This window comes from Sphingomonas paeninsulae (genome assembly GCF_003660165.1).
In the GTDB taxonomy this organism is placed as follows: Bacteria; Pseudomonadota; Alphaproteobacteria; order Sphingomonadales; family Sphingomonadaceae; genus Sphingomonas_O; species Sphingomonas_O paeninsulae.
On record NZ_CP032829.1, the window covers coordinates 2,541,960 to 2,599,630 of the forward strand.

The 57,671-nt window shown below is 59.7% G+C and carries 46 protein-coding genes, 3 tRNA genes and 5 pseudogenes (1 of these 54 only partly in view); 24 read left to right on the plus strand and 30 right to left on the minus strand.

The genetic code is table 11. The features are described 5' to 3' along the window. Positions 1-70: 70 nt before the first annotated feature. From cysS to D3Y57_RS18005, 12 genes are all read right to left on the minus strand, one after another. Entirely contained in the window at positions 71-1,543 is a 1,473-nt protein-coding gene (gene cysS / locus D3Y57_RS17955) for a cysteine--tRNA ligase (protein WP_121154801.1), read from the minus strand. Between the two features lie 67 nt (positions 1,544-1,610). Then, a complete protein-coding gene (locus D3Y57_RS17960) occupies positions 1,611-4,553 on the minus strand; it encodes a beta strand repeat-containing protein (RefSeq protein WP_162987192.1) in 2,943 nt (980 codons plus the stop codon). Then, on the minus strand, positions 4,550-7,021 hold the full coding sequence (locus D3Y57_RS17970; RefSeq protein WP_162987193.1) for a beta strand repeat-containing protein: 2,472 nt from the start codon (positions 7,019-7,021) through the stop codon (positions 4,550-4,552). Before D3Y57_RS17970 ends, D3Y57_RS17960 begins: the two co-directional genes overlap by 4 nt. A 29-nt stretch (positions 7,022-7,050) precedes the next feature. Next, positions 7,051-8,268 carry a ShlB/FhaC/HecB family hemolysin secretion/activation protein gene (locus D3Y57_RS17975; RefSeq protein WP_239025920.1) on the minus strand — a complete coding sequence of 406 codons (1,218 nt, stop codon included), beginning with the start codon at positions 8,266-8,268 and terminating at the stop codon, positions 7,051-7,053. A 122-nt stretch (positions 8,269-8,390) separates the two neighbouring features. Beyond that, on the minus strand, positions 8,391-8,762 hold the full coding sequence (locus tag D3Y57_RS21030; protein ID WP_239025921.1) for a hypothetical protein: 372 nt from the start codon (positions 8,760-8,762) through the stop codon (positions 8,391-8,393). 265 nt (positions 8,763-9,027) lie between these two features. Then, positions 9,028-9,744: a hypothetical protein gene (locus D3Y57_RS17980; RefSeq protein ID WP_121154810.1), complete on the minus strand. Its 717-nt coding sequence runs from the start codon at positions 9,742-9,744 to the stop codon at positions 9,028-9,030. Further along, complete coding sequence (locus D3Y57_RS17985; protein ID WP_121154813.1) at positions 9,731-11,743, minus strand: adenylate/guanylate cyclase domain-containing protein; 2,013 nt, start codon at positions 11,741-11,743, stop codon at positions 9,731-9,733. Before D3Y57_RS17985 ends, D3Y57_RS17980 begins: the two co-directional genes overlap by 14 nt. A gap of 13 nt (positions 11,744-11,756) precedes the next feature. Further along, positions 11,757-14,837 carry a CHAT domain-containing protein gene (locus D3Y57_RS17990; RefSeq protein ID WP_239025922.1) on the minus strand — a complete coding sequence of 1,027 codons (3,081 nt, stop codon included), beginning with the start codon at positions 14,835-14,837 and terminating at the stop codon, positions 11,757-11,759. A gap of 153 nt (positions 14,838-14,990) precedes the next feature. Beyond that, on the minus strand, positions 14,991-15,947 hold the full coding sequence (gene trhO / locus D3Y57_RS17995; protein WP_121154815.1) for an oxygen-dependent tRNA uridine(34) hydroxylase TrhO: 957 nt from the start codon (positions 15,945-15,947) through the stop codon (positions 14,991-14,993). After that, entirely contained in the window at positions 15,944-16,096 is a 153-nt protein-coding gene (locus D3Y57_RS20285) for a hypothetical protein (protein WP_162987194.1), read from the minus strand. Before D3Y57_RS20285 ends, trhO begins: the two co-directional genes overlap by 4 nt. Then, a complete protein-coding gene (locus tag D3Y57_RS18000; protein WP_121156162.1) occupies positions 16,093-16,539 on the minus strand; it encodes a DoxX family protein in 447 nt (148 codons plus the stop codon). The genes D3Y57_RS20285 and D3Y57_RS18000 overlap by 4 nt, the downstream gene beginning before the upstream one ends. Positions 16,540-16,641: 102 nt before the next feature. Beyond that, positions 16,642-16,715: transfer RNA gene (locus tag D3Y57_RS18005), tRNA-Cys, on the minus strand. A 197-nt stretch (positions 16,716-16,912) separates the two neighbouring features. Here D3Y57_RS18005 and D3Y57_RS18010 point away from each other — a divergent pair. The 7 genes from D3Y57_RS18010 to D3Y57_RS18040 are packed head-to-tail and all read left to right on the plus strand — an operon-like array spanning position 16,913 to position 25,273. Then, positions 16,913-17,533: a protein-L-isoaspartate O-methyltransferase family protein gene (locus D3Y57_RS18010; RefSeq protein ID WP_121154817.1), complete on the plus strand. Its 621-nt coding sequence runs from the start codon at positions 16,913-16,915 to the stop codon at positions 17,531-17,533. 19 nt (positions 17,534-17,552) lie between these two features. Continuing rightward, on the plus strand, positions 17,553-19,007 hold the full coding sequence (locus D3Y57_RS18015) for a TolC family outer membrane protein (RefSeq protein ID WP_239025923.1): 1,455 nt from the start codon (positions 17,553-17,555) through the stop codon (positions 19,005-19,007). Positions 19,008-19,047: 40 nt separating this feature from the next. Continuing rightward, positions 19,048-19,527, plus strand: coding sequence for a DUF2497 domain-containing protein (locus tag D3Y57_RS18020; RefSeq protein WP_239025924.1), 480 nt, complete (start codon positions 19,048-19,050; stop codon positions 19,525-19,527). A gap of 35 nt (positions 19,528-19,562) precedes the next feature. Next, entirely contained in the window at positions 19,563-22,196 is a 2,634-nt protein-coding gene (locus D3Y57_RS18025) for a valine--tRNA ligase (protein ID WP_121154823.1), read from the plus strand. Between the two features lie 28 nt (positions 22,197-22,224). Beyond that, positions 22,225-23,694, plus strand: a complete 1,470-nt coding sequence (locus D3Y57_RS18030) for an MATE family efflux transporter (RefSeq protein ID WP_121154826.1) — start codon at positions 22,225-22,227, stop codon at positions 23,692-23,694. 18 nt (positions 23,695-23,712) lie between these two features. Beyond that, positions 23,713-24,702 carry a porphobilinogen synthase gene (hemB, locus tag D3Y57_RS18035; RefSeq protein ID WP_121154829.1) on the plus strand — a complete coding sequence of 330 codons (990 nt, stop codon included), beginning with the start codon at positions 23,713-23,715 and terminating at the stop codon, positions 24,700-24,702. Further along, complete coding sequence (locus tag D3Y57_RS18040; protein ID WP_121154831.1) at positions 24,695-25,273, plus strand: gamma carbonic anhydrase family protein; 579 nt, start codon at positions 24,695-24,697, stop codon at positions 25,271-25,273. Before hemB ends, D3Y57_RS18040 begins: the two co-directional genes overlap by 8 nt. A gap of 59 nt (positions 25,274-25,332) precedes the next feature. Here D3Y57_RS18040 and D3Y57_RS18045 read toward each other — a convergent pair whose 3' ends face one another. Then, a complete protein-coding gene (locus D3Y57_RS18045) occupies positions 25,333-25,830 on the minus strand; it encodes a hypothetical protein (RefSeq protein ID WP_162987195.1) in 498 nt (165 codons plus the stop codon). Between the two features lie 81 nt (positions 25,831-25,911). Here D3Y57_RS18045 and D3Y57_RS18050 point away from each other — a divergent pair. Then, positions 25,912-25,988, plus strand: a tRNA-Arg gene (locus D3Y57_RS18050). Between the two features lie 73 nt (positions 25,989-26,061). Here the strand turns inward: D3Y57_RS18050 and D3Y57_RS18055 are convergent. From D3Y57_RS18055 to D3Y57_RS18075, 5 genes and pseudogenes are all read right to left on the minus strand, one after another. Further along, positions 26,062-26,841 (minus strand): SDR family oxidoreductase, encoded by a 780-nt coding sequence (locus tag D3Y57_RS18055; protein ID WP_121154836.1) that lies wholly within the window; start codon positions 26,839-26,841, stop codon positions 26,062-26,064. Between the two features lie 12 nt (positions 26,842-26,853). Further along, entirely contained in the window at positions 26,854-27,090 is a 237-nt protein-coding gene (locus D3Y57_RS18060) for a hypothetical protein (protein WP_121154838.1), read from the minus strand. Positions 27,091-27,165: 75 nt separating this feature from the next. Continuing rightward, the gene (locus D3Y57_RS18065) at positions 27,166-28,413 is read right to left on the minus strand and encodes an N-succinylarginine dihydrolase (protein ID WP_121154840.1); all 1,248 of its coding nucleotides are present in this window, start codon (positions 28,411-28,413) and stop codon (positions 27,166-27,168) included. Then, positions 28,410-29,411, minus strand: coding sequence for an arginine N-succinyltransferase (locus tag D3Y57_RS18070; RefSeq protein ID WP_121154843.1), 1,002 nt, complete (start codon positions 29,409-29,411; stop codon positions 28,410-28,412). Before D3Y57_RS18070 ends, D3Y57_RS18065 begins: the two co-directional genes overlap by 4 nt. A gap of 1 nt (position 29,412) precedes the next feature. Beyond that, positions 29,413-30,620, minus strand: a pseudogene (locus tag D3Y57_RS18075) (hydrolase). 113 nt (positions 30,621-30,733) lie between these two features. On the opposite strand from D3Y57_RS18075, the pseudogene D3Y57_RS18080 reads away from it, so the two are divergent. Continuing rightward, positions 30,734-32,816: pseudogene (locus tag D3Y57_RS18080) on the plus strand (malate synthase G). Here the strand turns inward: D3Y57_RS18080 and D3Y57_RS18085 are convergent. Beyond that, positions 32,785-33,269 (minus strand): annotated as a pseudogene (locus tag D3Y57_RS18085) (RNA pyrophosphohydrolase). The pseudogenes D3Y57_RS18080 and D3Y57_RS18085 sit on opposite strands and share 32 nt — an antisense overlap. Next, the gene (locus D3Y57_RS18090) at positions 33,266-34,228 is read right to left on the minus strand and encodes an alpha/beta hydrolase (RefSeq protein WP_121154845.1); all 963 of its coding nucleotides are present in this window, start codon (positions 34,226-34,228) and stop codon (positions 33,266-33,268) included. Before D3Y57_RS18090 ends, D3Y57_RS18085 begins: the two are co-directional and overlap by 4 nt. Before the next feature lie 104 nt (positions 34,229-34,332). Here D3Y57_RS18090 and D3Y57_RS18095 point away from each other — a divergent pair, with 104 nt between their 5' ends. The 5 genes from D3Y57_RS18095 to D3Y57_RS18115 are packed head-to-tail and all read left to right on the plus strand — an operon-like array spanning position 34,333 to position 40,930. Further along, positions 34,333-35,298 carry a histone deacetylase family protein gene (locus tag D3Y57_RS18095; protein WP_430739016.1) on the plus strand — a complete coding sequence of 322 codons (966 nt, stop codon included), beginning with the start codon at positions 34,333-34,335 and terminating at the stop codon, positions 35,296-35,298. A gap of 4 nt (positions 35,299-35,302) precedes the next feature. Beyond that, a complete protein-coding gene (locus tag D3Y57_RS18100; RefSeq protein ID WP_121154848.1) occupies positions 35,303-37,186 on the plus strand; it encodes a 2-oxoacid:acceptor oxidoreductase subunit alpha in 1,884 nt (627 codons plus the stop codon). A gap of 44 nt (positions 37,187-37,230) precedes the next feature. Beyond that, the gene (locus D3Y57_RS18105) at positions 37,231-38,265 is read left to right on the plus strand and encodes a 2-oxoacid:ferredoxin oxidoreductase subunit beta (RefSeq protein ID WP_121154851.1); all 1,035 of its coding nucleotides are present in this window, start codon (positions 37,231-37,233) and stop codon (positions 38,263-38,265) included. 20 nt (positions 38,266-38,285) lie between these two features. Then, positions 38,286-39,650, plus strand: a complete 1,365-nt coding sequence (locus tag D3Y57_RS18110; RefSeq protein ID WP_121154853.1) for a cryptochrome/photolyase family protein — start codon at positions 38,286-38,288, stop codon at positions 39,648-39,650. 44 nt (positions 39,651-39,694) lie between these two features. Next, positions 39,695-40,930 (plus strand): SAM-dependent methyltransferase, encoded by a 1,236-nt coding sequence (locus D3Y57_RS18115; protein WP_121154855.1) that lies wholly within the window; start codon positions 39,695-39,697, stop codon positions 40,928-40,930. On the opposite strand, the gene D3Y57_RS18120 is transcribed toward D3Y57_RS18115, so the two are convergent. The 3 genes and pseudogenes from D3Y57_RS18120 to purF all read right to left on the minus strand — a co-directional run bounded on the left by D3Y57_RS18120 (position 40,927) and on the right by purF (position 43,486). Beyond that, positions 40,927-41,256 carry a PilZ domain-containing protein gene (locus D3Y57_RS18120; protein WP_239025925.1) on the minus strand — a complete coding sequence of 110 codons (330 nt, stop codon included), beginning with the start codon at positions 41,254-41,256 and terminating at the stop codon, positions 40,927-40,929. The two genes, D3Y57_RS18115 and D3Y57_RS18120, sit on opposite strands and share 4 nt — an antisense overlap. A 66-nt stretch (positions 41,257-41,322) precedes the next feature. Beyond that, positions 41,323-42,027 carry an SDR family NAD(P)-dependent oxidoreductase gene (locus D3Y57_RS18125; protein WP_121154857.1) on the minus strand — a complete coding sequence of 235 codons (705 nt, stop codon included), beginning with the start codon at positions 42,025-42,027 and terminating at the stop codon, positions 41,323-41,325. Further along, positions 42,027-43,486, minus strand: a pseudogene (gene purF, locus D3Y57_RS18130) (amidophosphoribosyltransferase). The gene D3Y57_RS18125 and the pseudogene purF overlap by 1 nt, the downstream one beginning before the upstream one ends. Positions 43,487-43,576: 90 nt before the next feature. Between purF and hisI the strand changes: the two are divergent. Then, entirely contained in the window at positions 43,577-43,930 is a 354-nt protein-coding gene (gene hisI / locus D3Y57_RS18135) for a phosphoribosyl-AMP cyclohydrolase (protein WP_430739017.1), read from the plus strand. Positions 43,931-44,002: 72 nt separating this feature from the next. Next, complete coding sequence (locus D3Y57_RS18140) at positions 44,003-44,467, plus strand: lipocalin-like domain-containing protein (RefSeq protein WP_121154862.1); 465 nt, start codon at positions 44,003-44,005, stop codon at positions 44,465-44,467. Positions 44,468-44,507: 40 nt separating this feature from the next. Here D3Y57_RS18140 and D3Y57_RS18145 read toward each other — a convergent pair whose 3' ends face one another. From D3Y57_RS18145 to D3Y57_RS18155, 3 genes are all read right to left on the minus strand, one after another. Then, entirely contained in the window at positions 44,508-44,891 is a 384-nt protein-coding gene (locus D3Y57_RS18145) for a VOC family protein (protein WP_121154864.1), read from the minus strand. A 120-nt stretch (positions 44,892-45,011) separates the two neighbouring features. Further along, positions 45,012-46,814, minus strand: a complete 1,803-nt coding sequence (locus D3Y57_RS18150) for an acyl-CoA dehydrogenase C-terminal domain-containing protein (RefSeq protein ID WP_121154867.1) — start codon at positions 46,812-46,814, stop codon at positions 45,012-45,014. Positions 46,815-46,856: 42 nt separating this feature from the next. Beyond that, the gene (locus D3Y57_RS18155; protein ID WP_239025926.1) at positions 46,857-47,258 is read right to left on the minus strand and encodes a MerR family transcriptional regulator; all 402 of its coding nucleotides are present in this window, start codon (positions 47,256-47,258) and stop codon (positions 46,857-46,859) included. A gap of 133 nt (positions 47,259-47,391) precedes the next feature. Between D3Y57_RS18155 and D3Y57_RS18160 the strand changes: the two genes are divergently transcribed. Together D3Y57_RS18160 and trxB are read left to right on the plus strand one after the other, a co-directional pair. Then, a tRNA-Met gene (locus D3Y57_RS18160) sits at positions 47,392-47,468 on the plus strand. Between the two features lie 61 nt (positions 47,469-47,529). Next, positions 47,530-48,492: a thioredoxin-disulfide reductase gene (trxB, locus tag D3Y57_RS18165; protein WP_121154871.1), complete on the plus strand. Its 963-nt coding sequence runs from the start codon at positions 47,530-47,532 to the stop codon at positions 48,490-48,492. Here the strand turns inward: trxB and D3Y57_RS18170 are convergent. From D3Y57_RS18170 to D3Y57_RS18185, 4 genes are read right to left on the minus strand one after another with little or no spacing between them, the layout of a single operon-like run. Continuing rightward, positions 48,489-49,286, minus strand: coding sequence for a hydrolase 1, exosortase A system-associated (locus tag D3Y57_RS18170; protein WP_121154874.1), 798 nt, complete (start codon positions 49,284-49,286; stop codon positions 48,489-48,491). The genes trxB and D3Y57_RS18170 overlap by 4 nt on opposite strands. Then, positions 49,271-49,987 carry an alpha/beta hydrolase family protein gene (locus tag D3Y57_RS18175; protein ID WP_121154876.1) on the minus strand — a complete coding sequence of 239 codons (717 nt, stop codon included), beginning with the start codon at positions 49,985-49,987 and terminating at the stop codon, positions 49,271-49,273. The genes D3Y57_RS18170 and D3Y57_RS18175 overlap by 16 nt, the downstream gene beginning before the upstream one ends. Next, on the minus strand, positions 49,984-50,256 hold the full coding sequence (locus D3Y57_RS18180) for a phosphopantetheine-binding protein (protein ID WP_121154879.1): 273 nt from the start codon (positions 50,254-50,256) through the stop codon (positions 49,984-49,986). The genes D3Y57_RS18175 and D3Y57_RS18180 overlap by 4 nt, the downstream gene beginning before the upstream one ends. A gap of 36 nt (positions 50,257-50,292) precedes the next feature. Then, positions 50,293-51,318: a GNAT family N-acetyltransferase gene (locus D3Y57_RS18185; RefSeq protein WP_121154881.1), complete on the minus strand. Its 1,026-nt coding sequence runs from the start codon at positions 51,316-51,318 to the stop codon at positions 50,293-50,295. A gap of 76 nt (positions 51,319-51,394) precedes the next feature. Between D3Y57_RS18185 and D3Y57_RS18190 the strand changes: the two are divergent. The 6 genes and pseudogenes from D3Y57_RS18190 to D3Y57_RS18215 all read left to right on the plus strand — a co-directional run. Next, positions 51,395-52,902: pseudogene (locus tag D3Y57_RS18190) on the plus strand (acyl-CoA ligase (AMP-forming), exosortase A system-associated). Then, positions 52,899-54,098, plus strand: a complete 1,200-nt coding sequence (locus D3Y57_RS18195) for a pyridoxal-dependent decarboxylase, exosortase A system-associated (protein ID WP_430739018.1) — start codon at positions 52,899-52,901, stop codon at positions 54,096-54,098. The pseudogene D3Y57_RS18190 and the gene D3Y57_RS18195 overlap by 4 nt, the downstream one beginning before the upstream one ends. 114 nt (positions 54,099-54,212) lie before the next feature. Then, the gene (locus tag D3Y57_RS18200; RefSeq protein ID WP_121156170.1) at positions 54,213-54,851 is read left to right on the plus strand and encodes an XrtA/PEP-CTERM system exopolysaccharide export protein; all 639 of its coding nucleotides are present in this window, start codon (positions 54,213-54,215) and stop codon (positions 54,849-54,851) included. Then, the gene (locus tag D3Y57_RS18205) at positions 54,851-56,389 is read left to right on the plus strand and encodes an XrtA system polysaccharide chain length determinant (protein WP_121154884.1); all 1,539 of its coding nucleotides are present in this window, start codon (positions 54,851-54,853) and stop codon (positions 56,387-56,389) included. Before D3Y57_RS18200 ends, D3Y57_RS18205 begins: the two co-directional genes overlap by 1 nt. A gap of 2 nt (positions 56,390-56,391) precedes the next feature. After that, positions 56,392-57,291 (plus strand): AAA family ATPase, encoded by a 900-nt coding sequence (locus tag D3Y57_RS18210; RefSeq protein ID WP_121156172.1) that lies wholly within the window; start codon positions 56,392-56,394, stop codon positions 57,289-57,291. After that, positions 57,288-57,671 carry the 5' portion of a TonB-dependent receptor gene (locus D3Y57_RS18215; RefSeq protein ID WP_121154886.1) on the plus strand. 1,236 nt of this gene lie beyond the right edge of the window, so 384 of the gene's 1,620 nt are visible here — the first part of the coding sequence; the start codon lies at positions 57,288-57,290; the stop codon falls past the right edge of the window. Before D3Y57_RS18210 ends, D3Y57_RS18215 begins: the two co-directional genes overlap by 4 nt.

A 57,671-nucleotide genomic window follows, 5' to 3' on the forward strand; every position in this document is an offset into this window, starting at 1 on the left:
GTATGTTCCCGCATCAGCAGCGGATCGCTACCAGTATCGGGCGGGCAGGTCCACGCGCTTTACATGACAATTACGCGAGATTTAGCTTCCAATCCCAGCCAAGCGCATCGCCATCCATAACCTCTACTCCCGCGTTAACCAGATTGTCGCGAATCCGATCTGATTCAGCAAAATCCTTGGTCGCCCGCGCATCTTTACGAGCCGCCAGCAACGCCTCGATGTCGTCCTCCGTCAGGGGCGCATTGTCAGGTCGCAAACGCAGGTCGATGCGTTCGATACTGTCGAGCCGCAGACCCAGAACCGCATCCATCCGTTCGACCAGATGAAGCCTGACAGCCGGGCGAAATGCCTTTGTCGTCGCAGCTTCCTCGATCAGCGGCAGCGCGCGGGGCAGGGCGAGATCGTCGCTGATCGCCTCATCGAATTTTTCGAGAAGCGCGATGGCGGCGGGTGGCAGTACGACCTCATCCTCATTCCCGCGCAGGGGCAGCACGACCATCACCAGCCGCTTCAGCCGCGTCAGCGCCGCCATCAGATTCTCACCCGAAAACTCCAGTTCGCTGCGATAATGGGCGGACAGGCACATCAGGCGATAGGCGAGGGGGTGGACGCCGCGATCGACCAGCGCCTGTAACGTCGCGATCTCCCCCTTGGATTTCGACATCTTTGCCGTGCCATCGCCGCTCTCGTTATTGGCTTCGTTACTGGTCCGCGTCACGAGGAAGTTGTTGTGCATCCACCAGTTCGCGCCGGTCGCGGACGTACCGGTAAATGCCTGATTCTGTGCGATCTCATTCGGGTGATGAATCTCGCGGTGATCGATGCCGCCGGTGTGAATATCGAACTGTGGTCCCAGATATTTGATGCTCATTACCGAGCATTCGAGATGCCAGCCCGGCGCGCCTTTGCCCCACGGGGACTCCCATTCCATCTGGCGCTGCTCGCCCTCTGGCGATTTGCGCCATATCGCGAAATCGGATGCGTGGCGTTTGCCCCCCACTTCGGCAATCCGGCCTTCGCCTTCATCGGTGACGGCGCGCGCAAGGCTGCCGTAATCGGGCACTGTGCTGCTGTCGAAATACAGGCCGGTCGGCAATTCGTAGCAATGTTCGGGGGCGATCTTTTCCGCGAAATTCACCATGTCGTCGATATGATCGGTGGCAACCGACCAGCGCGTGGGCTGGCGAATGTTCAGCGCGGCGACGTCGGCCTTGAACGCTGTCGTATAATAGGCAGCGATATCCCAGATCGTCTTTTTCTCACGAGCCGCCGCTGCTTCCATCTTGTCGTCGCCCGCATCGGCATCGGACGTCAGGTGGCCGACATCGGTGATGTTGATGACGTGCGTCGTCTCCAACCCCTTATATTCCAGCGCCCGCCGCAACGTGTCGGTGAACACATAGGCCCGCAGATTGCCGAGATGGGCGTAGTGATAGACCGTCGGCCCGCATGAATAGATACGCGCGTGCCCCGGTTCGATGGGAGCGAATGGTTCGACGGTGCGGCTCAGGCTGTTGAACAAGCGGATGGGTGAATTGGTCATGAGGACGGCGTTGCGGCAACCCCGCGCTATTCGTCAACTGGCGACAGCGCCCCTGACCAAAACAGCCCTATTTAACGGGCGTGTTCTGGTCGGGGTTTCCACTCTTTGCATCGTCCAGCGAGTAAAGATCGTCATTGCCAGCACCGGTCACAGGTTCGTCGATCAGAGGCTGGTCGATAAAACCTTTGAAATCCTGGAACTGAATCAGCGCGACGGGCAGCAATTGTGCGCTCGACGCGAATTGCTCGGTCGCGTTTTGGATCGTGTCGCGGGCGATGCTGATTCCGGGATCGGGGATGACGACAACGGTGTTAACACAAGCGCTTGCTGCGGTGATCGTGCAGCCGTTGATTGTCGACAGTGGGTCGAAGCTTCCCGGTGGTGGTGCCGAAGAAGGGTCGCTGCCTAAACCGAGGATGTTGACCCTCGGGATCAAGTCCGTACCAGTGTAATAACCAGTTGCTGCCCCGGTAGTGGGAGAGAACATGACTTGCCGCCCATTGATCGCGATCTTGATCGGGGTGCTGCCTGATTGGACGATCGTCAGGCCACCGCTGCCAACCGTGAAGCCGCGGCGAGCGCCATAGTCGATGCCGGTCGCCGTCGTCGCAGCGCCGGTGTTCTGGATGTAGATGCTGTTACCGACGGTCGCGACGATGGCACCGGCCGCGAAATAGCCATTGTCGCGTGCCGATAGACCATCGTTCATGCCGATGCGGTTGCTGGCCGCCGTCAGGTCGCCAGCCGCTGCAACATCCGTAAGGGCGCTCGCCGAGCCCGCAATGATGTCCGCCGATGTCAGCGCGAGCGTGCCAGCGAGCGCGCCGCCCGTTGCCGTCATCATCACCGAACTGGTCGGCAATGCTTCGATGGCGTTATTTGCAACGATTTCAAAGCGATTCGAGCTGTTCAGGTCGGTAAGCACAACTGGCCCGACAAGGCGCAACTTGCCAGCAGTCTGCACCCTGAAGGTTCCGCCGGAAAAAGCACCGCCGGCGCCGCCGCTGAGGTTCAGCGTGTCGATTATGACGTCCGGCGCATTGAGATTGATAGATGCCGGTGTTTGCATCCCCGCCGACGCACCGCTGTGTGGCAATGGCGCGAAAACCGCCAGGTTGTTCGATCTGACACGCTGCAATTCCGCATTGTCCAGCACATAGCCGGACGCAGCGCCGCTACCGCCGATCGTTGTTGCGCTTGTCGATGTGTTGGTGAAACTAACCTGCGTCGTCGTCCCTGCCGTACCGATGGTCGCATTTGGCGTGATTATGATGTCGGTCGATCTGAAACTGATCGTCGTGCCGGTAATGACGCCATTGATGGTCGTGGCACCATTGCCCTGACCGCGTCCTCCGGATTCGAACTGGAGTGAGCTTCCGCTAATGGTGGCGAACGGCGGCACTCCTGTTCCGATCAACGGGTTCTGATGATCGACGCCGATCGTAGTCCCGGCATTGATCGTGACGGAGCCATTCGCCAACAGAGAACCTGCGCCGACCGCATTTACATTGACGGTTCCGGAACTGGTCAAGATGACATTGCCGGCAACCGAAAGCGGATTGTTCAATGCAAAGGAGATCGCTCCGCTGGCGTCGGCACCGTCAACTGTTCCTGCGTTCGCGACGAGTCCTGCGAATTGCATCGTCTGCCCCGCATTCGTTGGGCCAAGACTGCCGAACGAAATCGAGCCGAAATTACCATTATGTACGGCGCCGATGGACTCGTTCGTGATTGCATCCACCGTTGCAGATACCAGACCGAGGTTCATGCTTCCCGGCGAGGCCCCGACCGTGGATGTCGTGAATGAGATCGTGCCACCGGCGCTTCCTGCGTTGGGCACGCCCAGGAAGGCGGTATCGAGTCCATCCGGTCCGTTCGATCCGTCGGCTCCCGCTACTCCAGGGATCGGTTCGAAGCCCGTTCCCGGTCCCGGCGCACCGCCTGCTCCGCCGAGGCCGCCGGAACCTCCGCTACCCCCGCGGTTTTGAGCATCCTCGCCTTCGGTGGCGAGGTTGGCAAAGCCTGAATGACCGATTGCAGAGGTCGTCAGGTCGCCGGTGACGATACTGCCCCCGTTCGCTGAAATGACGATGTTGCCGCCAACACCATAGCCAGCGTTACCGTTCCCGCCGGCATCTCCGCCCAAGCCGCCAAGACCGCCGTTGCCGCCTGCGCCGCCGTTCTGGTTGGGGCCACCCGCACCGCCTACACCACCGTTGCCGCCACTGCCGCCGACACCGCCAAAACCGCCCAGGCCACCATCGCCCCCGATCCCATTCGCAGACAATGCCATGGTACCCGCCGAAACGACGCCGAGATTACTGGCTTCGATGGTCAGCGTGCCAGCCGTTCCGACGCCGCCAACGCCACCGATTCCGCCATTGAAGCCGACCAGTCCGGTCGTCCCGTCACCCCCGACTCCACCAGGCATTCCGTCAGAGCCAGTGCTTCCACTTCCGCCAAGACCGCCTTGGCCACCGGTCCCGCCGCCGCCGCCTATAGCAGTAACACCGTATCCAAACTCCGAGTTACCAAAGATGAGTTGCGCATTCGCACCGGTCGACCGAAGCGTCAGGTTTCCCCCGACAGCGTTGCCGCCCGTGCCGCCTGAGCCGCCGGTGGCCTGGAGGTCGGCATCGCCGCCGCTGCCGCCCTGACCGCCGAAGCCGCCCGCATTGAAAGAGAGCGGATATGGCGACAGATCGAGCATCGACTGATTGGCCAGCACGGTTATGTTGCCGCCGGTTCCGTCGCCTCCGCGTCCCCCGTTGTATCCTCCGCCCGATGATTGTGCGTCGCCGCCATTTCCGCTCGCATCCATGTTGAATTGTGGGAATTCACTGATGAATGACAGCGACCCGTTGTCAGCGAGTTCGAAGCTTGCGTTTCCGCCCTTCGCATTGCCGCCGTTAGCCGATGCACCCTGATTGCTATAGCCCCCGCTTCCGCCATAAGCGGCCGCCGAAATCGTGATGACGTTTACCGACAGGTTAGTCGCAGAAACCGTCAATCCGGCGGTCCCCCGGTTCCCATACCACCCGCGCCCGCGGCACCGTAAAAGGCACCGTAGCCGCCGATTCCTTCGGCCGAGAGCGAGATGGAATTCAGACCATTTACGGTACTCGCGATATTGACCGCGACCGTTCCACCCATTGCATCAGCGGCGGCGACCGTCGTCGCAGTTCCACCCTGATCGATCGATGAATAGCCCGAACCGCCGGCATATCCGTCTGCGGTGGCGGTCAGTCTGCGGATTTGCGAAGTACCGCCCGTGATGTTGACGATCACATCGCCCGCGCTTGCATCGCCGCCTTTACTGGCAACGATGTTAGACGCGCCGCTACCGGTTTGCGAAGTTCCACCGTTGCCGCCGGTCGCCGTCGTATCAGCAGTGATGGCGCCGAAACTGGAATTCCCGCCGGTGATCGCGATCGTCACGTTGCCGTCACTTGCGCGGCCACCGTCGCCGCCGCTTCCGCCGAGCGATGATTCGATGTAGCCGCCATCCCCCCCGTTGCTTCCGGCAAGCGCCGTCAGGTTCGATGTATTGAAAGCACCACTGGCAACAAACCCGATTGTTCCGCCGACTCCTGCGCCGCCAGCGCCGCTGAGAGTGCCCCCATTGGCCAATCCGCCGCCGCCACCCGTCCCAACAGCTTCCAGTTGCAACGCTCCCGTAAAGCTGCCGGACGATGCGTTGAAGGTAATATTGCCGCCCTTACCGGTCCCACCAGTACCGGCATCGCTGCCGTGCCCGCCATATCCGTTGGCCGTCATCGTCATGCTTGTTCCGACGACGCCTGCGTTATCGGCGAGAAACGACGTGGTTCCACCTGTGCCCGCGCCGCCGGTTGGCGCGCCATAGCCATATTCGCCGCCCGTTCCGTTCGCGGTCAGCGAAAGGTTGGTTGCGGTCAGGCCCGCGCCCGTCGTGTTTTGGAGAACAATCGATGCAGTGCCGCCCTTTCCGATTCCGCCGAGGAGGTCCGATCCACCGCCGCTGCCGTTCGCGGTCAACATCGTATCGCCCAACAGCGTCATCGAGGAACCTTTGACCACAATGGACGAAGTACCACCGATGCCGGTGCCGCCGGCACCCGATTGCGCCAACAAGCCAGATCCGCTGGTGTCGAGTGTCGTCTTGCCATTGACCGTGAGACTTGCTGCGGTCCCACTGAGCCAATCCGCGGTTAGCGAAGCCGTGCCACCGGTTGAGCCGTCGACCGACACGGATGTGAGCGCCAGATTGCCACCAACGGTCAGCACGCCCCCATTGGTTGCGTTTAGCTGGGCCGATGTATTTCCGAACAGGGTGACGTTCGAGGAAAACGAGAGCGGTGTGCTCGCCGATCCGGATGAGCCGAGCACGTCACCATTGGACTTTGCCGTCACCGAGGAGGTGAAGCCCTCAAGGAGTTCACTCCCGAATAAAACGGGCGCACTCCCGATCATTTGGATGTTCGTGACGCCCGAACCGACCGGCGTGAGAGCTGTTGGATTGGAATACCCGCCCAGCAACACGACCTGCCCATTCTCAACCGACGCCGATGATGCCGGTGTATAGCCGATCAATCCTGACAACAGCAGCGAGGTGATCGCGTTATTCTTGCTGATCGCGGCGATTGTGATGTTGCCGTTACCGGTTTGCGCAGGACCGGTTGTGATTCCGGTGTGTGTTATGGCATTTGCTGCGGTTGTGCCGGCAACGAAATTGATGTTGAACAGCCCGGCATCGATGCTGATGTTCGCCTGTTCGGCCGCGACATATGCAACCGACCCATCGACGTTTACCGTGCCAGCCTGAACGATGATCGGTGCCACGACCGCAAGATAGCTGCCGGGATTGTTCAACTGGATATTTGCACCATTCATGATGGTTACGCCGGACCCTGCGGGTGAAGCTGCGCCCACCGTGCCGAAGTTGATTGTGTTGCCCGAGCTCAGCAGTCCGTTCGGGCCAATTTGCAACTCGGCCGTCGACAGAACCAGATTCCCGACGTTAAATGATCCTGTGCTGCCGACGACTATGCCGCCCGGCGAATAAAACCAAACCGATCCTCCAATTGGCCCATTGTTTGGCGCAGATATTCCTGGGTCGATCGTGGAAGACACATTCCCGTTGATTGCGATAGCGCGGCTCGTGTCAGTTGGGATAACCCGATTGAGCACGATAAAATCCGCCGGCCCGACGAACATGGCACTCGTATTGGGCTTCAGAAACTCTATCGTACCGGTCGTGTTGCTATCACTTGGTATCCAGTCCAGCACAGTCTGACCGCTCGTCACAACGATCTTATCGGCGGCCGCCATCTGAGACGTACGCGCAGCATCGATAGCACCGGTTGTTACCGTATAGGTGCCCTGCAAAGCCTGGTTCAGAAAGACCTGCGCCCCGGAGTTCGGGGAGTAAGCGGTTGCGCCGATCGAAAGCGCAACGGCACAGCTACCGAGCAAGTGATGGCGGGATACACGCGACATGGCAGTGCCTTTTACAGAAGGACGGTTCATCAGTGGCGGCCCCAGGGAAGCAATTTTGCGGTCAGCGAAACAAGGAAGCGCGTGTCACCGCGCTGGATTTGCAGTCCCGCTGCGCGGAATGGCACGGCTATACCCGCGTCCGCCTGAAACCGGTCGCCAAATGCCACACGCGCACCGCCGCCGCCGGATTGTAATTTCTCTGGATACCGGATCGGTGAGGTGGGGTCGTGATCCCATGCCCATGCCGCATCGATAAAGCCATAAGCCTGAATCGCGAGGTCTTTACGCGAACGCGGCACCATGCTTCCCACAGTGATTTCGCCACGCACACCGACGCCAGAATCGCCCAGCAATGTACCGGGATCGAACCCGCGACCGATAGTGTAATTGCCTGCAGAAAACTGTTCGTAGCTGAGCAGCGCGTGGGGCGCATATTGCGCTCGGGGCTGGAGGCTGAAACCGATCAATGGAATGGGGCGGAAGGTAACATTTGCGCTTCCACGCATCACGAATGCCGAAGGGTCGGCGATGATGCGGCTGCTTTTGATGGAACCGCAAGCGCGGGGATTTCCGCGACAATCGGGGCTGGCGTCGAATACATCCATACCTTGCCGCAATTCGAGCGATCCGCCGACCGCCCAACGCGGTTCGCTGATCGAATAGCCAGTCGTCCCTGCAATGCTTGCAGGATCGACCGCCTGATAATCGAGCCGTGCATAGCCCACGCGAAGCCGGTCGCGAGACAGGGGGATCGCGCCCGTCGGTCCGATAAGGCGGCTTGCCTGATTGATGAAATCCACGCCACCGCTCAGAAATAAATTGTGCGACTGTCGCCGGATCAACGGATAGCGCGCGCGCAAGGTGGCGACCAAAGTACGAGACCGCAGCGTGAAGTTGGGAATGGTAGGGTTCGTCCATGCGTAGTTGAAGTCCGCGCCCAGCGTCAGCCCTTCACGCCCAACCCGGATTTCCTCCGATAGCTGCGCGACCTGCTGCTCCTTGAAGTCGGCGGTCGAGAAAAATCCGATTGTGGTGCGGTCGCCCATGCCGAGTAGGCCGTTCAGCCGTAATTGTGCGATACCACCAAAGCGGCCGACTTCGCGCGAACCGAGGTTCTGAACATTGACGTCCAGTTCGACGGGGGTGCGCACGACCTTGACCTCGCCGATGACTTCGCCGGGAACTGTTCCGGCGGGGCGCAAAGTCATGCGCACGTCGAAACCGGGGAGGTCACGGGTCAGCAGCAAATAACGCTCAGCCGTCAGAATGTTGAAAACCGGCTGTTCCTGAATTGCAGTCAGGTAATGCTGGATCAGCGGTTCGGATTTTCCGGCGTCGCCGCGAACCTGAAAACCGACGAGCTTGGCGATCAGAACATCGAATTTGACGACCCCGTTCTCGATCCGCTGTGGGGGACTTGAACGGCGGCAAGATAGCCCGCGCGGCGCAGGATCGTTGCCGCGCGGTCACGAATTTCACACACGCTGGCGATCGGCAATGGTTTGCCGACCATGTCGCGATAGGCGGGGCTTAGCAGATCGGCTGGGATGGCGCCGAGGCCACTGAACTCCGCCCCGGACAGCGTTACGTTGATATCTTTATAGGCGGGGTCTGCGAGCGGGCAGGGCGCGCGCTCTACTTCGCCTTCTACGGTAATTCTTGCGCCCCGTGGTGGGGCAGTATTTATCGGCGCGCGCTGTACTTCCTCGCGCGTAGGAACACCCGGGACCGATTGAGCCAAAGCCACGCCAGGCCAAGCTGAAAGTATAGAAGCCGCTAATAAAGAAGGCGTAACAGATCGCATATCGTCCCCCAAACGGGTATCGTCCAAGTCCGACCCCGCGCCCGGCAAATTACCGGATCATTGCTGATCTTCCCCGACGGCCCCGAGGACTTCAAGCGCGGATTATTTGGTCCGTCACCTTACAATTGGCTATCATCTGGATTGCCAATTTACAACCGTATGCCGCTCCAACGATTGTCGGAGCGCGTTAAACCCAATGTATTCAGGAGCCTGCTGCAACCAGCATATCGACCTGATGCGAACATCCTTTTTCGATCAGCGCAGCGGCGATCGTATCGGGTGTCGTGCCGGGATTTCCCACGGTTTCGATCCGCACGCTAACCGGCTTGGCAATGCCCGGCCCGCTCAGCCAATAGTCGGAAGATGTCGTAATCGGCATGTCAGAGACCGGCCACGAACGCACACTTTGCCCAACAGCAAAGGTCAGGGGCACGGCCTTGTGGTCGCTACCGCGTGTCAGGGTCAGCGTGACGGCATTGGTCATCGACTTGCGCCACAATGTCGCTTGGCTGCGGTCCGCAATGCACACCGTTCCGCTACGGGTCGTGTCGATGTACCAGAGGTTCGGGCTGTTGGCCTCAACCGTCGTGCCGCCACGAACCGCTCCGGTCCTGACCTGCCGCGCTCCTGCGTTCCGGATCAGCGAGGTCAGCGCCGATGGTGCGGCAGACGCGGTTCGCGTGGCGCTAAGGTCGATGCTAGCCGGTCCGGTCAGCGTCCGTGTTCCTCGGCCATCCAGCACGACCAGCGTGTCGCCCGCACGTAAAGCAACCCGTCCGGTTAACGACTTGCCGGGAGGGTAAGAGCCTTTTGACGGACCATCTGCACGGATGACGATCGTTCCCGCCAAGGCTGTTCCCGCGATCCCCACGGCCAATGCGGCAGCAGCAAGTTTCATCGTTTTATTAGTCCAGGACATAATAGCCTCCGTCAGACTGGTTGTTTGTGCGATAAACCAAATTACGAACCGCAGCGTCATCTGGATGCTGATCGGCGTAATTTTTCAATTCCTCGATAGCCACCGGCTCCCGCTTTATTGCGCGTGCGACAATGTCCGCAAAGCGCGCGCGTTCGTCAGGGGTGAGGTGCGGCGCGGGCTCGAATACATCGATCGGGGTCGACCGCCCGCGCAAGACGACGCACCCAAGCGGTCGATACCAATCCAGCCCGGACAGTTCGGCAGCTTCCCTGCTAACCAGCATCCGGGTTTCTAATTGTTTGTTCGCTGATTCCAGCCGCGCCGCCGTGTTCATGCTATCACCCAGCGCAGTATATTGGATGCGTCCTTCACCACCGAAATTTCCGACAATCGCTTCGCCGTGATGCAGGCCGACGCGGGTGCGACCAATGGTCGGGACGCCATCAGGAACATTTTTGCGGAACACTTCGCCAGCTTCGTACATCGCCCATGCCGCACGTCCAGCGCGTTCCCCATCGTCGGGCCGCGCAATGGGCGCTCCCCAGAACGCCACGACGGCATCGCCGACGAATTTGTCGATCGTGCCACCGTGATCGAGCACGATATCCGACAGCGTTTCAAGATAAGTGTTCAACAATGTTGCGACCATTTCCGGTTCGATCGCATGACTTAGCTTTGTGAAACCTTCCAGATCGGTAAACACCACGAAAATTTCTCGCTTTTCACCGTGCAGCTTCAATCCGTCGGGATCGCGCAGGATTTCGGCTGCGATGTCACGCGGCAGATATTTGCCCAGCGCTGACTGAGCGAACTTGCGCTGTTCCGATCCGATAGCCCGCGCCGCTGTCCCAACGGCGGTAAAGGCCAGTATCCAGCCGACGACCCAGCCGAACACCGGCAATCCGTAGGTGTCGACCAGATGTTGCTGGAGGTAGAACGGCAGATAACCGATCAGGGCAATCTGGAGCGCCATAAGTAAGGCAAGCGGTGTCGCACGCATGTTGCCCAGCGCCGTGACGACCCCAGATCCAATTGCTGCAACCGCAGCCAGCCACAGAGCCCACGATGGGATGTGCCTCGGCAATCGATTATCGAGCTGTTGCGCCAGCATATGCGCAAAAATATCGAGACCCCATGTCTGCTTGCCCGTCGATCGGGTGAGGGGCGTAAGGAACAGGTCGATATCCTGAATATGTCCACCGATCAGGACGTGACGCCCTCTGATCTGATCGGCAAACATCGCAGCCGCTTCGGGAACGGCAAACATTGCGTCGTCGGCGAAGGTCTGGATCGGTATGACCGAAAACACCCCGCGCTCAGAATCCCTGGGTTGGCGATATTCGACGCTGCCCGTAAACTTTTGAAATGCCGGGTTTGCCGGTGACATTGCGTTCGGCAGGATCGGGGGCAAACCGTTCGGGCGCGGCGGCCAGCGGCGCAACACATTGTCGGCGTCCGCTTCCAGTCTGATGCTGGATGCGTGGACATTGCCCGGTGCGACATCGCGGAGAAATTGTTCGACGAACTTCTGCTGCGAATAGGTGGTTTTCTCCTCCGCCGTCGCACTTGACGCATACGCAAGCCAAGTGGGAGTCTTCATACTGCGGAAGGCTTCGACCAGCGCAGGGTCTTCGGCCTGTGGCTGATCGATCAATATATCTATGCCGATGGATTTCGCACCCATCGTGTCGATCCGCTTCAACGCTTTGGCGAGCACCGTCCGATCGACCGGCGATCGTTTGCCTGTCAGTCTCAGCGTGTCTTCGTCATAGACAACAAGCGCGATGCTCTTGTCCTGATCGACCATTGGGGAGGCAAGGGCACTGCGGAAGTCGAACAACACCCCCTCGGCGTCGAGCACGAAGGGGGTTCGCCAGCTAAATCGTGCGATCAGCAACGCCAGTACGAGAAAGATCGCGGTCGTAATCAGTCGCGCGGGACCAAGCTGCCGCGCAACCCGTCGTCGCCGACGTGCGCCATCGGATTGACGCCGAACCACTACCAACGATTTTTCAACGTGCTGTAATCAGTCGTTGGCCGCCATCGCCGACAATTGCGAACCCCGACCAATAATAGGGGTGCGAAGTTTTTACGTCGTCCATCAGTTTGCGTTCGGCTGCTTCCAATGCTTCTCCAACGGTCGCGTTCTGGCCGCCCTGAAACAGTCCCACGATCAGCGTTTCGGTCGCATTGAAATCGTCGGGTGCGGGCCAGTGGCTCGCCAACACCGACCGGCCACCAGCGCCGATAAATGCACGCACCAATCCATCGAGCGCATTGCCGCCGCCGGTCGTGACACCGGCCTCTCGCGTTGCCGCAATCGTTGCCTTGCCCGCTGTATCGCAAGCCGACAGAATAACGAGGTCGGCATCGATCTTCAGGTCGTAAATCTCGCGGAAAGATAGCAGTCCGTCCGATCCCGCACCGCCGAAGCTGGTTAGCAGGGCAGGGCGCGCGGGACATTCGGGACGGGGGGCCGTCACTAGTCCATGCGTTGCAAAGTGCAGAATACGGTAGTCGCTAAGATCTTTGCGCGCCATGACCGCAGTGTCTGTAAAGGCATTGCCGATCACTATGCTTGACTGGTTCGCTCCAGCCAGCGCGCTTGCCTCGCGCAATTCCGTGTCCGCTATCGGCTTGTTCCATTCGCTGATCGGCCATCTGCAATCTATTGCTCCAGTCTCGCTGGCACTTCGCAAATACGCTGAACGGGACGTGTCGTTGATCGGGGCGTTTTGACCAAAGCCAAGATATTGCAACTTGGCGACCGAAGCGGGTGCGCCGCGCGCATCGCGGAAAGCACGGGCGGCAACGGCAGTGCTGATCGCTGCGTTACGGCCCAGCCACGCCGTCCCGCGGAAATCGAACTGATCCGCATCCGGTGTACGCGTTCGGGCGGTGTAGCGATCTACACTTGCCTGATCGGTGACCAGCAAATTGATCGGCAGACGGAGCAACGCGCCATCCGGTTCAAAAATCAAATGCCGGATACTCGCCATCCGATCGGCAACCGGACCGAACAATGCGACATATAGTCGGTGCGCGCCATCTATGTCGAACGGGTAGGTATTGAGTTGGCCGCCCTCATCTTTCACGATCGTATCGCGCAAATTATCGACCGCCGTGTCGAGATCGTCGGGCGAAAGCGGAACACGCCACGCAGTCGCGTGATCATTCGTCGCATAGAGCCCGTAAACTGAGCGTCCAACGGCGGTGACTTTGTAATAAGCTTCGCCGGACCTCAGCGTTGTCTGCAATTCAGGCAGCGTCAACACGCTGGGCGTCAAGGCGCGATATTGCGGATAGCTCGCCAGTTGAGCCTGTGTTGCGACCTGTTCTGCGCCATATTGCGCCAGATTTGCGTTGGTCGCAGCGATCGCGGTATCCACGTCCGTGGTTCGATTTGTTGTAGCGACGAGGTTGGCGAGTTCGATCCTGCTCCGCTCGATATCGCGGTCCAGTGTCCGTGCCTGCCTGAACAACCGCGAGCCGTCGCCGGTGCCTTCGCTCAGTTCGCGTGAGAGGATCGCCTGAGTATCGGCAACGCCCGGTCGCACCAGTGTTTGCGTTGCGAGAAAGAAATCGGTGACCAACGCGGGGTTGGCGGGCATCTGGTCGACCAGAAGCTGGAAATAGGGGCTGAGCAAATTTCCAAGGCCGGTCACGGGAGTATGGGTATCGGCAGCGGTTTGCACAACGGTACGGAACTGCGCCATCGCCGCTGTAACCTGACCATGTCGCGCCAGATAAGCGGCGAGCCGCGCACGCGCGCCATTCACGGCAACCGTCAGCGGATAGCGTGTTTCGAGCAGAGCCAGCGCGGCTCGCATTTTGCCCTCGCCCCCGCTCACATTGCCCGATGCTTCCAGAGCAAGTCCTGACTCCGCCAGTATCTGGGAACGCAGCCGCGTGATTGACAGTACGCGGCCCGCTCGTACCACCACAGCCTGCGCCATCGCCGCATCGAGTGCAGCTCGCGCCTCGACGGGCTTGCCTTGCAGGCGCAGCAAAGTCCCGCGGATCTGTAATGCCTGCGCGTCGATGATCTGCGCGCGTTCGTCGGGCGTTAAAGTAGTGGAATCGGTCGCACCCAGGCGCTGTGCCACTGGTACGCCGGCATTGATTTCGGCAGCCACCTGAGCCCCGATCTCGATTGCGCTTCCCGGTTGCCCAATGACCCGCTCGATAGGCGCCACGGGGCGATCCAGAACGTTCAGGGCGGCATCGTAGTGCTGCTGATTCAGTTGGTGCAACGCTTCGAAATTGCGCCGCAACCGAACCTGTACGGCATCGTTCGTCGGGATCAGGTTTGCCTGCGTAAACAGCGCATCGGCTTCTGCAAAGTCACCGAGGTTCGATTTTTGCAGCGCACGGTTAATCAGATATTCGCCCGCATGGTCGGCTTCAGCCGTTCCCTTTGCCGCACGATTTTCAAGGGTGTCGAAAAACTCCGCAGCTTCGGCGTAATCGCCACTGTTGTTGCGGCGATACCCCTCTGCCAGCGCCTGATCGGGATCGAGAGTGCCAGCTTGTACGCGCGCGAACGCTACGGGATCATCCACCGAAGTCGTTGCAAGAGTCACTTTGCCTGCAACGATGCGATCGGCGACGACGGTGCGCAGTCCCAGTTTCAGAGCCGAATCGTAACCATCCAACCCTTCGGCGACCCAGAGAACCGGCCCTTTGCGATACGAATAAACCCTATACCCGACTGCCGCTGTTTTCAGTTTGCAGTGCTTTACCGCAACATTCCCCAGATCCTCGATCGCTTCTGTCGAGTCAGCGGAACAATCGACTTCTCCGGACCGTGCCGCAGCCAGCCTGGCTTCTGCATTGTCACCACGCAAAGCGCGTAATTTTCCGACAGGCTGGGCGGCATCGCGACATACGATCGCCCAGGATCGGTCGAACATATTGGATAATGCTTTGTCGTGACTGCGTGTCTGTACCTGACACAACACACCGCCGCCGCTGCCGAGCGGAAAGCTGTCCAAAAGGCTGGGCGAGGCAGCCAGTGAAGGGGTAGCGCCCGTGGCGCAAACAGCCAAAGTTGCTGTAGCCAATAAATGCCGAAAAACGCTGCTGTCAGACACGTAAATCCCCCCGCTTCACAGTCAGCACGGCCAGAGTTTGCTCTGCACCGCAGTGAAAATTGCGCGCCCCCAAAGGTCCGACGAATCAGTCCTTTATGGAGGTCTTTCTACACCGGTCGATCACGTTGTCGAACAATGATGCTCAAGAGTGCCTTAACCTTCCGAAACCTTCTCACAGGCAGAAGATCGTTTGGGTCGGGTGCCAAAATGTGCTTCGCCGCGCGCCTCTGCCAACGCTGCCTGACGTTGTCGTTCGGCAAATCCAGCCAATTCAGCATCGTCGCGCGATCCGTGACAGGCCGCACAACTCACGCCCTCAACGTATAAGGGTGATTTGCGCCCCTCGGCGTTCAGCGGTTTCCTGCAAGCATGACAAATACTGTGCGTGCCGGCGACCAGCCCCGATCCGACAGCGACTCGCTGGTCAAAGACGAAACACTCGCCCTCCCACATACTTTCGGCAGGGGGCACAGTTTCAAGATATTTCAGGATACCGCCTTGCAGGTGATAAACTTCATCAATGCCTTCAGACTTGAGGAACGCGGTCGATTTCTCGCAGCGAATCCCGCCTGTGCAGAACATTGCGACCTTGGTCTTGCCAGAAGTTACCGCTTCCCGGTTTTCCCGAAACCACGCCGGAAAATCGCCAAAGCTTTGCGTCTTCGGGTCGATCGCCCCCGGAAAACTGCCGATAGCCACTTCGTAATCGTTGCGCGTATCGATGACGACGGTGTCCGGATCGGCGATCAGGGCATTCCAATCCGCAGGCGCTACGTAATATCCAGTGCCGCTCAAGGGGTCGATATCGGGCTGGCCCATCGTGACGATTTCGCGCTTTAACCGCACCTTCATGCGATAGAATGGCATCATCGCTGCCGACGAATATTTCACTTCCAGTTCCGAACAGCCGGGGAGTGTACGGACGTGGGCGATGACCCCTGCGATCGCCGCTTCCGACCCTGCGATCGTTCCGTTAATGCCTTCGGGGGCCAGAAGGATCGTCCCCCGCACGTCCGCGCAAACTTGCTCAAGTGGCTCGCGCAATGCTGCGCAATCCTCGAAACGGGCAAAGCGGTACAGCGCCGCGACCTGAACTTCGGTATTCGTCATTTTTCGGTGAAACGCTTAACCTTGTTGGGCAAATCCTTGCCCTTGGTCCGCCGTGAGGGGATCTGGACCGGGTTTTTTTTCTTCCACTCGGCCCATGTCATCGGACCCTCGGGCGTTTCGATAATCTGATCGTCCAGAGATTCGGTCATCGGTTCAAAGCCTTTCGCGTTCTCAGCGGCCAGTCAGTTATACCGCCAGCGAACAGCGCCCACCAGATGATTACCGGCTGAAACAAAAGGCGGGGGCCGTGATACCACCAACCAAGTTTGGTGTGCCCAATCGCGATACCTTCCAGTGCGTGCTTGATGTTCGCTGGAAAAACGCAAACCGCATAGGCTGCAAGCATGATCCCAGCCAGATAACGTAGCCGCTTTGTCATTAGGGCAATGGCGCCCAGAATTTCACAGAGGCCGGTAATCAGTATGACCCGATCGGGATAGGGCACCCAAGCCGGCATGATCGCCAGAAACCCGCCCGGCGAATGAAGGTGCACATAGCCGACGAACGCATAGATGACCGCCAGAAGACAGCGCAACACCGTCCGAATCCGCTCAAGGCGTGGATCAACTGGCGAGGGGGAGGGGGCGATCATATGAGCCTCCGTCGTTGGTTCGGCATCCAAGTGCAAGGCTTGAACGCGCAAACACGATGCCATTTCAAGAGGCGCTATCGAAATCGAAGCGCGCTTGAAGGTTGGAGGCCCGACCGGGAATCGAACCCGGGTGCGAGGATTTGCAGTCCTCTACGTCACCACTCCGCCATCGGGCCAACCGGACGCGCCTCCTGCAAGCCGCAGAGCCTACTGTCAACTCACTTGGTAACTTGCATGACAACTTAATCGGGATTGCGACGACGCCGCTTGGCTGACGCGACGGTTCACGATATAGGCGATTGCCGCACTGTATTGCATGACCAACACAGCTATGGCATCAAGCCAGAACAGGTGTAACCGAGATGTTCGATCAATGACCGCAGACCGCTTCGAATCAATGCGCCGCGCGATGGTGTCGAACCAGTTGCGCACCACGTCTGTCGACGATCCCCGTGTCGTCGATGCGATGGCCCGTGTTCCACGCGAGGACTATGTTCCAGCCGACCGACGTGACGTTGCTTATACCGATATATCGATTCCCCTCGTAAACGGTCGCGCTTTAAATTCGCCGATGGCGACCGCCCGGTTGATCAACGAAGCGGGGATTACTGCCAGCGATCATGTCCTGATCGTTGGGGCGGCTACCGGCTATGCCGTCGCGGTCGCAACCTTACTCGCGAAATCGGTTGTCGGCCTTGAGTGTGATGCCGCGCTGGCGACGGCTGGTGACGTTGTCGGTCCTTTAGAAGCTGGTGCTGCGGATCATGGTCCGTTCGACGTTATCGTCATTGACGGTGCGGTCGAGGAGGTGCCCTCGGCGTTGATCGACCAGCTTGCTCCCGGCGGCCGCCTCGCCACCGCAACGATCGAGAATGGTGTTACCCGGCTTGCTGTCGGTCGCCGCGGAGGGGCTGGGTTCGCGCTCAGCGCATTTGCCGATGCCGATGCAGTGGTCTTGCCCGGATTCGCCCGACCACGCGCATTCGTATTTTGAATTTGGGGGTTTTTCGCCAGTGATCCACTGCAGCGTTCGCGCGCTCTTGCTTGCAACGGTTCTTGTCTCCGGCCCTGCGTCGGCAGACACGCTGCGTGAGGCGTTGGCAAAGGCATATCGCAGCAACCCAACTCTGACCGGTGCTCGCGCGGGGCAGCGTGCAACCGATGAAGGCGTACCCATTGCGCGCGCGCGCGGATTGCCTTCTGCAAATGCAACAGCAGCCTATACTGAAGACTTTGTACGGTCGGCATTGAATTTCACATCGCCAGCACGATCCGCGTCGGCCACCGTCAATCTTTCCGTGCCGATTTATTCGGGCGGTGCCGTGCATAATGCGGTGAAAGCGGCCGACGCCCGCGTCAGCGCGGGGCAGGCGTCGCTACGTGATACTGAGGCGACGTTGTTCTCCAATGTCGTTGCTTCATACATGGACGTCATTCGCGATCAGGCAATCGTGTCGCTGAATATGCAGAATCTTCAGGTGCTGAACGTCAATCTCGAGGCGACGCAGGATCGGTTTCAGGTCGGCGATTTGACCCGCACCGACGTTGCTCAATCGCAAGCGCGACTTTCGGAAGCGCGGAGCCAGCTCGAATCGGCGCAGGCGCAGTTGATCACCAGTCGCGAGACTTATGTTCGTCTGGTTGGCGATTCTGCGACCAACCTAGAGCCGCCGCCGCCGTTGCCCAACCTGCCAATTTCGCCCGATACGGCGGTGACGGTCGCGCTCGATAATAATCCCGGCCTTTTGGCGGCGCAGCGCCGCCGTGAAGCCGCGCGTTTTGATACTAACGTCGCTCGAGCCTCTCGTGCTCCAACGATTGCAGCGATCGCGGGCGGAAATTACTCGAATTTTCTGGGCTCTCTGGTTGCTGATGGGTTTGGCTCAACCGGTATTCCGCAGACCAGCACAACTGCTCAGGCCGGCGTGCAGCTTACCATCCCGCTTTACCAGGGCGGACTGCCCACGGCTCAGGTTCGGCGGGCCCAGGCCCTCGAGTCGCAGTCGATCGAGCAGACGATTGAGGTTGAACGTAATATTGTTGCGCAAACCCGGGCGGCCTATGCCAGCTGGCGTGCTTCGAATGAGCTGATAATTTCGTCACAGTCAGCAGTGGATGCCAACACACTTTCGCTGGAGGGCGTCCGTGCAGAGAACAGCGTGGGCAACCGCACGATTCTCGACATCCTGAATGCCGAGCAGGAATTGCTGAATTCGCAGGTGAACCTCGTGTCCGCGCGTCGGAATAGTTATGTTGCAGGCTTTTCGCTGCTTGCTGCAATGGGGCAGGCCGAGGCTCGCAATCTCGGCCTTGAGTCGGGGGCGCTTTTCGATCCGACGGTTAACTATAATCGTGTCAGGAACGACATTTGGGATTTTCATGACGATCCTCACCCCTCTCCGGTTGCGAGCCGGACAGTTGACACGCCCGCCCAAACCCCGTCAGTTATCGGACCAACGCAGAAATAACGTGTGGGGCGTTGCGAAAAGGTGCTTAACGGTGGGTGACATGAGCAACGAACCGTCGATGGAAGAGATTTTATCATCGATAAAACGTATCATCGCTGAAGATAGCGATGTCGCTTTGTCGGTACCAAGGACACGGCGATCGGTTGCCGGATCGATGACGATGGAACGTGCTGTCCCGTCAAGGACCGAATCATCCGATGAGTCCGAAGTCCTAGAGCTTACAGAGGCTGCTCCGGTCGAGGAGCCTATTAAGGACCGCCGCGTGCCCGATATTCAGCAGCCTGAAGCGTCACAGAAGCCACCGCTGGTTTCGGATGCGACTCTTAACGCCAGTCGATCCTCGATTGCAGCGCTGTCCGCTCTGGTCATAAAGCCCGAGATTACCGGGGGCGACACGCTGGAGGGGCTGGTCCGCGAAATGCTGAAGCCGATGTTGGCCGATTGGCTCGATCAACGACTGCCGGACGTCGTCGAGCGCCTGGTCGCGCAGGAAATCTCAAGGATAACAGCGCGGGGATAGGCGCACGGTCACGGACCCGCTAAGCGGCACGCGTTATGACCGAACTTTCAAAAACATTCGACCCCGCCGAAATCGAAGCCCGCTGGTACGCGCATTGGGAGAGTAGCAACGCGTTCCGGCCTGAGCGCCCCGACGCTGCTCCCTTCACCATCGTGATGCCCCCGCCGAACGTCACCGGCAATCTTCACATTGGCCATGCCCTCGACATTACGCTGCAGGACATCCTTGTCCGCCACGCGCGTTTGCAGGGTAAAGACGCGCTATGGGTGGCGGGCACCGATCATGCGGGCATCGCGACTCAGATGGTCGTCGAGCGGCAAATGGCGCTCACCCAGCAGAAGCGCACCGATTTCACGCGCGAGGAATTTATTGCCAAGGTTTGGGAATGGAAAGCCGAGAGCGGCGGTCAGATCACCCAGCAACTTCGCCGGATCGGTGCAAGCTGCGACTGGGAGAACGAACGCTTCACGATGGATGCAGGCTTTTCGAAGGCCGTTCTAAAGGTGTTCGTGGACCTGCATAACGAGGGGCTGCTCTACCGCGATAAACGGCTCGTAAACTGGGACCCGGGTCTGAAAACCGCGATTAGCGATCTCGAGGTCGAGACGCGCGAGATACAGGGCAAGTTCTGGCATTTCCGTTACGCGCTGGCCGATGGCAGCGGGCATATCTCAGTTGCTACGACGCGACCGGAAACGATGCTTGCCGATATGGCGGTTGCCGTGAACCCGAGCGATGAGCGTTACACGGCCCTGATTGGCAAGATGGTGAAGTTGCCGATTACCGGGCGGTTGATCCCGATCGTGGCCGACGAGCACGCCGATCCTGAACTTGGGTCGGGTGCCGTAAAGATTACGCCGGGCCATGATTTCAACGATTTCGAAGTCGGTCGGCGTGCTGGGTTTGCTGCGGGGCAGATGCTGAACATGCTGGATGCCGAGGCCAAGGTGATCCAAACATCTGACGGTCTGATCCCCGACGAATTGCTTGGTCTTTCGGTGAAGGATGCCCGCGGTCGTGTCGTCGCGATGCTTGAGGAAGCGGGCGCATTTGAGAGGGTCGAGGATCGGGTCATTCAGACTCCCTATGGCGATCGTTCAGGCGTGGTGATCGAGCCGTGGCTGACAGACCAATGGTATGTTGATGCCAAGACGCTGGCCGGTCCTGCGATCGAAGCCGTGCGCAGCGGCGAGATCAAGGTTGTCCCTGCAACGTGGGAAAAGACGTGGTTCCAGTGGCTGGAAAACATTCAGCCGTGGTGCGTTTCTCGCCAGCTTTGGTGGGGGCATCAGATTCCTGCGTGGTTCGACGCCGATGGCAAATATTACGTGGCCGAAGATGAAGCCAGTGCGCAGGCGCTGGCCGGGGAAGGGGTTGCCCTCACTCGGGATAGCGACGTTCTAGACACTTGGTTTTCGTCCGCGCTGTGGCCTTTTGGAACACTTGGCTGGCCTGACGCTGATCCGAAGCTCGCGAAACATTACCCTAATGACGTTCTGATTTCAGGATTCGACATCCTGTTCTTCTGGGACGCACGGATGGCGATGCAGGGGATGCACTTCATGAAGGAAGTGCCGTGGAAGACGCTGTACCTCCACGGCCTTGTCCGCGCGCCTGATGGTTCAAAGATGTCGAAGTCGAAGGGCAATACGGTCGACCCCCTTGGCCTGATCGACAAATATGGTGCCGATGCGCTGCGCTTTTTCATGGCGTCAATGGAGAGTCAGGGCCGCGACATAAAGCTCGATGAGAAGCGACTCGAGGGCTATCGCAATTTTGCGACCAAGCTGTGGAATGCCGCGCGCTTTTGTCAGGTCAACGGGATTGGTGCGTCGACTTCGGTCGCGGCTCCGGCTACGGAACTGGCAGTCAATCGCTGGATCATTGGCGAGGTGGTCGAAACCGTTGCAAAGCTCGATAAGGCGCTGGCCGACCTGCGCTTCGATGAAGCTGCGAATACAGTTTATCACTTTGTCTGGGACCGATTTTGCGACTGGTATCTGGAACTGATCAAGACCGAAATCGGCGATGAGACAAAGGCCGTCGCGGGTTGGGTGTTCGACCAGATTCTCGTGATGCTGCATCCGTTCATGCCGTTCATTACCGAGGAACTTTGGCACGCGATGGGTACGCGGGAGTGCGATCTGGTGCTGGCGCAATGGCCTGATCCAGCGGTGGCATATGACGCAACGGTTGCGGCGGAAATCGAATGGGTGATCGGCGTGGTTAATGGTGTCCGGTCGATGCGGGCCGAACTCAACATCGCGCCGGGCATCGCGCTCGAGCCTTCGATTCTTCATGCTTCCGAACTGACGACGCATAGGTTTTCGAACCACGGTTCGATCCTTCGGCGGATGGCCCGGATAACCGAACCTGCCGCGCTTTTGGATAAGGAGGCAGACGTCGGCGGGTCAGCTCAGATCGTTGTCGGCGAAGCGACTCTTATCTTCCCACTCGCCAATGCGGTCGATCTGCCCGCAGAACGGGCACGACTGACCAAGGGTATCGAAGCCGCCACCAAAGAGGCTGATGCCCTCTCTAAGCGTCTGGAAAACCCAGCATTTGTCGAACGTGCTAAGCCCGAGGCGGTGGCTAAGGCGCGAGAGGATCACGCGGAAAAATCTGCCGAGGCCGAACGGCTGTCGGCAGCCCTGGCGCGATTGGGATGATCCCGAACCCAAAGTTTTTAGGCTTGTAATGTCCGATTCCGATCCATCCATTCCGCCAGTCCGCGATCGTGCCGACCTGACCGTCGGCCCAATTGCAAAGACCTTGTTGCTGTTTGCGCTGCCGACGTTGGGGTCGAACGTGCTGCAATCGCTCAACGGCTCGGTCAATGCGATCTGGGTCGGGCATATCCTTGGCGAAAACGCGCTGGCGGCAACCTCAAACGCGAACCTCGTCATGTTCCTGATGTTCGCCGCGTTGTTCGGTTTCGGCATGGCGGCAACGATCATGGTCGGCCAGAACTACGGTCGCCGCGATCTTGATGAGGTTCGCCGCATTATGGGAACTGCAATCGGCCTATTTCTCGGGCTTTCCATAGTTATTGCGGTGCTGGGCTGGGTCTATACGCCACAATTGCTCCATATGCTGGCAACGCCGCCACAGGCCGAACCGCTCGCGCTTGCTTATCTCCGTGTGATTTTCGTCGCGATGCCGGCTTCGTTCCTGACGGTCCTGTTGATGATGGGATTGCGGGGAACCGGCGACGCCCTGACCCCATTGAAATGGATGGCGGTCAGTGTCGTGCTCGATTCCGGCCTTAACCCTGTGCTGATGCTCGGCCTTGGACCGTTCCCGCGCATGGGCATATCGGGTTCGGCGACTGCGACTGCCTTTGCCGGATATATCAGTCTGCTCGGTCTGTTGATCCACATATACATCCGTGACTTGCCCGTGCGGCTGCGCGGAGCCGAACTCCGCTATTTGATCCCTGACTGGTCGCTGGCAAAGGTACTGGCGGTAAAGGGTTTTCCGATGGCGATGCAGATGTTCGTCATGTCGGGATCGGCATTGGTCATGATCGGACTTATCAATCGAGAGGGCGTTGTCGTCACCGCGGCCTATGGCGTGACCCAACAGCTTTGGGCCTATATCCAAATGCCCGCGATGGCGGTGGGTGCAGCCGTTAGTGCGATGGCCGCGCAGAATATCGGAGCCGGAAGGTGGGACCGTGTCGCCCGCATCACCCGTTCGGGCGTGATTTTCAGCTTGTTGCTGACGACCAGCCTCGTCGCCTTACTGGCAGTCGTGGACCGATACGCCCTTGGCCTGTTCCTTGCGCAAAATTCGCCCGCCATGCCGATCGCCCGGCATATTCAGCTGATTGCGACATGGAGTTTCATCATGTTCGGGCTGACATTCGTGCTGTTCGGCACGATCCGGGCGAATGGCGGGGTCTGGCCGCCGCTGATCATTCTGATCCTTTCGCTCATCCCGTTCCGTATTGGTTTCGCGCTGTTGTTTCGGCCCACCCTGGGTGCAGACGCGATATGGCTGAGCTTTCCGATCAGCTCGCTGGTGACGATGCTGCTTGCGATTGCCTATTATCGCTTGGGCAACTGGCGGTCGATGCATCTGCTGACGCCGCCAAGCCCGATCGAAGCCGAGCAGGCAGCGAGTGGAAGCGGCGAACCGGCAGGGCGCTTGCAGCCATCGGGGTAAGCGCCTTAAGGAAAAACCATGTCGATGTATCCTGCACTCCGCCTTCGCCGCACCCGTTCCAGCACATGGAGCCGGGCGCTGGTCAGTGAAACACACCTTGGCCCACAGCATCTGATCTGGCCGCTGTTCGTGACGAGCGGGCAGGGGGTTGAGGAGCCGATTGCCAGCTTGCCGGGTGTATCGCGCTGGTCGGTCGATCTGATCGTCGCACGCGCCCGCGAGGCGAAGGCGCTGGGCATTGGCGTCATCGCATTGTTTCCCAATACCCCCCGTGAACTGCGTACCGATGATGGTCGGGAGGCATTGAACCGCGACAATCTGATGTGCCGCGCGATCCGCGCGATCAAGGACGCGGTGCCGGATATCGGCGTGCTGACCGATGTTGCCCTCGACCCCTATACGACGCACGGCCACGATGGGCTGATCGACGCGACAGGCTATGTCGTGAACGATACGACGTCCGAACTGCTGGTCGGACAGGCTTTGGTGCAGGCTGAATCCGGGGCCGATATTATTGCGCCGTCCGACATGATGGATGGCCGCGTTGGCGCCATCCGTGATGCTCTGGAGGAGGCGGGTCATATCAACGTCCAGATCATGTCCTATGCCGCCAAATATGCGTCGGCATTTTATGGTCCGTTTCGCGATGCCGTGGGATCAACTGGCCTGTTGAAGGGGAATAAGAAAACCTACCAGATGGACCCCGCCAATGCAGATGAAGCGATGCGCGAAGTCGAACTGGATATTGCCGAAGGCGCGGACAGCATCATGGTCAAGCCGGGCCTGCCGTATCTCGATATCATCCGGCGCGTGAAGGAACGGTTTGAAATCCCCGTCTTCGCCTATGCTGTGTCAGGCGAATACGCGATGATCGAGGCGGCGGCGGCGGCAGGAGCGGGCGATCGTGATGCGCTCGTGCTGGAAACCCTGCTGGCGTTCCGGCGCGCGGGTTGTTCGGGAATCCTGACCTATCATGCGGCCCATGCCGCCCGGTTGCTCAATGGTTGATCCAACTTTGATCCCGTTCGATGGCGTCACGCCGACCGTGGATGACAGCGCCTTCGTCGCGGCAGGCAGCCGGGTCATCGGCAAAGTGACGATCGGCGCAGAATCGAGCATTTGGTATAATTGCGTGTTGCGCGGCGATGTGAACCACATCGTCATCGGTGCGCGGACGAATATCCAGGACGGCACGGTAATCCATGTCGATTCGCCAAAGGGCGGTGGCGACGGACTTTCCACGATCATCGGTAACGATGTCCTGATTGGGCATATGGTGATGCTGCATGGTTCGGTGCTGCGCGATCACGCGTTCGTCGGGCTGGGCTGTATCGTCATGGACGGCTGCACGATCGAATCGGATGCCATGCTGGCTGCGGGGTCGATGCTTACGCCGGGCAAGACCATGCGCAGCGGTGAGCTTTGGATGGGGCGTCCGGCGAAGAAGCTGCGTGATTTAAGCGCCGAGGAAATCGCGCGAAACCGGTTGGCCGCCGCAGGATACGTAGCTCTGGCTCAGAAGCATAAAACGACCGCTAGAGCAGAATCCGATCCGATTGCATCGGACCGACTGCTCTAGGCTTTTGATTTGACGCGTTTTCCGAGCCAGCAGGTAATTCTACCTCCTTCGAAAACGCTTTAGCGGGTGAGTTCCTGCAAGCGCGCGGTCTGCCGCTCTACGATCGCGCTGGCCTCTGCTTCGGCGGCGGTGAGTTCTGGAACCCCGCCCAAAGCGGCATCGGCCGACGCGGCCTGAGTTTGCGCGAGCAACAGCGTCTCGATTTCAGCCAGCGCGGCCGCACTATCCTGTCGGGCGGCTTCCAGTACGGATTGCGCCTGTTGCCCCGCCACCCATGATTCGCTCCCTTCTGCGGCGCGGCGTCCGGCGAGGATCAGGCGATTGCTGTCGCGATCCGCCTTTGAAAAACTGCTGTCGCCAGCTTTCACGCGTGCAAGCAACTGGGCGACCTGGCTTTGAAGAGCAGGCGTAATCGCAGCGACATTCACAGGAGCCGGGATCGGTGGCGTGGTTGTGGCCTGTTTCTCAATAGCGCGCGGCAGCAGCGAAGGCGCGTTCACCCTTTCGCCGCAACCGGCAAGAGCGAGAATTGTCAGGGGAAACAGGTGTTTTTTCATGAAAGTTGCATAGAGATTTGCAAGATGAGGAGCAACGGGGTTGCGCCCTGCGAAACCCCCGCCTACAGGAACCATCCCAGTGCGCCCGTAGCTCAGCTGGATAGAGCATCAGACTACGAATCTGAGGGCCGGGCGTTCGAATCGCTCCGGGCGCACCAATTTCTCCCAGGAGAAATTAAAACGGGTAGGATCAGCGAAGCGAACCGCTCGCTGATCCAAACTTCCCAAATCTCAACCTGGCGATGCAGCCGATCCGGCGAGTAAACCGCCGTCGATATTTATCTCTGTACCTGTCACATATGTCGCTTCATCCGATGCAAGCATGATCGCGATTGCGGCCACTTCGTCCGGCATTCCAAACCGTTTGAGGGGAGTGTCGGCGACCAAAGCCTGCATCTTCGTTTCCCGATCCGGTCCCGTGCCGAGCATGGGTTCCCATATCGGCGTCAGAATTGCGGCAGGATGGATTGAATTGCATCGGATTTTCCAGCCCTGCTGGGCACAGTAGAGGGCAACCGTTTTACTATGGTTGCGGATCGCCGCCTTTGACGATGCATATGCCGCAGCGAGGGGGATTCCAACCAATCCCGAACGCGACGAGATATTGATGATCGAGCCGGTACCCTGCGCCTTCATCCCCCCGATTGCATAACGGCAACCAAGGAATGTCCCGTCGAGGTTGACCCTGTGTACCGCTCTCCAGTCCGAGAGGCTGGCGTGTTCTGGATCATGGGCGATCATCCCGTTTTCAAACCCGGTCACGCCCGCGTTGTTGACGACGACATCAGCCACAGGGACGCATTCGGCCAAGCGGAGCCAATCGGCTTCTTCACGCACATCGAGCTTTTCGAATCGGCAGCCGATTTCTGCTGCGGTTATAGTGCCAGCGGATTCGTCCGAATCGGTGACGACAACAACGCCGCCTTCGTCGTGGAATCGGGAAGCGATTGCACGGCCAATACCGCGCGCCGCACCGGTCACGACGCAAATTTTTCCTGTCAGTTTTTGCATGATGTTCTCAATCTACGAGGACGGAACTTCGCTCCGTTCCCGCGCCATCGTAATCGCATCGAGTATCTTCGCACCACCCAGAAAAACGGCGCCTGAGCAGGCGGCGAACAATAGCCAGCCCCCATATCCGGGGTAGGCGACCAGATAGGTCTTGCCGCGCTCCATCGCTCCGGTCGCGAGCGAATAGATGATGAGATAGGCTTCCCACTTGGTCTTGATCGTGAAGAGGCGACTGATCTTCTGGAGCATATGGTGCATCCAGCAAGGGTTAGGCCAAGTGCGGAAATCCTCAACAGTTTCTTAATATTTTGAGTAAACTGTAAATTAACCCGACAATTCGGGCAGCCCCAGTGCCGCGATCAGTGCCGAGCGGGCCTGGACAATCGCGTCGATCAGCGTCGGGTTTGCGAGATCGGAAGGGGCGATGTTCTCCGGCCAGTGCTGGTTCACGATTCCCGCGATCAGATCGAGCTTTGCGTTGTTTGCGAGAAACCTTGGGTCGATTTTTGCCGGGTCAGCGATGACGCGCAAACGCAGGCACGCCGGGCCGCCACCATTCGCCATTGATTCACGGACATCGACCGGAACAAGTCGCCGGACCGGCCCGTTGCCTGCGACCAGTGACTGGAGCCAGCCCCACACGCGCTGATTGTCCTGCGCTTCGCTCGGCAGGATCAGAGCCATGCCGCCATCCGGCAAAGTGATGAGTTGGGCGTTGAACAAATAGCTGCTGATTGCGTCGCTTAGCGATATGATGCTGGCGGGGACTTCAATGATCTCGACTTCGGGCAGCGCGGCGGTCAGGTCGCTGTAAAAGCGTGCCTTGTCCGCGAATGCCTGTTCGTGGGTGAACAGCACGCGTTCATTGGCGACTGCGACCACGTCGTTGTGGAAAGCGCCCGCCGCGATTGCTTCCGCTGACTGGGCGACGAACAGCGCGTTTGAGATGCCGTGGAGGCGGGCAACGGCTTTCGATGCCTCGATATGCTGGCGGGCGGGGAAGGGGCCGCCGGGGATGCCGTAAACGAAAACCTCGACGCCGGGCGCTCCATGTTCGCGGCACAGGCGCATATGATTGGCCGCGCCCTCGTCGCCGAACGGTGCGGGGACGGGGGCGTGGATTGCGAAGCCGGGGTTGGCAAAGGCCAGCCTGAGTTGTGGCAGTGTCCCCGGCCACTCATGCGCGCGGTGGGGCATCGTCAGCAGGTTGGCGGGGGTCAGGTGGCATCGGCCATCCTCCGTGTCGGGCGCAGGCGAGACGGTTGCGGCATTGGCGGCCCACATTGCTGAAGCGGACATTGCTGCCGCCCCGATATGCGGTTCGGCGCGATCGGCGTCGGTCCCCAGTGTCGCCAGCCATGCCGTGTCGGGGCGATTGTGTGGCAGGAAAAACCCCTGTGTGAGACCGAGTGCGATGTTGGCGCGCATTTTCTCGATACCCTGCAACGCCGCCGCGCGTGGATGCGAAACTGCGCCCGCGTTGCTGGCCGACGCGAGGTTACCGGCGCTGAGGCCAGCATAATTGTGGCTGGGGCCGACGATGCCGTCGAAATTGATCTCGACCAGTGTCATTGCGGCGCGACGAGGATTTCGTCACCTGCGCCAACATTGAGCAAGCCTGCCGCTTCTGGATCGAGGCTGTCGCCATCGACACAACCCCATGTTGCCACGAAACTCTCCAGCGTTCCGTGCGAGACGATGGCCCGCGGTGCTTCGTTTGCGGCAACGCGGCCAATTGTGGTGGTTTTGGCGTCGGCGATCGACCTGATCCGGTCGGTGTTGGCACGCATCGTGGGGCCACCATCAAAGATATCGACATAGCCGTCCGCCGAAAAACCCTCGCCCTCCAGCATCCGCATCGCGGCGCGTCCGGACGGGTGAGGCAGGCCGATGGCGGCGCGCGCAGGTTCGCTGAGCATGGCGATATAGACGGGGTGTTTGGGCATCAGGTCGGCGATGAACTGGTGTCCATGAATGGCGTTGAATTCGTCAGCTTCCTGAAAGTTCATGCCAAAGAAGCGCCCGGCGACCCCATCCCAGAATGGCGATCCACCGCCTTCGTCGATTAGGCCGCGCAGTTCGGCGATAGTGGTGTTGGCAAAGCGCGCCCGATGCTGGCGGATGAACAGATAGCGGCTGCGCGCGATCAGCATTCCCAAACCGCCCGCCCGTTCGCGCGGGTGCAGGAACAGTCCGCCGACTTCGCTCGCGCCTTCCAGATCGGTGGATAACGTCAGCATATCGGCGCGGAACGTACGTGCGAGTTCCTTCGAATGCTGGGTCAGCGTGCCGATACGATAGCTGTAGAACGGTGCGCTCATGCCGACCTGACTGAATATCTGGCAAGTCCCGCGTACCTGACCGGTCTCGGCGTTTTCCAGGACCAGCACGAACAGATCCTCGCCCAGCGTATCGTCGATGCGCGCAAACGCCTTCGCCGATCGATCCAGCTTGGCGATCAGTGAAGGCTTGTCGGGCGGCAGGTTGGTGAACCCGCCACCGGTCAGTTTGGCCATTTCATAAAGCGCCGCCAGATCGGACGTTCGCGCAGCGCGCATTCGGAACGTCATATCAAAAGGCCCCGCTGGCGATGCGAAGTAATACCAAAGCGCTCAACATGGCCCGTTCCCCAATGATTCCACGATCAGATATTCTTCCGCAGAGTGTATCGCGCCTCCACGCACGCCCATCGTGTCAACAACGGGTACACCGCAAGCCGCGATGTTGTTGCCGTCGCAAACCCCGCCAGTTGCCTTCCACGATATCGACTGGCCCAACGCGCTGCCGCAATCACGGACGAGTCCGAACAGTTTTTCGGCGGGTGGGTCCATCGGTTTTGGTGGACGCCCGAAGCCGCCGTGAAGGTCGATAGCAACTTGATGAAGAGTGGCGATTTCGGCGATTGCCAGTTCGATCCCGGCAACGGCGCGCGCCTCCTCCTCCGGTGCGGACGGTCGCATATTGACGCGGAGAACGGCGTGATCGGGAACGACGTTATTCGGTCCACCGCCATCGATCTTTGCAGGATTGACCGAAAGTCCGGGGCCTTTCATCGCCGCCAGTCGCAGTGCCAGCGCCGCCGCCGCTAACAGGGCGTTGCGGCCATCCTCTGGATTGCGACCCGCGTGCGCTGCCTTTCCGGTGACGATAAAGCTGAAATTCCCACTGCCCGGCCTCGCACCCGCCAGCGTCCCGTCGGGCAGGGCGGCAGGCTCATAGGTCAGCGCGGCGACTTTCCCTCGTGCAACCTCGGCAATCAAGGCGGCTGACGACAGCGATCCCGTTTCCTCATCGCTGTTGATAACCACATCATAACCCAGCGCAGAGGCAGCATTGCTCTTTTCGAACGCTTTCAGAGCGGCCAGCATGACCGCGATGCCGCCCTTCATATCTGCAACACCTGGACCGTTGATAATGCCGGGGGCCTGCTCACGCAGCGTCTGGAAACTGTGATCGGCGGCAAATACCGTGTCCATATGGCCGGTCAGGAGGACGCGGCGATTGGCTCCGGGACGCACGCTTAGGTGAAGATGCCTGCCGTGTACGCGCGCCTGTTTCGATCCATCGGGCAGGATTGCGTCGACGGGTGCCGGATCGACCAGCCTGATCTCGCCCGGCAATTCCGCGAACGTATCCGCGAGCAATCCGGCAACATGGGCAAGCCCTTTCAGGTTGGCCGTTCCCGTGTTGATCGCGGCCCAGCGTTCCACCCGACCGAGCATCGGCACATCGTTCACGCGTTCGACAGTCGCTTGTTCTTGGGCGGTCATTGTCTCCATTACGCATACCTAACCACCAGTAACCCGCTTGTCGAAGGGGCTGATTGGCGGCATAGTCCCCGTGCTTCCTCCCCGGCGCATTATCGTTGATCCTGCTAAGCCAAGGAGTTGCCATGTCCGCCTACCTCGACCGTTCGGGTTTGAAAGTTGCGCCTGCCCTCATCGATTTCGTCGAGCATGAAGCATTGCCGGGCACTGGGATCGAACCCGCCGCACTATGGAGCGGTCTGTCAGATATCCTTGCACATTTCGCGCCGCACAATCGCGGATTGCTCGCCAGGCGCGACGACCTGCAAGCCAAGATCGATGCCTGGCACAAGGGGCGAGCGGGCCAGTCGCACGATGCCCAGACGTATGAAAACTTCCTGCGTGAGATCGGCTATCTTGTTGCTGAACCCGCGGATTTTACGGTCACAACCGAAAACGTAGATGATGAAGTCGCGACTCTGGCAGGACCGCAACTCGTGGTGCCGTCGCTCAATACGCGCTTTGCCCTGAATGCGGCGAATGCACGCTGGGGCAGTTTGTACGACGCGCTTTATGGCACCGACGCGCTTGATGCTGCGCCCGCGATCCCCGGTGGGTATGACCCGATCCGTGGCGCGGCCGTAATCGGTTATGCAAAAGCTTTTCTCGACCGCGCCGCACCCCTTTCGACGGGGCAATGGGCCGACCTGACGACCGTTGCCGATTTGCCGGCGATTGGGTGGCGTGGCGATCGTAGCAATCCTACTGCCGTTCTGCTTCGCCACAATGGCCTGCACATTGAACTCATCATCGACCGGGACAGCGCAATCGGCGCGAGTGATCCGGCGGGAATCTCTGACGTCATTCTCGAATCGGCATTGTCCACGATCGTAGATCTTGAAGACTCGGTTGCGGCGGTCGATGCGGATGACAAGGTCATGGCCTATCGCACATGGCTTGGCCTGATGAAGGGCGACCTGTCGGCGTCGTTCCAAAAGGGTGGCCGCATCCTCACGCGCACGCTGGATGGCGACCGCGAATGGCAGGGAACGGCTGGCGCATTCACGCTCCACGGTCGCAGCCTGTTGTTCGTTCGCAACGTCGGTCATCTGATGACGAATCCCGCGATTCTGTTGCCCGACGGTTCGGAAGTTCCCGAGGGCATTCTCGACACCGTCATAACTTCGCTGATCGCGATGCACGACAAGGGGGGAATAGCCGCACCGGCAGCATCTATATCGTCAAACCAAAGATGCACGGTCCCGAAGAAGCCGCGTTCACCAATGCGCTGTTCGATGCCACCGAAGATTTGCTCGGGCTGAAACACAACACGATCAAGGTCGGCGTGATGGATGAGGAGCGGCGGACATCGGCCAATCTCGCCGCGACGATCCACGCCGTGCGCGGTCGTATCGCGTTCATCAACACCGGGTTCCTTGATCGCACCGGCGACGAAATACACACGTCGATGCACGCTGGGCCGATGGTCGCGAAGGCGGATATGAAGGGCAGCGCATGGATCAAATCATACGAAGGTCGCAACGTCGCCATCGGTCTCGCGTGCGGGCTGTCGGGCAAGGCGCAAATCGGCAAGGGGATGTGGGCCGCGCCCGATCGCATGGCGGACATGATGGTGCAAAAGATCGGTCATCCGATGTCGGGGCGAACACCGCATGGGTGCCTTCACCGACCGCCGCGACGCTCCACGCCATGCATTATCATCAGGTCGATGTGTTCGCGCGTCAGCCCGAAGTGGCGGTCATCCCGCCATTATCAGATCTGTTGACCATTCCGCTGGCAGTGGGACGCAATTGGTCGCCTGCTGAAATCGAACGCGAACTCGACAATAATGCGCAGGGTATCCTTGGGTATGTGGTGCGCTGGATCGATCAGGGCATCGGTTGTTCAAAGGTTCCCGACATCGATGACGTGGGATTAATGGAGGACCGCGCGACGCTGCGTATTTCATCGCAACATTTGGCAAACTGGCTGCTCCACGGTGTTTGCACCCCCGAACAGGTCGATGCGGCGTTGCTGCGGATGGCGGCAAAGGTCGATGCGCAGAACGCGGACGATGCGCTCTATCGCCCAATGGCTCCCGATCCGGCAGCAAGCATAGCCTTTACCGCAGCGCGTGCTCTTGTTTTCGAAGGCCTGATCCAGCCTAACGGCTACACCGAGCCGCTGCTTCACAAGTTCAGGCAGGCGGTGAAGGCAGAAACGGCCTGAACTCCTCTAGCACTTCCTCATAGAGCCGTTTTTTGAAGGTAACAATTAACTGGGGCAGCTCCCAGGGATCGACCCACTGCCATGCGCGGAATTCGGGGTGCTCGGTTTCGAGATTAACATCGGAATCCTGTCCGATGAATCGCGCCAGGAACCAGCTTTGCCGCTGACCGGCATAACGACCCTTCCACAGCTTGGTCTGGAGTTCGGGGGCAGATCGTAGATCAGTTCACGCGATGCCTGCGCGATGATCTCGACCTTGTGCGGAGGGATGCCGGTTTCCTCCTCAAGTTCGCGCAACGCCCCATCGCGGGCGCTCTCGCCTTCATCCAGACCACCTTGTGGCATCTGCCACGCATCGAAACTTGAATCGATACGCTGGGCAACGAACGCCTTGTTGTCGGCATTGATCAGCATGACCGCGGCGGCGGGGCGATAGGGCAGGGACTTGCTCATAGCGCGGCTGCCGCCTGGGCAATCATGGGCTTCAGCACGGCGAAGCATCCGGCCAAATCCGCAACCGACGACGGAATGGCTCTCCGCAAATTGACGAACCCATGAATATTACCCACCGCCTCTCGAAATACCGTCGGCACTCCTGCTGCGATCAGGGCACCGGCATAAGCGCGTCCCTGATCGCGCAAGGGATCGAGGCCTGCCGTGATCACCAGAGTCGGCGGCATCCCGGCGTGATCGTGCGATAGCGGATAGGCACGAATATGCCCCTGTTCCGCTGCATAGGCTTCATGGAAATAGTTCATTGCAGCCGTCGTCAGCAGCTTGCCCTCGCCATGTTCATGGAAAGATCCCCAATCGGAGTCGTCATCGACCACCGGATAAATCGGGAACTGGGCGATAACCGGAACCGCAGCCGGTTCATCACGCAGCGCCATAGATGTCACGATCGCCAGATTACCCCCTGCGCTGTCGCCCGAAGTCACGAGGCCGGTCACTTGAAACCCCAGTTCCGCCGGGCTGGTCGCGATCCATCGGGCAGCCGCTTCGCAATCATCGGGCGCAGCCGGGAATGGTGCTTCCGGGGCCAAACGATAGTCGATGGCGATGACCGGTATATCGAGCGCGCGTGCAGCCTCTGCACAATAGGGGCCGTGGGTTTCCAGATTGCCGATCACGAAGCCGCCGCCGTGAAAGAAAACCATCACTGGCCCCGGTTCGCGCGTCGTTCGGGCATCATAAAGCCGCACCGGAATGGCACCGGCTGGTCCCGGTATCGACAGATCGCGGATTACGGCAAGCGGTCCTGTTTCCAGTTCGGCCACCGGTCCCATGGCAACCATCATTGCCCGCGCCTGTTCGGGCGGGAGTTCATGCATCTTTGGACCGGGTACGTTGTTGAGATAGGTTAGAAACGCCTGCACATCCGGGCGTTGGTCAGGGTGGTTCTGCTCGGTCATCAATCTCTCCAACGGCCACCGCGCGATCGGTGGCTTGCTTCGTCGCAGAGGTAAGGCCAGCGGTAACGCTTCGACAAGGAGGATGAGCCGATTTAAGGAAAATTATGCTGAATGTCGTTCATCATCCCGACTATGTCGTTCAGGGACAGAGCGGCGCGCACCATTTCAGTAAATATGCTGCCGTCATGGATGTTCTGCGTGCAGACGGCGATTTGATCGAATTTCGTCCCGAACCCATGCCACGCCATTGGTTGGAGGCGGCGCATGACGCGGCATATGTTGCCGCTGTTCTGGGTTCGACCGTGGACCGCACCATCGAACGTCGCATTGGGTTTTCCGTCACGCCCGATGTTTCACGCCGAGCAGTGCTCAGTCCCGGCGGCACATGGCTGGCGGCCAAACTCGCCCTAGAACACGGTTATGCTGCCAACGCTGCGGGCGGCAGCCACCATGCGCTTTTCGACAGCGGAGCGGGTTTCTGTGTGTTCAATGACCTCGCCATCGCCGCGCTTCGACTGGTGGGAGAGGGCGACGTCGCCCGAATCCTGATCGTGGACTGCGACGTCCATCAGGGGGATGGGACGGCTATCATTTTGGCTGGGCGCAGCGATATCGCCACACTGTCGCTACATGCAGAAAAGAATTTTCCGGTTCGCAAGGCGCAATCATCGATGGATGTCGGTTTGCCCGATGGTACGGGCGACGATGCCTATTTGGCGGCGCTGGCCCCGGCACTCGACACGATGATCGACCGTGCGCGCCCCGAGCTTATTCTGTTTCAGGCGGGCGTGGATATTCACGGCGATGACAAGCTTGGACGGCTTTCGCTGACCGATGCAGGAATTGCCGCCCGCGACTCGCTTATTGCGCAGTGTGCAAGATCGCGCGGCATCCCCCTCGCCAGCGCGATGGGGGAGGCTATGGCAATGATGTTCTGGCGGTCGCGACGCGTCATGCCCGGACGATGCGTAATCTTTGCGCGGCATATCTGGATTAATGCCGTGGTGAGTTTTACTTTTTTGCGACAAGGGCGTCAGGGTCGTAAGGCGCGCCGAACAATAGCAGGATGATTTGATGGCCTCCGCCGTTCACGAACTGACTCCCACCGAAGCCAATGCCCACCCGAATGCTGAATCGATTGTCGTTCGGTTTGCCGGAGACTCGGGCGACGGGATGCAATTGACCGGGGGGCAATTTACCCTGTCGACAGCGCTCGCGGGCAACGATCTTGCGACTTTCCCCGATTTCCCGGCTGAAATTCGCGCGCCTCAGGGCACGTTGTTCGGTGTGTCTGCATTCCAGATCAACTTCGGATCGACTGCGATTGATACCGCTGGCGATGCGCCCGATGTGCTGGTCGCGATGAACCCCGCCGCGCTGAAAACCAACGTCGGCGCGCTGAAACCCGGTGGTTTGATCATCGCGGACGAGGGTGAGTTCGGCATCCGTAACCTGACCAAGGCGCAATATGAGGTTTCGCCGCTCACCGATGGCAGCCTTGCCAAGTGGCAGCTTATTTCGTTCAACATTTCGCAACTGACGCTCGATGCCGTGAAGCCATTTGGCCTCGGCAACAAAGAGGCGCTGCGGTGTAAGAATATGTGGACGCTGGGGCTGGCGCTCTGGATGTTCGACCGATCGCGCGATCCGATCATCGAGTGGCTGAAAACCAAGTTCGCCAAGATGCCGGTGTTGGCCGAAGCCAATATCGCCGCGCTGAATGCGGGCCACGCTTATGGTGAAACCGCTGAACTAGGGCCTTCCGTCAAGCAACACAGCATCGCAGCGGCTCCCGCTGAACCTGGATTGTATCGCACGGTAACGGGTGCCGAATCGCTGGCGATGGGCCTTGTCGCGGGTGTGCAGCTTGCTGGCGTGAAGATGTTTTTCGGTGGTTATCCGATCACCCCCGCGTCGGCGATCCTGCATTTTCTGTCGCGTCTGAAAGAGTTTGGCGTCACGACCTTCCAGGCCGAAGACGAAATCGCTGCCATCGCGAGCGCCATCGGTGCCAGCTACGCCGGTCAGCTTGGCGTCACTTCGTCTTCCGGTCCCGGCATCGCTCTGAAGGGTGAGGCGATGGGCCTTGCCATCATGACCGAGTTGCCGCTGATCATCGTCAATTCGCAGCGCGGCGGTCCTTCCACGGGCCTGCCGACAAAGACCGAGCAGTCCGATTTGTATCAGGCGGTTTATGGCCGTAACGGCGATGCGCCTATGCCCGTTATCGCCGCTCGCTCGCCTGCCGATGCGTTCGATTGCGCCATCGAAGCAGTACGTCTCGCCACGCAGTTCATGACGCCGGTCATGCTGCTGACCGACGGTTATATCGCCAATGCCGCCGAACCGTGGAAGGTGCCCGACACCAGCAGCTTTACACCGTTCCCGGTGACGTTCCTCGACACCGTGCCAGAGGGCGGCTTTAAGCCCTATGGCCGCGACGCCAATCTGAAACGTCCGTGGGTCCGCCCCGGCACGCCTGATCTGCTCCACCGGATCGGTGGCATCGAAAAGGCGATCGACACCGGGCATATCAACTACGAACCCGCCAACCATCAGGCGATGACCGACATTCGTAAGGCCAAGATCGACGGTATCGCCGATCATATCCCCGAACAGGGCGTCGAACTTGGCGAAACTTCGGGCAAGCTCGTGGTCGTCGGCTGGGGATCGACCTTTGGCCCCATCCATCAGGCTGTTCGCCGTCAGCGTGCGCTTGGCCGCGATGTCAGCCATGTTCACATCCGCCACATTTGGCCGCTTCCGCGCAATCTTGGTTCGCTTTTGCGGAGCTATGAGAATATCCTCGTTCCAGAGATGAACACCGGCCAGTTGAAGACGGTATTGCGCGATGAATTCCTCGTCGATGCCAAGCCGTTGAACAAGGTTTCGGGTCAGCCGTTCAAGATTTTGGAAATCGAGGACGCGATCGAAAAAGTGTTCGGATCAGCCGCCTGATTGACGGCGCGATACGACACGACACTGAATACGAAGGACGTCGAATGAACGACATGACCCCCATCCGCACTTCCACTCCCAAGGATTGGGAAACCGATCAGGAAGTGCGCTGGTGCCCCGGCTGCGGCGATTACGCAGTGTTGAAGGCTGTGCAGCGGACCATGCCCGAAATTGGCGCGCGGCCCGAAAATACCGTGTTTGTCAGCGGTATCGGCTGCTCGTCGCGCTTTCCCTATTACATGGAAACTTACGGCTTCCACACGATCCACGGCCGCGCGCCCGCCGTCGCTACGGGTGTAAAACTTGCCAATCCTGAACTCGACGTGTGGATTATCACCGGCGATGGCGACGCACTGTCGATCGGTGGCAACCACACGATGCACCTGCTGCGCCGGAATCTCGACTGTCAGGTGCTGCTGTTCAACAACGAGATCTATGGGCTGACCAAGGGGCAATATTCGCCCACTTCACGCGTCGGAACGCGGTCGCCCTCGACGCCATTCGGTTCGGTCGATGCTCCGGCTTCGCCCTGTGCTTTCGCACTGGGATCGGGTGGCCGGTTCATTGCGCGCGGGATCGATGTGAACAAGCGGCTCCCCGAAGTTCTGAAGGCCGCTTATCGCCACAAGGGTGCGGCGTTCGTCGAAATCTTTCAGAACTGCATCGTCTATAACGACGACGTGTTTGCGCCTTTCACCGACAAGGCAAACGCGGCGAACGGCCAGCTTTGGCTCGATCATGGTAAGCCGATGCTGTTTTCGAACGGTACAAAGGGGCTGCGGATCAACCGCGACGATCTCCATTTCGAAGTCGTCGATGTGATCGATAATGATTGGGCCGCCGCCGGGGTTCAGGTTCATGATGTCGCCAATCGCGCGGTCGCCCATATGTTGATCGAAATGCCCGCAGGCGCATTCCCGGTCGCGCTCGGCGTGGTTTATGACGATCCACGCCCGACCTTTGAAAGCGCGGTTGTTGCGCAGAACATCGAAGCGTCGAAGGGCAAGGCCCCCGATCTTCAGGCATTGATCTCGAAAGGTCAGACCTGGGAAGTCGAGAAGGAACCGCACGTTATCTAGGGTGGTTGTTGGCAGACAATATGGCTGCTCCCTCGATCCTATGGTTCCGTCAGGACCTTCGTCTTTCGGACAACGCAGCACTGATTGCGGCCGCGCACGAAGGGCCGTTCGCGGCGATCTATATTCTGGACGACAAGGCACCCGCCGCGAATGCCATGGGTGGTGCCCAACGTTGGTGGCTGCATCACAGCCTCACCGCGCTTGCCAGGTCGCTCGAGGAAAAGGGTGTTGAACTTATTCTCCGTCGTGGGGAAAGCATTGCAGAGCTTGATGCGCTGAAAAAAGAAACCGGCGCGACCCGGATCTTCGCCGCGCGCCAGTACGAACCATGGTGGCAGGCAGTCGATGATCGACTGGATGACCGGCTGACGCTCCACGATGGCAGCTATCTCGCGCCGCCTGAGACGATTCGGACCGGCAGCGGCGGCCGGTATAAAATATTCACACCTTATTGGCGGGCATTGCAGCAACAGATGCCGCCCGCTGCACCGCGCGCGGTCCCGACAGGCATTACCGGTACCAATGCCAGGAGCGATCGGTTGGCGGACTGGAAGCTGCTGCCAACCACTCCCGATTGGTCAAAGGGGTTTGGTGACTGGAATCCGGGTGAGGAGGGGGCCAAAACAGCGCTTCACGACTTCCTTGACGAAGCTGCGAACTATGACCGAGCGAGGAATATGCCGTCGGAGGAAGGCACCTCGCGCCTTTCACCGCATATGCATTTCGGCGAAATATCACCCGCAACCATCTGGCACAGGATCAGCGAAACCAAGGGTAACCGTGGAGAGCCTTTTTTACGGGAGATCGGTTGGCGCGATTATGCAGCCAATACGATCGATCAGTTTGCGCATTATGGCAGCGCCAACGCTCGGGATAGTTTCGACCGACTGAAGTGGCGCAAAGGCAGCGAGGCCGATGCCGATTTCGGTGCGTGGACACGGGGTCGAACCGGCTATCCCATCGTCGATGCCGGAATGCGACAGCTCTGGACGACCGGGTGGATGCATAATCGTGTCCGGATGATCGTCGCGTCGTTTTTGATAAAGCATCTGCTGATCGACTGGCAACGCGGCGAACGGTGGTTCTGGGACACGCTGGTCGATGCCGATTACAACTCGAACAGCGTTAACTGGCAGTGGGTCGCGGGAACGGGTGTGGATTCCAATATGTTCGTCCGCATAATGGCTCCGTTGGTTCAGTCGGAGAAATTCGATGCGGGAGATTATATTCGGCAATGGGTTCCCGAACTCGCAGCCTTACCCGATGCGACCATCCATGATCCGCACGGTGCAGGGTGCGCACCGGCTGATTATCCTACGCCGCTGATCGGCCACCGCGAAGGGCGTGAGCGGGCGCTGGCCGCTTATCGAGCGATGAAAGCCTAGCAGCACTTGCCGCGATGAGCCGAGGTCGGCAGAAGCGCCAAACTATGAACGCATCGACCCCAGCACGCGGCCGCGATCTTGCCCGCCGAATCGGTTGGGTGGAACGTCTGTCGGCAAAACCGTTCGACGCGATCCTCGACCGTATCGATGAGGGGCTTCAGTTCGGCACGATCGAGGCGAGTTTCCCCGATGGCACAGTGCGGATTTTCGGCGGTCGTGGTGCCGGTCCCAATGCAGTGGTCTCACTCCATCGCTGGCGTGGGTTGTTGCGACTGGCAACCTCGGGGTCGGTGGGCTGGTATGAGGCGTGGGCGGCCAATGAATGGTCCAGTCCCGATTCGGTTCCATTGTTCGACTTGTTCATGCGCAACCGGGCTACGCTGGGTCGTGCTGCACGGGGCGGGGGTATATCGAGAATCATCAAGCGTGCGCGCCATTGGCTGCATCGAAACAATCGGTCGGGGGCCCGGCGAAACATCATCGCCCATTATGATCTGGGCAACGACTTTTATGCGGCGTGGCTCGATCTGACGATGTCCTACTCATCCGCGTTGTTCGTGGATTCCACCCAGTCCGAAGCGCTCAGTGAAGCACAGCAGCGTAAAATGGACGCAACTCTTGACCGGCTTGATCTTTCGCCCGGTCAGACCTTGCTCGAAATCGGTTGTGGCTGGGGAGGGTTGCTGGCGCGGGCATCGGGTCGGGGAATCAAGGCTGTCGGCCTGACCCTCTCGCCCAGCCAAAAGCGTTACGCTGACCACGCATTGGCTGGATCGGCCACCGTTTCGCTTACTGATTACCGTGACATTTCGGGTCAGTTCGATGGCATAGCGAGTGTCGAGATGGTTGAGGCGGTCGGGCAGGAATACTGGCCCGACTTTCTGGATTCGGTTTCGCGATGCCTAAAGTCCGGCGGACGTGCCGCGATCCAGTTCATTTCGATCGCCGATGATATCTTCGAATCCTATGCGAGCAGCGCCGACTTCATCCAGACGTTCATCTTTCCCGGTGGGATGTTGCTTTCGACAAGCAGGTTTCGGGCGCTGGCAGAAGCGCGGGGGCTGTCTTGGACGGCACAACATGATTTCGGGCAGGACTATGCCGAGACGTTGCGGCGATGGCGCGAAAACTTCGATGCAGCTTTAGAACAGGGTGGCTTGCCTCAAGGGTTTGACGGAAGATTTGTCGCACTGTGGCGCTATTATCTGATGTACTGCGAAGGAGGTTTTCGCAGTGGCGGAATTCAGGTTTCGCAGGTGACTCTGGTCAAACAGGCCTAGCTGCAGCGGTCGACAACTGACTGAAGGACTGCCGGATTCAACAGCGTGGCAAAGGCGCATCCGATTGTGTTGCCATCGTTCCACACAACTTCGGCCTGCAAACTGCTTAGTCCCGGCAGGGTAAGCCAGCACAAGGTTCCAGCGTGCAAATTGGTGAGGGCCTGCGCCGCGAAACCGCTAAGCGAGAGGTCGGTCACCACAGTTTTGAACCCCGTCGCGCCCGATGGTCGAAGTGTCGCGGCAATCGTTAGCGGGTGTCGCGGAGCGGATCGGTCTTCCTGCGCGGCCATGTCGTAGGCGTCATATGGCTTGAGTATCAAATCCATCGCTAGATCCCCATCAAGATAACTAGCTGGGAATAGCAGGAAAGTTTTGCGTGTGGATTTACGAACCTAGTTAATGCGCTCGCGATGGGCGACCTCGAACCCTTCGATCGCGAGCTGAGTAATCCGCGCAGCAACGTCTTCTGGCGGCTTTTGCGACGCAGGGTCTTCACCCGGATAAGCCTTTGCACGCATTGCCGTCCGGGTTGCTCCGGGGTCGAGAATAGCGACACGGACGCGGCCGATGTTCGCAAGTTCGTCGCCATAGGTGTCGAGCAGCGTTTCGAAGCCAGCTTTCGATGCGCCATAGGCGCCCCAATATGCGCGGGGAGTGCGGGCTACGCTTGATGTCAGGCCGATAACCCGTGCGCCTGCACTGGCGCGAAGCATCGGATCGAACGCCGCAATCATCGCCGCTTGAGCGGTCAGGTTGAGCGTGACGATCTTGGCAAATTCCTTGGGATCGATGTGCGGCACCGGACCAAGACTACCGAGCATTGCCGCGTTCAGAACGAGGATGTCGAGGAACTTCCATCGTTCCGTAATAGCGCCAGCAAGCCGTCCGATGCTTTCGCCATCGGTCAGGTCGAGCGGGGCGATCGTGGCGCTGCCCCCGGCTTGGTGGATTTCATCCTCCACCATTTCGAGCCCGGCAGTCGTACGCGCGGTAATGACGACATGAGCGCCCTCCGCCGCGAGAGCGATTGCGGTTGCCGCGCCGATACCGCGGGAAGCGCCGGTTACCAGCGCGAGTTGACCTGCAAGTTTACTCATCAAACGACGCGTTCAGCGAGCATTTCGAACTGATCTTCGACGGCATTTTCGTCCTGATCGGTCAGCCGTGTCGGATAGTCGCCCGTGAAACAGGCGTCGCAATATTGTGGCCGAACGTCAGCGCGCTGTGATTCACCCAAAGCCTTGTACAGCCCGTTGATCGACACGAATGCCAGACTGTCCGCGTGGATAAAGTCCTGCATTTCGCCGACGTCCAGACGGTGCGCCAGCAACTTGGTACGTTCGGGCGTGTCGACACCGTAAAAGCAACTGTGGCGGGTAGGGGGCTGGCAATCCGAAGGTGGATTTCAGCGGCGCCGGCATCGCGCATCATCTGCACGATCTTCAGGCTGGTCGTCCCGCGTACGATCGAATCGTCTATCAGGATGATGCGCTTCCCCTCGATCAGCGCGCGGTTCGCATTGTGTTTCAGCTTTACACCAAGGTGCCGGATCTGATCGCCCGGTGAGATGAATGTGCGGCCGACATAATGTGAACGAATGATGCCAAGTTCGAACGGTATGCCCGACTGCTGGGCATAACCGATCGCGGCGGGTGTTCCCGAATCGGGGACCGGGATGACCAGATCGGCCTCCACCGGGCTTTCGATTGCCAATTGAGCACCGATCGCCTTGCGGACCGAATAGACGCTTGATCCATCGACGATAGAATCGGGACGGCTGAAATAGACGTGTTCGAAAATACAGGGGCGGGGGAAAACCTGTGCGAACGGTTTGACCGAGCGCATTTCGCCTTTGCCCGTCACGATCACGATTTCGCCGGGTTCGATCTGGCGCACATATTTCGCACCGACGACATCGAGCGCCACGGTTTCGGACGCAAAGATTATCGAATCACCCAGCTTACCCATAACGAGCGGACGAATGCCCAGCGGGTCGCGACAAGCGATCATGCCTTCGGGTGTCATGCACACCAGCGAATAGGCACCCTCGACCTGCTTCAGTGCATCGACGAACTTGTCGAGCAGCGTGCGGTATGTGCTCGTCGCGACAAGGTGGATGATAACCTCGGTATCGCTGGTCGACTGGAAGATCGAACCACGGCGAATCAGCTCGCGCTTGATCGCCATTGCGTTGGAGATGTTGCCGTTGTGCGAAACGGCAAAACCACCGCTGGCGAGGTCGGCGTAGAGTGGCTGGACGTTGCGGATCGAAGTCTCGCCGGTCGTTGAATAGCGAACATGACCGCAAGCCGAATCACCGGGCAGGCCGCGAATGACCTCATCCTGGTCGAAGTTCCCGGCAACATGACCCATCGCTCGATGCGAGTGGAAATGATGCCCGTCCCATGACGTGATGCCGGCAGCTTCCTGCCCGCGATGTTGCAGGGCATGAAGCCCCAGGGCGACCATGGCGGCGGCCGATTCGGCCCCGGATACGCCAAATACGCCGCACTCCTCACGGAGTTTGTCGTCATCGAAAGGATGCGTAGTCAACACTGTTCTGGGTGTCCGTTGTCGGCGTCGGATGCGGCGCATATAGGGTGGGTCTTTCAAAATGTCTCGCTTTTGTAACAGGAAATTATTGTCGTGACGGAACGTGACAAAACCTTGGTCCTGAATCCAGCATGGGACGCCGCCGGTTTGATCACCGGAATCGTCACCGATGTGACGTCCGGCGAGCTCCTGATGGTCGCCCATCTGAACGCCGAAGCGCTGGCCCTGACCCAATCGACCGGTATCGCCCACTTCTGGTCGCGGAGCCGGTCGCGCATCTGGAAAAAGGGCGAGGAGTCCGGGAACGTCATGCGCGTCCGTGATCTGCGCATCGACTGCGATCAGGACGCGTTGTGGATTATCGTCGAGCCAGCCGGACCGGCCTGCCATACGGGAGAGAGGAGTTGCTTCTTTCGTCGGGTCGAAGGGTCGACGCTTATTGTTTGAAGTTCGCGGGGGCAGGATGTGACCTCGCCAGCGCGCTGATATTTCGCTTCTTTTGAGAGGGATTGTTTAACAATGTCAGCATTTTTGGCAGCAGATACGGAGACCACCCTGCCTTCTGAGCCCCGCTTGATTGGGACCTGGCATCTGGTGTCATTCGAAATGCAGAATAGCACAAGCGAACCATCTCACCCGCTGGGACAGCATCCGCAGGGCCAGATCATCTATGATGACGTTGGCAACATGTCCTGCCATCTGCTCAATCCCGACCCGCCGACTCGTCCGACCGATGCGACAGATGGCGCTGACTATGAAGCGCGTATTTCCTATACCCGCTACGCCAGCTACTATGGCCCCTATGAAGTGAATGTGGTGACGCGGACGGTTCACCATCACGTCGTGGGTGCCTTGATGCCGGGATGGGCGGGGACAACCGTCGATCGGGACTATGCCTTCGATGGCGACGACGAACTCACGCTCTCTGCAAAGATAGAGGCGGTCGATCAACTGGCAGTGCTAAAATGGCGGCGCACAAAGTAGCGGCGCGGATAACACCGCGCCGCCAGCTTTCGTTATCGGTTTAGCTCGCCATCCGATGAAGCGCGCATATCTTGTTTCCCGAAGGGTCGCGAAGATAAGCGAGATACATCGATCCCGTGGGTGCTGTGCGAATTCCCGGTGCATCCTCGCAAGCGGTACCGCCGTTTGCGACACCTGCCGCGTGCCAGGCATCACCCTGCGCCGGGCCATCGACGGCAAATCCTACCGTTCCGCCGTTTGCGCATGTGGCGGGCTGGCCATTGATCGGCTTGCTGATCGCAAAAGTGCCGGTCGGGGCCATCCAGAACACGCGCCCTTTGTCATCCGCGTAGCCGGCAGGAATGCCAAGCGTGCCGAGCAGAGCGTCATAAAATTTCTTCGAAGCTTCCAGGTCGTCCGCGCCGACCATGATATGACTGAACATCACTTTCCCTCTTTTTGATTATCGAAATGCGAAGTGCACAAACACCGCCGATTTGTCGAGCGCAATTCCGGCGTGTCGGGTGAGCGGGGGGGGCATCGAACTTTGGTGAGAGAGCGTGGCTCAGGCAGCCTCGAACATTTCCTCTGGCAGAGCCATCATGCTTTCCGAACCGCCCTCGATCTTGCGACGGAACGATCCGGCATCGGGCATGATCCGCTCTGCAAAAAAGCGCGCCGTTACCAGCTTGGCCTCAAGGAACGCCTTGTCACCCTGACCTGCGTTCAACTGCGCATGAGCGGCAGAGACCATACGCAACCACATTAGCCCCAGCGAAACGATACCCATGAGGTGCATGTAACTTGCCGCCCCGGCACCCGCATTGTTTGGGTTCGAAATGCCATTCTGCATCAGCCACATGGTCGCTGCCTGCAATTCGCCGTTTGCGCGTTCGAATCGGGTGGCGAAGTCGGTGAGCTCGGGGTTGGCCTTGGCCGCAGTGATTTCAGATACGACGATGCCGAAGAACAACTGGATCGCGCGACCACCGTCGCGGCCAAGCTTGCGCCCAACAAGGTCCATCGCCTGAATCCCGTTGGTTCCTTCGTATATCTGGGCGATCCGGGCATCGCGGACATACTGCTCCATGCCCCATTCCGCGATATAGCCGTGGCCGCCGTAAACCTGCTGTGCGTTCGTGGCGATTTCATAGCCCTTGTCGGTGCCATAGCCCTTTATCACAGGGGTCAGCAGCGAGATCAGATCGTCGGCGTGCTGACGCTCCTCATCGGTCTGCGCTTTCTCGGCCAGATCGACCTGAAGCGCACCCCACAGGATGAGCGCACGCAGACCTTCGTTGACCGCTTTTGCCTCCATCAACATCCGGCGAACGTCAGGATGGACGAACAATGTGTCTGCTTTTTCCAACGGATCGGCAGGGCCGGTTAGGGCGCGTCCCTGACGGCGGTCCTTCGCGTACTGGACCGCGTTCTGGTACGAAACCTCGCCCATCGAAAGTCCCTGAAGTCCGACGCCCAGACGTGCCGCGTTCATCATGATGAACATCGCGGCAAGGCCCTTCATTTCCTCACCGACAAGATATCCCGTCGCACCGTCGTAATTCATCAGGCAAGTCGAATTGCCGTGAATGCCCATCTTATGCTCGATCGAACCGCACATCACGCCATTGCGTTCACCCAGCGACCCATCCTCTTTGACGAGGAACTTGGGCACGATGAACAGCGATATGCCCTTCACGCTGTCGGGTGCGCCGGTCGTTTTCGCGAGGACGAGGTGGATGATGTTCTCGGTCAGGTCATGTTCGCCCGACGAGATGAAAATCTTGGTCCCGGTAATCGCAAACGATCCGTCAGCCTGCGGTTCCGCCTTGGTGCGAATCAGCCCGAGATCGGTGCCGCATTGCGGCTCAGTCAGATTCATCGTGCCGCCCCATTGGCCCGACACCATCTTTGGAACGTAAAGCGCCTTTTGCGCGTCGGAACCCTTGGCAAGAATGGCAGAAACCGCGCCGTGGGTCAGGCCGAAATACATCCCGAACGCGAGGTTGGAGCTGCTCATATACTCTGTAAAGGCCGTTGCGACGACATGGGGCAGACCCTGTCCGCCGAACTCCTCGGGTGCGTCCAATGTGCTCCAACCACCGGCTTTTACAGCGTCATAGGCCGCCTTGAAACCGGCGGGGGTGGTGACGGAACCGTCCTCGTGCCGGGTGCAGCCTTCGCTGTCGCCGACCTGGTTCAGTGGGAACAGCGTTGCGGCAACGAACTTGCCGCCCTCAGTCAAAACGGCCTCGACCAGATCGGGGGTGGCGTTCTCGAAGCCGGGAAGATTAGCGTATTTTTCAAGGCCGACGACCGCATCGAGAACGAAGCGAGTGTCGCGAACGGGGGCGGTATATTGGGGCATTATGTCTCTCCAGAACTTTATGCGTCGCGCTTTCGCAGCGCGTTAAGCGTGTGTTTTCGCTTCGGCCTCAGCAGCTTCGACCATCTCGACGAATCGGCTGAGTTCATCCATCGCTGCGTCGATATCGGCACGTTGGCGTTTGAGCAGGTCAATGCGGGCGAGGCATCTTTCGATGGTGACGTGTCGCTGCGTGACGCGGCCATCGCCGACATCGTAAAGGTCGATCATCTCGCGAATATCCGCCAGCGAAAATCCCACACGCTTGGCGCGGAGTATCCATGCAAGGCGGGCACGGTCGCGGCCTGTGTATATGCGTGTCGTGCCCTTGCGGACGGGAGCGATCAGCCCTTCGTCTTCGTAAAACCGAAGGGCGCGGGCGGTGACGTCGAACTCCTCCGACAAATCAGAGATAGAATAGGCGTGCCGTTCACGGAGGTCCGGCATGTGAAGCATTGCGTGAGTGCCAAGGTCAGCCATGTTGAGAAGTTAGTTTACGTTTCCGTTAAGGTCAAGCGATCTGTAAGCGGCATGTTGACCGGCCGGAAACACCTTCCTATAGCGCCGCTTCGCTCGGTAGGGCGGAGTAGCTCAGTTGGTTAGAGCGCGGGAATCATAATCCTGATGTCGGGGGTTCAAGTCCCTCCTCCGCTACCATATTTATTGCTTCACCCAGCGGGGCGGCAATTTGCGGCACCGGTTCATTTGAAAGTGCCCAATGCCCGCCACCCATTCCACGCGTATGTTGATTCTCGGTTCGGGGCCTGCGGGTCTGTCGGCTGCAATTTATGGCGCGCGGGCGGGCATGTCGCCGATCGTGGTTCAGGGGATTCAGCCTGGCGGCCAGTTGATGACGACAACCGATGTAGAGAATTATCCGGGCTTCAAGGATGTGATCCAGGGGCCGTGGCTGATGGAACAGATGCAGGCGCAGGCCGAACATGTCGGTGCTCAGATGATGTGGGATACGATCGTCGATATCGACTTGTCGCAGCGGCCGTTCCGGCTGATCGGCGATGGCGGCACGGTTTATACAGGCGACACGCTGGTGATTGCGACCGGTGCTCAGGCGAAATGGCTGGGACTGGACAGCGAAGAGGCATTGAAGGGCAAGGGTGTCAGCGCCTGCGCAACCTGCGACGGATTTTTCTATCGCGGCAAGAAGGTGGTCGTGATCGGCGGCGGCAATACTGCGGTCGAGGAAGCGCTTTATCTCACCAACCACAGCCACGATGTGACGCTGATCCACCGCAAGGACCATTTCCGCGCAGAAAAGATTTTGCAGGAACGTCTGTTCAAACATCGCGGGATCAAGGTGCTGTGGAACAAGCGCGTCGACAAATTTGTCGGGGGTGGCGATCCAGAAGGTCTGATCGGCCTTGACCTGATCGACACCGTGACGGGAGAGGCTTCGCACATCGGCACCGATGGCGGCTTCGTCGCAATCGGGCATCATCCGGCGACTGAGTTGTTCAGGGGGCATCTTGAACTGGATGCGGATAGCTATCTAAAGGTCGAAACGGGTTCGACCCGAACGAGCGTCCCCGGTGTGTTCGCGTGCGGCGATGTGATGGACAAGATTTATCGTCAGGCCGTCACGGCGGCTGGGACGGGGTGCATGGCGGCGCTGGACGCCGAGCGCTTCCTGGCCGAGGCGGATTTCGAGGCGGTTACCGCCTAAGCGCTTAACTGAGCAAGGACGGTTTGCAGGAGCATCGCGAAGTCGGCCACGCTGGCGAAGCTGTGCGATGGGCTGTCGAAGGTCGTGAGATGGACCGCCGGATGGGCGCGGGCTGCAGCGAATGCGTCGCTTTGCCACGTATCGGAGAAAGCGGCTGCGGTGCCGTCCCTGCTTGCTAACAATATGCTGACGGGGATGGTTGATGCGGCCAGCGCCGTTGCAAACGATTCGGCAATAGGCGCATTGCGTTTCGGCTGGGCCAGCCGACCAAGGCCACGAGCCAGCGCCCGCATATCGATCCGCCCTGTCAAAAGCGCCGCCCAGGCAGCGGGATCGCGCATTCGCCGGACGTACCGGCTTTTTATGGCAGCAGCAGGGGGCAAGTCGTCGATGGGCGGGACTACCCAGGGATTGGCGAGGACCAGCGCGTCGACCGCGGTATCCCCCCGGTATGCGACAAGCGCTGTGGCGGCGTCGCAGTTGCCGAACGCGACGACACGCGTGAGGGCAGGGCACTCCTGCCGAAACGCAGCGACGGCAGAGGCAATGTCGGGGCCGCTGGACTCATACCCACCGTTCGAGCCCGCGGAATCCCCAACGCCGCGCCGGTCGAAGCGGAGGACTGGATAGCCCTCGGACGCGACGGTTGCGGCGAGTTCGGCCATGCCGCGATGCGCGCCAATGCGGATTTCATTGCCACCGGAGACGATCAGTAGCCCGGTATTCCGGTCGCCGCTGTCCAGAGTGGCAGCCAGTTCCACGCCCTCGCATGTGAAAGTCAGGTTGCGACGCATTGGGCAGTCCAATCTGCGATAGCCGCGCTTGCCGTCGCCACGAAGTCGGGATCATCGCCCGGTTCGGCATTGCGCCATAGCCGTGTCCCCAGCAGCGAACTGTCGCGCAGCCCGACGTCCTCCGTCAGTCGCGCGGTGTGCCGGTTTGCGGCCTGTAAGGGCGCGGTCAGCAACTCATTATACAGCGCAGGTGATATAACCTGCCCAGCCAGCGCGGTCGCCTCAGCGCGCGCCCTGCGGTCGATCTCGGTCGCCGATACCCCGGACGACAGCGCAGTCGCCCGCACCAGATCACGCAGCACCCGCTCACCGGTTTCCGGGGCCAGTCGCCATCCAAAATCGGCAAGGCCATCCAATATCGCACCGCCCCGAATCGCCAACGTCAGGCATCGCCCCGTTTCCTCACGGCCCGCCCCACGCCCCGCCCCACGCATAGCATCCGCCAGCGCCCCGACAGCATCACGCCAGTCATCCAGTGAAACATTCGCAAGCGGGGTCAGACTTTCCCCCGTCCCCGGTAAATCGGGCAACACGCTCCCGATCCCCCGAACGGCAAGCGCGCGCATCACCGACACGGTAAACCGCCGCATCCGGTTGGCTTCCTCGAACAACGCTGGCAGCACCAGAACGGTCACCGGCAAGCCTTCACCATGACGCAGCAGCATTTCGCTACCGCCGCGCCATGAATAGCGTTCGCTCAACCGGCTACTTTGTGAACGGCATAGTCCGTGAGCGATCCGAACGTAGCCAACAGATCACCGTCGACATCGTCATCGTCGATCACGATGTCCAGACGGTCCTCCAACTCGGTCAACAATCCCGCAACCGCCATCGAATCGAGTTCAGGCAACGCGCCGAACAGCTCCGTAGAATCGGTAAAGGCATCGGCACGCGCGGCGTCGATCGACAGCACATCACGAAGCACCAAACGCACCGTTTGTTCGATTTCCTGGTGACTTTTTGTCGTCATGCGTGCCCCATTCACATTACCAAAGCAGCGCGCCGATTACCGAGTCCGCACGCGCGCGACAAGCGCCCCGGCTTTTGCGCGTAATGCACCAGTAAGTCCCGACACGGTTCGCGTGTTGAACAAAGTCAGCGTGAACAGCGGCGCGCGCGCGTCCATCCAGTCGCGTTTGTAGCGATCGTCCCCGGTTCCGAAGTCGATCAAATGCACCTTGTCCACATCGATGGCGCGTTCGAACATCGCCGTGCTCATCAGGCTGCCGGGTGAAAACTCGGCCGCGCTGTCGCGGTGGGCAAGCTTGTGGATGATCGCAACGCCATTTTCCGTGGTCCACAACTGGGCCGCAACCGGATTGCCGTCGATCCGCCCGATCCCCAGTCGCAAATTCCCTGCCGCACCCTCTTCTTCGGCCATCGCGCGCAGAAATCGGTTCGAACCTTCTTCGGGCTTCCAGCTATCGGCATAGACGCTTTCGTAATCGTCCCAGGTATCCTCGTCGAACCGATCGAATATGGTGATATCCAGACCAGCTTTCGCGCCTTTACGCTTAACCGTGGACCGCAACTCCCCCGGTCGCGCCGCCCAATAATCGGCGAAACTCTGGCCGGTGACATCGACCGTCCAGTTGCAGCTTGTCTCGGTCGCGGTGGCCGACCAGTGCGCACGCCGAAAAGCACGGCTCAGCAGGTCGGTGTTTTCCAACGTCATTGGCGAAAGGCGGATCGACGTCAGCCGCTTGCCAGCCCGACGCGCGATCGCGGTCAGTAACGCAACCGCAGTCCTGTCCTCGGGCGTGCCGGTGAATACCGGCCCGAACTTCAATGAATACCAGCTTGCCAGCGCAAAAGCCTTGCCCTGACCGTCCTCGGCCAGAAACAGCCACGCATCCGAACCATCGGCGCGGGCGCGGGTAATCAGCGGATAGGGCGCAGGGGGGCAATGCTCCATCGTGCGGGCAAACCAGTCGAACCTGTCGAACAGCGACGCTTGCGCTTCCCGCTCCAGTCCCGCTGCGCTCCCCTTTGCATCGGCAAGGTTACGGAATATTTCACCCTTTACCCACAAAACGCATTATCCCCCCGGCCAACCGCATGGTGCGGCAAATGGTCCCGCATGGTGCGGCATAGTTAAAGGAGCAGGTGTGGAAGAGCCAGACCCGGTCCCGCGTCCCCTCGATCATCTGTTCCTTCGCGGGACTCCCGATGCGCCCGCTTTGATTACCAAAGCGGTAACATTGAATTATTCACAGGCCGAACACGCCGTCGGTACGCTGGCGACTGCGCTGAAGGCGCGGGGGCTGTCACAGGGCGCGCGCGTGGCGACATGGCTACCCAAGACGGTCGAAGCGTGCCTGATGCCGCTGGCGACGGCGCGAGCGGGACTGGTGCATATTCCAGTGAACCCAATGTTACGCCGTGCTCAGGTTGCTCACATTCTGGCCGATAGCGGTGCCGAACTTTTACTGACGACCGCAGGACGGGCAGCGACACTCGAACCGGGCGATCTGGCCGACGCAAGCATATGGTTCGAACCCGACGCCATAGCGGCGCGCGGGCAGGGTGTTCCTTTGAAACCATCAAGTGCCGATCCCGATGTCCTGACCGCAATCCTCTACACATCGGGGTCCACCGGTCGGCCAAAGGGTGTGATGCTCAGCCACGCCAATCTCTGGCTCGGTGCGATCAGCGTCGCACATTATCTGAAACTGACGCCTGCCGACCGCACGCTGGCGGTTCTGCCGCTGGGTTTCGATTACGGCCAGAACCAGCTTTTTTCGACATGGGCGGCGGGTGGCGCGGTCATTCCCTTCGACTATCTGGTTCCCCGCGATGTTGTTCGCGCGATCGAACGTGAAAAGATTACCACGCTGGCCGCTGTTCCGCCCCTTTGGCTGCAATTGGTCGAAAGCGAATGGCCGGACATCGCCGCACAATCGGTAAAGCGGCTGACCAATTCGGGCGGTGCGCTGACGCCGGGATTGATCGACCGGATGCAGACGACATTTCCGAACGCCGACATTTATCCGATGTACGGGCTGACAGAGGCATTTCGATCGACCTATCTCGATCCCACACTGGTTGCCGCGCACCCGACTTCGATGGGCAAGGCTATTCCGTTTGCAGAAATTATGGTCGTGGCAGCAGACGGGACGCAGGCAAAGGTCGGCCAACCCGGCGAACTTGTCCATGCGGGACCACTGGTGGCTCAGGGGTATTGGCACGACGCCGAACGGACAGCCTTGCGGTTTCACGACGCGCCGTCATGGTCGCGCTATGGGGCAGGGCAGTCTGGTCGGGCGACACGGTAAAGCGTGATGCAGAGGGGCTATTGTATTTTGTTGGGCGGGAAGACGAGATGATAAAGACATCGGGCCACCGGGTCAGCCCGCTCGAGATCGAGGAAGCCGCGCTTGCCAGCGGTGTCGTTGGCGAAGCCGTGGCTCACGGCATTTACGACGAGCGTCTGGGGCAGGCGATCCGCCTCGTCGCGCGCGGTGACGCTATAGGGGAGACCGCGTTGCGTGCGCATTTGAAAGCTGAATTGCCGAGCCATATGCAACCGCGCGTCGTTGAATGGCGCGCCGAACTGCCGCGCAATGCGAATGGCAAGATCGACCGGGCGGCTATTCGTGCAGAGGCTATTTCGTGAAGCCGTCGGGCAACATACCGCGCTGGTTCGATGGCGCGCGCATGACGGCTGCAATGGAACATAGTGACGTCACGCCGTCATTCTTTTACGACTTCGGCATCGTTCGGGAAAAGGTCGCGATGCTGCGCGGGGCGCTGCCCGCAGGCGTCGGCATCCATTACGCGATGAAGGCCAATCCGCTGCCCGCAATGGTGTCGGCGATGGTGGCACTCGTTGACGGTATCGACGTCGCGTCGGGAGGCGAACTGGCAGTTGCCCTGAAGGCTGGGGCTGTTCATATTTCCTTCGCTGGCCCCGGAAAGCGCGATGCCGAGCTAGAGTCTGCGATCCGTGCGGGGAGCACGATCAATCTCGAATCCGAAACAGAGGCGACGCGCGCCCTGTCGATTGCCGAACGGCTGGGCATGACGCCACGCCTTGCCGTGCGGGTGAACCCGGATTTTGCTCTTAAAGGCTCGGGCATGAAGATGGGCGGTGGCGCCGCCCCCTTCGGCGTCGATGCAGAACGGGTTCCGGCGCTGGTCAAACGCCTGATCGCGACAGGGGCCGACTGGCGGGGGTTTCATATTTTTGCGGGCAGTCAGGCGCTCGATAGCGGCGCGATTGCCGATACTCAGGCGGCGACCGTCGCACTGGCGGGAAAACTTGCGCAAGAAGTCGGGGCCACGCCACCGCTGGTCAATCTCGGCGGCGGATTCGGTATTCCGTATTTCGCGGGTGAACAACCGATAGATGTCGCGATGATCGGAGAGCGCCTTGGCGGAGTGCTGGAAAACCGCGACTCGATTTTGAAGGACAGTAAATTCGCTATCGAACTCGGACGCTGGCTGGTCGGGGAGTGCGGCATTTATCTGACGCGCGTTGTCGACCGCAAGGAAAGCCGGGGGGAAATTTTCCTCGTGACCGATGGCGGACTACATCATCAACTGGCGGCAAGCGGCAATTTTGGCACCGTCGTCCGGCGGAATTACCCGATTGCAGTCGCGAATCGATTCGGTTTCGATGTGGAGGAAACCGTCAGCGTCGTCGGCTGCCTTTGCACGCCGCTCGACCGACTGGGCGATCAGGTTGGCCTGCCGCGCGCCGACGTGGGCGATGTCATCGCAGTATTCATGGCGGGTGCTTATGGAGCTTCGGCCAGCCCTGCGTCGTTTTTGGGACACAGCCCTGCACGCGAAGTGCTGACCAAAGTTTAGCTAAACGCTATATAAACCCTTTTTGGGCTATTCCGAATTGACCCCGTGGCCCGAGGTGCGCCCTGTGCGCATTTGCGGATGTGACGTCGTGGGATGGATTTAGAGGTGTTATTGATGCGTTTCTCGTCACTGGTGCTGGGTATCAGCGTTTCCGCCGTGTTGCTTTCGGGCTGCTCCGGGAGCCGTTCGGGTAGCCAACTGCCGCCTGCTGCTTTCGTCAGCGCCACGGGCGACGGACCGAGCGACGAATATGTCATTGGGCCGCTCGATCAGCTTACCATCTTCGTCTGGCGCAATCCCGAACTCGGCGCAAAGGTTCAGGTGCGACCCGATGGGCGTATAACGACGCCGCTGATTTCCGACTTGCCAGCGGTGGGCAAGACGCCTGCCCAGCTATCGGCCGACATCAAGACGGCCTTGTCTGCCTATATCAACGATCCGCGCGTTTCGGTGATCGTCGATAATTTTTCAGGCACCTTCTCGCAACAGGTCCGCATCGTCGGTGCGACTGAAAAGCCAGCATCGATTCCTTATCGTGCGAACATGACGCTGCTCGACGCCATGATCGCTGTCGGCGGCCTTTCCGAGCGCGCCTCGGGTGATCGGGCGCGTTTGATCCGTGCCGACCGCAAGACCGGCAAGCAGGTCGAATTTCAGCTAAAGCTCAGCAAGTTGTTGAGGCAGGGTGATTCGACGGCCAACGTCCGGCTCGAACCTGGCGACGTCATTATCATCCCAAGCAGCGCCTTCTGATGAACGGCCTGTACGACGAGCTTCTGGTTGCGCTGCACGGCATCTGGCTGCGGCGCTGGCTTGCTCTCGGCGTAGGGTGGGCGATTGCGCTTGTCGGCTGGACTGTCGTCGGCATGATTCCGAACCGATATGAATCGGTGTCGCGCATCCTGATCCAGACGAACTCGCTGTTGCCCGACAAGGTTGGAATTACTTCGCAGGATCAGCAGCAGGGCATCGAATCGGTACGTCAGACATTGCTGTCGGCGGTCAATTTGCAACAGGTCGTGCGCGGGACCGATCTGGCGCAGCGTGCCAAGACGGACAAGGCTGTTGCCGACGCCGCAGCCGGACTGACGAAGAATATCAAGATCATCTCGCAGCAGGATAATCTGTTCGAAATCAGCGCGTCGTCGGGTGATTCGAGCTTGTCGGACGCAACCAACGCAAAGCTGTCGCGCCAGATCGTCCAGAAACTGATCGACCTGTTCGTGGATGGCAATTTGGCTGGCGGGCGGATGGAAACCGGCCAGACGCTGACGTTTCTGAATGCTCAGCTTAATCTGCGCGGCCAGCAACTCGCCGATGCAGAGGCAAAGCGTCAGCAGTTTTCTGAGAAATATATGGCGCTGTTGCCCGGCACCGGTTCGATCTCCGACCGGATCGACGCCGCCCGGACCGAAATGTCGCGCATCGATGGCGACCTCAGTGCCGCGCAGAGCGGTCTGGCGGCGGTTAATGGACAGCTTGCCGCGACGCCTGCTGCAACGCGCACTCCTGGCACAATGTCTGCGGGGGCAGTCGGCGACGGTCGCGCGGCTGCGATTCAGGCTCAGATTGCTGATGGACAGGCGCGCGGCTGGACCAACGCACATCCGGATATGGTGGCTCTGCGCAACCAGCTCGCCCGCACGCCCGCTGGCGGTGGTGGAACTGGCAGTATGAGCGCGGGAACGTCCACTCCGAACCCGATGTACGTCAGTTTACGGTCTATGCAGGCCGAAAAACAGGCCGTTGCGGGTGCGTTATCGTCCAGAAAGGCGCAGATTCAGGCCCAAATCAACGGTGTTCTGGCTGCGCAGGCCGCAAATCCCGAAATGGCGGCCCAACAAACCGAGCTTGATCGGAACTACACTGTCCTGAAAACGCAGTACGATAAAATGCTCGCCGACCGAGAGGATGTGAAGCTCCGCGGCCAGGTCCAGACCCAGACCGATGCCATAAAATTCAGCGTTATCGACCCACCCTCCGCCCCTCGAATCCCGGCAGCACCGAATCGCCCTCTTTTGCTAACGCTGGTGCTGCTCGTCGCTCTCGCCGGTGGTGCCGGAGCCGCTTTCGCACTGGGCCAGCTACGCAAAACCTACGCCACCGCCCCCCGCCTCGCTGCGGCAAGTGGGTTGCCGGTTCTCGGTTCAATCGGGGAGGTAATCCCGCAGGCCGAAAAGACCGAGCGTCGCCGCAAACTCAAACTGTTCGCAGGCGGCGGAGCAGCACTGGCTGGGGTCTATGCAATCCTGATGATCGTAGAGTTTATCCAGCGGAGCATGGTGGCATGAACATGATTCGTACTACACCGCTGGTCGCTGACTCGACCCCAAAATCATCGCTGATCGAACGCGCCGCAGAGGTCTATGATTTCGCTCTGGTCGCCCGCCCGCCCGTCGTCGCGGCCCCCTTCGAACAGCCCGTTGTTCCAGCAATCGTACAACCTCGCCGCGGACCTAACCCAATCGTTCCGGTTGATCCAGATCGCTTGCGAGAAGCCGGGTTCATCATTCCCGATGGACCCCCGGGCACGTTGGTCGAAGAGTTCCGACTGGTGAAACGCCAGTTGATTCTGAACGCCAATGGCGGCGCAAAAGGGCAGCCGATCGAACATGGCCGGATGATCCTGGTCTGCTCCGCTCAACCCAATGAGGGCAAGACGTTCTGCGCGGTCAACCTGGCGCTCAGCCTTGCCAGCGAACGCGACACTGAAGTGCTGCTGGTCGATGCTGATGTCGCCAAACCCGAAGTCCTTTCCACGCTTGGCCTGGAAGGGGACGCGGGCTTGATGGACGCGCTCGCCGATCCGACGATCGACGTCGAGAGCCTCGTCATCCGTACCAATATCGCCAAGCTGAGTGTGCTTCCTGCGGGCAAGGCTGCTCACGATGACAATGAATTGCTGGCATCCGCACGTACCAAAGTCGTGTTGGAAAGCCTCGCCACATCTAACCCGAACCGCATCGTGATTTTTGATTCTGCACCTGCGCTGGCGGCATCGCCCGCTTCGGTGCTGGCGCTCCATGTCGGGCAAGTACTGATGATTGTCCGCGCGGATCGCACGACCGAAGCCGAACTCAAAGATGCCATCGCGCTGGTCGATGGCTGTGAAAATATCAGCCTGTTGCTCAACGCCGCGAGTTTCGCTGGCGGGACAAGGAGCTTTGGCTCGTATTACGGACACGATAAATGATTCTGCGGTTCCTTCTGATGGCCGGCGCTGCCGGTGCTATCGTCTTTGCGCCCCCGGCGCGGGCCGAGCATAGTACTGAGGTTCATCCTTATCTCGAAGTTGACCAGACGGTTTTCGGTGATCTGAATAACGGCGGCGGAACGTCTGCCTATACGACTGCCGCAGCCGGCATCGACGCCTCAATCAGTACCCCGCGCACCGAAGGCCAGATCAGCTATCGGTACGAACATCGTTTCGGATGGGACAAAAACACTGGCGATGGAGATACCCATTCGGGTCTCGCGCGCGGCCAATATGTGGTTGTACCAAACCTGCTGCGGATCGAGGCTGGGGCGCTCGCCACGCGGACGCGCAACGATTTACCCGGCATCGGCGCAAAT

Excerpts from the sequence above, each read along its gene's own strand:
- cysS (WP_121154801.1), bottom strand. The coding sequence starts at position 1,543 with ATGACCAATTCACCCATCCGCTTGTTCAACAGCCTGAGCCGCACCGTC.
- D3Y57_RS17970 (WP_162987193.1), bottom strand. The coding sequence starts at position 7,021 with ATGTCGCGTGTATCCCGCCATCACTTGCTCGGTAGCTGTGCCGTTGCG.
- D3Y57_RS17980 (WP_121154810.1), bottom strand. The coding sequence starts at position 9,744 with ATGTCCTGGACTAATAAAACGATGAAACTTGCTGCTGCCGCATTGGCC.
- trhO (WP_121154815.1), bottom strand. The coding sequence starts at position 15,947 with ATGACGAATACCGAAGTTCAGGTCGCGGCGCTGTACCGCTTTGCCCGT.
- D3Y57_RS20285 (WP_162987194.1), bottom strand. The coding sequence starts at position 16,096 with ATGACCGAATCTCTGGACGATCAGATTATCGAAACGCCCGAGGGTCCG.
- D3Y57_RS18000 (WP_121156162.1), bottom strand. The coding sequence starts at position 16,539 with ATGATCGCCCCCTCCCCCTCGCCAGTTGATCCACGCCTTGAGCGGATT.
- D3Y57_RS18010 (WP_121154817.1), top strand. The coding sequence starts at position 16,913 with ATGACCGCAGACCGCTTCGAATCAATGCGCCGCGCGATGGTGTCGAAC.
- D3Y57_RS18020 (WP_239025924.1), top strand. The coding sequence starts at position 19,048 with ATGAGCAACGAACCGTCGATGGAAGAGATTTTATCATCGATAAAACGT.
- D3Y57_RS18025 (WP_121154823.1), top strand. The coding sequence starts at position 19,563 with ATGACCGAACTTTCAAAAACATTCGACCCCGCCGAAATCGAAGCCCGC.
- D3Y57_RS18030 (WP_121154826.1), top strand. The coding sequence starts at position 22,225 with ATGTCCGATTCCGATCCATCCATTCCGCCAGTCCGCGATCGTGCCGAC.
- hemB (WP_121154829.1), top strand. The coding sequence starts at position 23,713 with ATGTCGATGTATCCTGCACTCCGCCTTCGCCGCACCCGTTCCAGCACA.
- D3Y57_RS18040 (WP_121154831.1), top strand. The coding sequence starts at position 24,695 with ATGGTTGATCCAACTTTGATCCCGTTCGATGGCGTCACGCCGACCGTG.
- D3Y57_RS18045 (WP_162987195.1), bottom strand. The coding sequence starts at position 25,830 with ATGAAAAAACACCTGTTTCCCCTGACAATTCTCGCTCTTGCCGGTTGC.
- D3Y57_RS18055 (WP_121154836.1), bottom strand. The coding sequence starts at position 26,841 with ATGCAAAAACTGACAGGAAAAATTTGCGTCGTGACCGGTGCGGCGCGC.
- D3Y57_RS18060 (WP_121154838.1), bottom strand. The coding sequence starts at position 27,090 with ATGCTCCAGAAGATCAGTCGCCTCTTCACGATCAAGACCAAGTGGGAA.
- D3Y57_RS18065 (WP_121154840.1), bottom strand. The coding sequence starts at position 28,413 with ATGACACTGGTCGAGATCAATTTCGACGGCATCGTCGGCCCCAGCCAC.
- D3Y57_RS18070 (WP_121154843.1), bottom strand. The coding sequence starts at position 29,411 with ATGACGTTCCGAATGCGCGCTGCGCGAACGTCCGATCTGGCGGCGCTT.
- D3Y57_RS18090 (WP_121154845.1), bottom strand. The coding sequence starts at position 34,228 with ATGACCGAGCAGAACCACCCTGACCAACGCCCGGATGTGCAGGCGTTT.
- D3Y57_RS18095 (WP_430739016.1), top strand. The coding sequence starts at position 34,333 with ATGCTGAATGTCGTTCATCATCCCGACTATGTCGTTCAGGGACAGAGC.
- D3Y57_RS18100 (WP_121154848.1), top strand. The coding sequence starts at position 35,303 with ATGGCCTCCGCCGTTCACGAACTGACTCCCACCGAAGCCAATGCCCAC.
- D3Y57_RS18105 (WP_121154851.1), top strand. The coding sequence starts at position 37,231 with ATGAACGACATGACCCCCATCCGCACTTCCACTCCCAAGGATTGGGAA.
- D3Y57_RS18110 (WP_121154853.1), top strand. The coding sequence starts at position 38,286 with ATGGCTGCTCCCTCGATCCTATGGTTCCGTCAGGACCTTCGTCTTTCG.
- D3Y57_RS18115 (WP_121154855.1), top strand. The coding sequence starts at position 39,695 with ATGAACGCATCGACCCCAGCACGCGGCCGCGATCTTGCCCGCCGAATC.
- D3Y57_RS18120 (WP_239025925.1), bottom strand. The coding sequence starts at position 41,256 with ATGGATTTGATACTCAAGCCATATGACGCCTACGACATGGCCGCGCAG.
- D3Y57_RS18125 (WP_121154857.1), bottom strand. The coding sequence starts at position 42,027 with ATGAGTAAACTTGCAGGTCAACTCGCGCTGGTAACCGGCGCTTCCCGC.
- D3Y57_RS18140 (WP_121154862.1), top strand. The coding sequence starts at position 44,003 with ATGTCAGCATTTTTGGCAGCAGATACGGAGACCACCCTGCCTTCTGAG.
- D3Y57_RS18145 (WP_121154864.1), bottom strand. The coding sequence starts at position 44,891 with ATGTTCAGTCATATCATGGTCGGCGCGGACGACCTGGAAGCTTCGAAG.
- D3Y57_RS18150 (WP_121154867.1), bottom strand. The coding sequence starts at position 46,814 with ATGCCCCAATATACCGCCCCCGTTCGCGACACTCGCTTCGTTCTCGAT.
- D3Y57_RS18155 (WP_239025926.1), bottom strand. The coding sequence starts at position 47,258 with ATGCCGGACCTCCGTGAACGGCACGCCTATTCTATCTCTGATTTGTCG.
- trxB (WP_121154871.1), top strand. The coding sequence starts at position 47,530 with ATGCCCGCCACCCATTCCACGCGTATGTTGATTCTCGGTTCGGGGCCT.
- D3Y57_RS18170 (WP_121154874.1), bottom strand. The coding sequence starts at position 49,286 with ATGCGTCGCAACCTGACTTTCACATGCGAGGGCGTGGAACTGGCTGCC.
- D3Y57_RS18180 (WP_121154879.1), bottom strand. The coding sequence starts at position 50,256 with ATGACGACAAAAAGTCACCAGGAAATCGAACAAACGGTGCGTTTGGTG.
- D3Y57_RS18200 (WP_121156170.1), top strand. The coding sequence starts at position 54,213 with ATGCGTTTCTCGTCACTGGTGCTGGGTATCAGCGTTTCCGCCGTGTTG.
- D3Y57_RS18205 (WP_121154884.1), top strand. The coding sequence starts at position 54,851 with ATGAACGGCCTGTACGACGAGCTTCTGGTTGCGCTGCACGGCATCTGG.
- D3Y57_RS18210 (WP_121156172.1), top strand. The coding sequence starts at position 56,392 with ATGATTCGTACTACACCGCTGGTCGCTGACTCGACCCCAAAATCATCG.